The organism is Sphingomonas sp. SRI_018 (assembly GCF_057586275.1).
This window is the reverse complement of record NZ_JBYCZO010000002.1, coordinates 669,180-726,201: the sequence shown is the minus strand read 5'-3', so window position 1 is coordinate 726,201 and position 57,022 is coordinate 669,180. Positions and strand designations below refer to the sequence as shown.

General features: G+C 69.1%; 50 protein-coding genes (2 of these 50 only partly in view). 31 read left to right on the top strand and 19 right to left on the bottom strand.

The window, feature by feature from the left end; genetic code table 11:
* A protein-coding gene (xseA, locus tag AC2YHA_RS15395; protein WP_487402296.1) for an exodeoxyribonuclease VII large subunit crosses the window boundary here: on the bottom strand, positions 1–910 show its 5' portion. The gene continues 473 nt to the left of window position 1, outside the view; only the first 910 of its 1,383 coding nucleotides appear in the window; the start codon lies at positions 908–910; its stop codon lies beyond the left edge, outside the window.
* Between xseA and purD the strand changes: the two genes are divergently transcribed.
* The 3 genes from purD (at position 909) to AC2YHA_RS15380 (ending at position 4,847) form a co-directional block, all read left to right on the top strand.
* A complete protein-coding gene (purD, locus tag AC2YHA_RS15390; RefSeq protein WP_487402295.1) occupies positions 909–2,174 on the top strand; it encodes a phosphoribosylamine--glycine ligase in 1,266 nt (421 codons plus the stop codon). The two genes, xseA and purD, sit on opposite strands and share 2 nt — an antisense overlap.
* A gap of 245 nt (positions 2,175–2,419) precedes the next feature.
* Entirely contained in the window at positions 2,420–4,183 is a 1,764-nt protein-coding gene (locus tag AC2YHA_RS15385) for a vWA domain-containing protein (RefSeq protein ID WP_487402294.1), read from the top strand.
* A gap of 64 nt (positions 4,184–4,247) precedes the next feature.
* Entirely contained in the window at positions 4,248–4,847 is a 600-nt protein-coding gene (locus tag AC2YHA_RS15380; RefSeq protein WP_487402293.1) for a hypothetical protein, read from the top strand.
* A 427-nt stretch (positions 4,848–5,274) separates the two neighbouring features.
* Here the strand turns inward: AC2YHA_RS15380 and AC2YHA_RS15375 are convergent, their stop codons facing one another.
* Entirely contained in the window at positions 5,275–6,579 is a 1,305-nt protein-coding gene (locus AC2YHA_RS15375; RefSeq protein ID WP_233784154.1) for a hemolysin family protein, read from the bottom strand.
* A gap of 131 nt (positions 6,580–6,710) precedes the next feature.
* Here AC2YHA_RS15375 and AC2YHA_RS15370 point away from each other — a divergent pair, with 131 nt between their 5' ends.
* Positions 6,711–7,379 carry a YiaD family glycine zipper/OmpA-like lipoprotein gene (locus AC2YHA_RS15370; RefSeq protein WP_233784155.1) on the top strand — a complete coding sequence of 223 codons (669 nt, stop codon included), beginning with the start codon at positions 6,711–6,713 and terminating at the stop codon, positions 7,377–7,379.
* Positions 7,380–7,542: 163 nt separating this feature from the next.
* Here AC2YHA_RS15370 and AC2YHA_RS15365 read toward each other — a convergent pair whose 3' ends face one another.
* From AC2YHA_RS15365 to AC2YHA_RS15355, 3 genes are read right to left on the bottom strand one after another with little or no spacing between them, the layout of a single operon-like run.
* Entirely contained in the window at positions 7,543–7,971 is a 429-nt protein-coding gene (locus AC2YHA_RS15365) for a nucleoside deaminase (protein ID WP_487402326.1), read from the bottom strand.
* A gap of 39 nt (positions 7,972–8,010) precedes the next feature.
* Complete coding sequence (locus AC2YHA_RS15360) at positions 8,011–8,205, bottom strand: YqaE/Pmp3 family membrane protein (RefSeq protein ID WP_487402292.1); 195 nt, start codon at positions 8,203–8,205, stop codon at positions 8,011–8,013.
* A complete protein-coding gene (locus AC2YHA_RS15355; protein WP_233784157.1) occupies positions 8,202–8,444 on the bottom strand; it encodes a hypothetical protein in 243 nt (80 codons plus the stop codon). Before AC2YHA_RS15355 ends, AC2YHA_RS15360 begins: the two co-directional genes overlap by 4 nt.
* A gap of 178 nt (positions 8,445–8,622) precedes the next feature.
* Between AC2YHA_RS15355 and rpmB the strand changes: the two genes are divergently transcribed.
* Positions 8,623–8,919 (top strand): 50S ribosomal protein L28, encoded by a 297-nt coding sequence (gene rpmB / locus AC2YHA_RS15350; RefSeq protein WP_233784158.1) that lies wholly within the window; start codon positions 8,623–8,625, stop codon positions 8,917–8,919.
* Here rpmB and AC2YHA_RS15345 read toward each other — a convergent pair.
* Positions 8,916–9,947, bottom strand: a complete 1,032-nt coding sequence (locus tag AC2YHA_RS15345) for an esterase-like activity of phytase family protein (RefSeq protein WP_487402291.1) — start codon at positions 9,945–9,947, stop codon at positions 8,916–8,918. The two genes, rpmB and AC2YHA_RS15345, sit on opposite strands and share 4 nt — an antisense overlap.
* Before the next feature lie 163 nt (positions 9,948–10,110).
* Here AC2YHA_RS15345 and AC2YHA_RS15340 point away from each other — a divergent pair, with 163 nt between their 5' ends.
* Positions 10,111–10,482: a glycine zipper 2TM domain-containing protein gene (locus AC2YHA_RS15340; protein ID WP_233784160.1), complete on the top strand. Its 372-nt coding sequence runs from the start codon at positions 10,111–10,113 to the stop codon at positions 10,480–10,482.
* A 323-nt stretch (positions 10,483–10,805) separates the two neighbouring features.
* Here the strand turns inward: AC2YHA_RS15340 and phbB are convergent, their stop codons facing one another.
* The 3 genes from phbB to AC2YHA_RS15325 are packed head-to-tail and all read right to left on the bottom strand — an operon-like array spanning position 10,806 to position 14,705.
* The gene (gene phbB, locus AC2YHA_RS15335) at positions 10,806–11,528 is read right to left on the bottom strand and encodes an acetoacetyl-CoA reductase (RefSeq protein WP_487402290.1); all 723 of its coding nucleotides are present in this window, start codon (positions 11,526–11,528) and stop codon (positions 10,806–10,808) included.
* A gap of 31 nt (positions 11,529–11,559) precedes the next feature.
* Positions 11,560–12,543, bottom strand: a complete 984-nt coding sequence (gene hemH / locus AC2YHA_RS15330) for a ferrochelatase (protein WP_487402289.1) — start codon at positions 12,541–12,543, stop codon at positions 11,560–11,562.
* On the bottom strand, positions 12,540–14,705 hold the full coding sequence (locus AC2YHA_RS15325) for a xanthine dehydrogenase family protein molybdopterin-binding subunit (protein WP_487402288.1): 2,166 nt from the start codon (positions 14,703–14,705) through the stop codon (positions 12,540–12,542). The genes hemH and AC2YHA_RS15325 overlap by 4 nt, the downstream gene beginning before the upstream one ends.
* Before the next feature lie 358 nt (positions 14,706–15,063).
* Here AC2YHA_RS15325 and lgt point away from each other — a divergent pair, with 358 nt between their 5' ends.
* From lgt to AC2YHA_RS15285, 8 genes are all read left to right on the top strand, one after another.
* Positions 15,064–15,930, top strand: a complete 867-nt coding sequence (gene lgt / locus AC2YHA_RS15320; protein ID WP_487402287.1) for a prolipoprotein diacylglyceryl transferase — start codon at positions 15,064–15,066, stop codon at positions 15,928–15,930.
* Between the two features lie 118 nt (positions 15,931–16,048).
* Positions 16,049–17,080: a class I SAM-dependent methyltransferase gene (locus AC2YHA_RS15315; RefSeq protein WP_487402286.1), complete on the top strand. Its 1,032-nt coding sequence runs from the start codon at positions 16,049–16,051 to the stop codon at positions 17,078–17,080.
* The gene (locus tag AC2YHA_RS15310) at positions 17,077–17,586 is read left to right on the top strand and encodes an N-acetyltransferase family protein (protein ID WP_487402285.1); all 510 of its coding nucleotides are present in this window, start codon (positions 17,077–17,079) and stop codon (positions 17,584–17,586) included. Before AC2YHA_RS15315 ends, AC2YHA_RS15310 begins: the two co-directional genes overlap by 4 nt.
* On the top strand, positions 17,583–18,347 hold the full coding sequence (pgeF, locus tag AC2YHA_RS15305) for a peptidoglycan editing factor PgeF (protein ID WP_487402284.1): 765 nt from the start codon (positions 17,583–17,585) through the stop codon (positions 18,345–18,347). The genes AC2YHA_RS15310 and pgeF overlap by 4 nt, the downstream gene beginning before the upstream one ends.
* Positions 18,348–18,398: 51 nt before the next feature.
* Positions 18,399–19,718, top strand: coding sequence for a cystathionine gamma-synthase family protein (locus AC2YHA_RS15300; RefSeq protein WP_487402283.1), 1,320 nt, complete (start codon positions 18,399–18,401; stop codon positions 19,716–19,718).
* 228 nt (positions 19,719–19,946) lie between these two features.
* Positions 19,947–21,122: a BaiN/RdsA family NAD(P)/FAD-dependent oxidoreductase gene (locus tag AC2YHA_RS15295; protein WP_487402282.1), complete on the top strand. Its 1,176-nt coding sequence runs from the start codon at positions 19,947–19,949 to the stop codon at positions 21,120–21,122.
* 240 nt (positions 21,123–21,362) lie between these two features.
* Positions 21,363–21,776 (top strand): MbcA/ParS/Xre antitoxin family protein, encoded by a 414-nt coding sequence (locus AC2YHA_RS15290; RefSeq protein WP_233784169.1) that lies wholly within the window; start codon positions 21,363–21,365, stop codon positions 21,774–21,776.
* Positions 21,773–22,477: an RES family NAD+ phosphorylase gene (locus AC2YHA_RS15285; protein WP_487402281.1), complete on the top strand. Its 705-nt coding sequence runs from the start codon at positions 21,773–21,775 to the stop codon at positions 22,475–22,477. The genes AC2YHA_RS15290 and AC2YHA_RS15285 overlap by 4 nt, the downstream gene beginning before the upstream one ends.
* 144 nt (positions 22,478–22,621) lie before the next feature.
* On the opposite strand, the gene murA is transcribed toward AC2YHA_RS15285, so the two are convergent.
* Positions 22,622–23,905: a UDP-N-acetylglucosamine 1-carboxyvinyltransferase gene (murA, locus tag AC2YHA_RS15280; protein ID WP_487402280.1), complete on the bottom strand. Its 1,284-nt coding sequence runs from the start codon at positions 23,903–23,905 to the stop codon at positions 22,622–22,624.
* A gap of 121 nt (positions 23,906–24,026) precedes the next feature.
* Between murA and AC2YHA_RS15275 the strand changes: the two genes are divergently transcribed.
* Positions 24,027–24,761: a Crp/Fnr family transcriptional regulator gene (locus tag AC2YHA_RS15275; protein ID WP_233784171.1), complete on the top strand. Its 735-nt coding sequence runs from the start codon at positions 24,027–24,029 to the stop codon at positions 24,759–24,761.
* A 135-nt stretch (positions 24,762–24,896) separates the two neighbouring features.
* Here the strand turns inward: AC2YHA_RS15275 and clpS are convergent, their stop codons facing one another.
* The 4 genes from clpS to AC2YHA_RS15255 all read right to left on the bottom strand — a co-directional run bounded on the left by clpS (position 24,897) and on the right by AC2YHA_RS15255 (position 28,559).
* Complete coding sequence (gene clpS, locus AC2YHA_RS15270; RefSeq protein WP_233786648.1) at positions 24,897–25,229, bottom strand: ATP-dependent Clp protease adapter ClpS; 333 nt, start codon at positions 25,227–25,229, stop codon at positions 24,897–24,899.
* Positions 25,230–25,522: 293 nt separating this feature from the next.
* Entirely contained in the window at positions 25,523–26,224 is a 702-nt protein-coding gene (locus AC2YHA_RS15265; RefSeq protein ID WP_487402279.1) for a phasin family protein, read from the bottom strand.
* Between the two features lie 118 nt (positions 26,225–26,342).
* Positions 26,343–28,073 carry a PHA/PHB synthase family protein gene (locus tag AC2YHA_RS15260; protein ID WP_487402278.1) on the bottom strand — a complete coding sequence of 577 codons (1,731 nt, stop codon included), beginning with the start codon at positions 28,071–28,073 and terminating at the stop codon, positions 26,343–26,345.
* Between the two features lie 39 nt (positions 28,074–28,112).
* Complete coding sequence (locus AC2YHA_RS15255; protein ID WP_233784174.1) at positions 28,113–28,559, bottom strand: YybH family protein; 447 nt, start codon at positions 28,557–28,559, stop codon at positions 28,113–28,115.
* Positions 28,560–28,652: 93 nt separating this feature from the next.
* Between AC2YHA_RS15255 and AC2YHA_RS15250 the strand changes: the two genes are divergently transcribed.
* Positions 28,653–29,861: an LL-diaminopimelate aminotransferase gene (locus tag AC2YHA_RS15250; RefSeq protein ID WP_233784175.1), complete on the top strand. Its 1,209-nt coding sequence runs from the start codon at positions 28,653–28,655 to the stop codon at positions 29,859–29,861.
* 20 nt (positions 29,862–29,881) lie between these two features.
* The gene (locus AC2YHA_RS15245; RefSeq protein ID WP_487402277.1) at positions 29,882–30,658 is read left to right on the top strand and encodes a sulfite exporter TauE/SafE family protein; all 777 of its coding nucleotides are present in this window, start codon (positions 29,882–29,884) and stop codon (positions 30,656–30,658) included.
* Between the two features lie 701 nt (positions 30,659–31,359).
* Here the strand turns inward: AC2YHA_RS15245 and AC2YHA_RS15240 are convergent.
* Complete coding sequence (locus tag AC2YHA_RS15240) at positions 31,360–31,851, bottom strand: winged helix-turn-helix transcriptional regulator (RefSeq protein WP_233784177.1); 492 nt, start codon at positions 31,849–31,851, stop codon at positions 31,360–31,362.
* A gap of 139 nt (positions 31,852–31,990) precedes the next feature.
* On the opposite strand from AC2YHA_RS15240, the gene AC2YHA_RS15235 reads away from it, so the two are divergent.
* Both AC2YHA_RS15235 and AC2YHA_RS15230 read left to right on the top strand, forming a co-directional pair.
* Entirely contained in the window at positions 31,991–32,302 is a 312-nt protein-coding gene (locus AC2YHA_RS15235) for a CC_3452 family protein (protein ID WP_233784178.1), read from the top strand.
* 125 nt (positions 32,303–32,427) lie between these two features.
* Positions 32,428–34,512: a RelA/SpoT family protein gene (locus AC2YHA_RS15230; protein ID WP_487402276.1), complete on the top strand. Its 2,085-nt coding sequence runs from the start codon at positions 32,428–32,430 to the stop codon at positions 34,510–34,512.
* Between the two features lie 24 nt (positions 34,513–34,536).
* On the opposite strand, the gene AC2YHA_RS15225 is transcribed toward AC2YHA_RS15230, so the two are convergent.
* Positions 34,537–35,016 carry a DUF1440 domain-containing protein gene (locus tag AC2YHA_RS15225; RefSeq protein WP_487402275.1) on the bottom strand — a complete coding sequence of 160 codons (480 nt, stop codon included), beginning with the start codon at positions 35,014–35,016 and terminating at the stop codon, positions 34,537–34,539.
* Positions 35,017–35,230: 214 nt separating this feature from the next.
* Between AC2YHA_RS15225 and AC2YHA_RS15220 the strand changes: the two genes are divergently transcribed.
* Positions 35,231–37,840 carry a TonB-dependent receptor gene (locus AC2YHA_RS15220; protein WP_487402274.1) on the top strand — a complete coding sequence of 870 codons (2,610 nt, stop codon included), beginning with the start codon at positions 35,231–35,233 and terminating at the stop codon, positions 37,838–37,840.
* A 115-nt stretch (positions 37,841–37,955) separates the two neighbouring features.
* Positions 37,956–39,341: a glycoside hydrolase family 140 protein gene (locus AC2YHA_RS15215; RefSeq protein ID WP_487402273.1), complete on the top strand. Its 1,386-nt coding sequence runs from the start codon at positions 37,956–37,958 to the stop codon at positions 39,339–39,341.
* A gap of 526 nt (positions 39,342–39,867) precedes the next feature.
* Here AC2YHA_RS15215 and AC2YHA_RS15210 read toward each other — a convergent pair.
* From AC2YHA_RS15210 to AC2YHA_RS15200, 3 genes are read right to left on the bottom strand one after another with little or no spacing between them, the layout of a single operon-like run.
* Positions 39,868–43,899: a glycosyl hydrolase gene (locus AC2YHA_RS15210; RefSeq protein ID WP_487402272.1), complete on the bottom strand. Its 4,032-nt coding sequence runs from the start codon at positions 43,897–43,899 to the stop codon at positions 39,868–39,870.
* A gap of 20 nt (positions 43,900–43,919) precedes the next feature.
* Positions 43,920–45,038 (bottom strand): CaiB/BaiF CoA transferase family protein, encoded by a 1,119-nt coding sequence (locus tag AC2YHA_RS15205; RefSeq protein WP_487402271.1) that lies wholly within the window; start codon positions 45,036–45,038, stop codon positions 43,920–43,922.
* On the bottom strand, positions 45,035–46,138 hold the full coding sequence (locus AC2YHA_RS15200) for an extracellular solute-binding protein (RefSeq protein WP_487402270.1): 1,104 nt from the start codon (positions 46,136–46,138) through the stop codon (positions 45,035–45,037). The genes AC2YHA_RS15205 and AC2YHA_RS15200 overlap by 4 nt, the downstream gene beginning before the upstream one ends.
* Before the next feature lie 123 nt (positions 46,139–46,261).
* Between AC2YHA_RS15200 and AC2YHA_RS15195 the strand changes: the two genes are divergently transcribed.
* The 10 genes from AC2YHA_RS15195 to lra1 form a co-directional block, all read left to right on the top strand.
* Entirely contained in the window at positions 46,262–47,425 is a 1,164-nt protein-coding gene (locus AC2YHA_RS15195) for a CaiB/BaiF CoA transferase family protein (RefSeq protein ID WP_487402269.1), read from the top strand.
* Positions 47,422–47,874, top strand: a complete 453-nt coding sequence (locus AC2YHA_RS15190; RefSeq protein WP_487402268.1) for a MaoC/PaaZ C-terminal domain-containing protein — start codon at positions 47,422–47,424, stop codon at positions 47,872–47,874. The genes AC2YHA_RS15195 and AC2YHA_RS15190 overlap by 4 nt, the downstream gene beginning before the upstream one ends.
* 3 nt (positions 47,875–47,877) lie before the next feature.
* Positions 47,878–48,873, top strand: coding sequence for a sugar ABC transporter substrate-binding protein (locus AC2YHA_RS15185; RefSeq protein WP_487402267.1), 996 nt, complete (start codon positions 47,878–47,880; stop codon positions 48,871–48,873).
* Positions 48,867–50,351 carry a sugar ABC transporter ATP-binding protein gene (locus tag AC2YHA_RS15180; RefSeq protein WP_487402266.1) on the top strand — a complete coding sequence of 495 codons (1,485 nt, stop codon included), beginning with the start codon at positions 48,867–48,869 and terminating at the stop codon, positions 50,349–50,351. The genes AC2YHA_RS15185 and AC2YHA_RS15180 overlap by 7 nt, the downstream gene beginning before the upstream one ends.
* Entirely contained in the window at positions 50,348–51,475 is a 1,128-nt protein-coding gene (locus AC2YHA_RS15175) for an ABC transporter permease (protein ID WP_487402265.1), read from the top strand. The genes AC2YHA_RS15180 and AC2YHA_RS15175 overlap by 4 nt, the downstream gene beginning before the upstream one ends.
* Complete coding sequence (locus AC2YHA_RS15170) at positions 51,472–52,662, top strand: extracellular solute-binding protein (RefSeq protein WP_487402264.1); 1,191 nt, start codon at positions 51,472–51,474, stop codon at positions 52,660–52,662. The genes AC2YHA_RS15175 and AC2YHA_RS15170 overlap by 4 nt, the downstream gene beginning before the upstream one ends.
* On the top strand, positions 52,659–53,708 hold the full coding sequence (locus tag AC2YHA_RS15165) for a Gfo/Idh/MocA family protein (RefSeq protein ID WP_487402263.1): 1,050 nt from the start codon (positions 52,659–52,661) through the stop codon (positions 53,706–53,708). Before AC2YHA_RS15170 ends, AC2YHA_RS15165 begins: the two co-directional genes overlap by 4 nt.
* Positions 53,709–53,721: 13 nt before the next feature.
* Positions 53,722–54,450: an SDR family oxidoreductase gene (locus AC2YHA_RS15160; RefSeq protein ID WP_487402262.1), complete on the top strand. Its 729-nt coding sequence runs from the start codon at positions 53,722–53,724 to the stop codon at positions 54,448–54,450.
* Positions 54,451–54,476: 26 nt separating this feature from the next.
* Positions 54,477–56,657 carry a beta-galactosidase gene (locus AC2YHA_RS15155; RefSeq protein ID WP_487402261.1) on the top strand — a complete coding sequence of 727 codons (2,181 nt, stop codon included), beginning with the start codon at positions 54,477–54,479 and terminating at the stop codon, positions 56,655–56,657.
* Between the two features lie 168 nt (positions 56,658–56,825).
* Positions 56,826–57,022 carry the beginning of an L-rhamnose 1-dehydrogenase Lra1 gene (lra1, locus tag AC2YHA_RS15150; RefSeq protein ID WP_487402260.1) on the top strand. Its footprint extends 565 nt past the window's final position, so only the first 197 of its 762 coding nucleotides appear in the window; its start codon is at positions 56,826–56,828; the stop codon falls past the right edge of the window.

Below are 57,022 nucleotides of genomic sequence, written 5' to 3'. Positions count from 1 at the left end.
CCGCACGCAGGCCCAGCGTGGCGATGCCATGCGCGAGCTCGGCCTTGACCGGCACCGCGATCTCGGCGGCGGCGGTCGGTGTGGGCGCGCGCAGATCCGCGGCATGGTCGGACAGGCTGGTGTCGGTCTCGTGCCCGACCGCGGAGATGATCGGGATCGAGCAGGCGGCGATGGCGCGCACCACCACCTCCTCGTTGAACGCCCAGAGGTCCTCGATCGAGCCGCCGCCGCGCGCGACGATGACCAGGTCGGGGCGCGGCACCGCCCCGCCCGGCGCCAGCGCGTCGAAGCCGCGCACCGCCGCCGCCACCTCGGCCGCGGCGCCCTCGCCCTGCACCTTGACCGGCCACACCACGACATGGGTCGGGCAGCGGTCCTCGAGCCGGTGGAGGATGTCGCGGATCACCGCGCCGGTCGGCGAGGTGACGACGCCGATCACGCGCGGCATGAACGGCAGCGGCTGCTTGCGTGCCGGATCGAACAGCCCCTCCCCGGCCAGCTTCGCCTTGAGCTTCTCGAGCAGCTGCATCAGCGCGCCTTCGCCGGCGAGCTCCATCCGCTCGATCACGATCTGGTATTTGGAGCGGCCGGGATAGGTGGTGAGCTTGCCGGTCGCGACCACCTCGACGCCGTCGGCGGGCGTGAAGGGCAGCGCCGCCGCCGAGCCGCGCCACATCACGCCGTCGATCACCGCGCTCTCGTCCTTGAGGCAGAGATAGACGTGGCCCGACGAGGCGCGCTTGTAGCCCGAGATCTCGCCGCGCAGGCGGACATGGCCGAACTCACCCTCGACCACGCGCTTCAGCCGGCCCGACAATTCGCTGACGGTGAGTTCAGGCGCGTTGCTGCCGGGCGCGGGCTCGGCTACCAGCCGGCCGGTGTTGAAGTCGTCGTCGAAAGGGTCGGCCATGAATGTCCTGCTGGTCGGCTCGGGAGGCCGCGAACATGCGCTCGCGTGGAAGCTGGCGCAATCGCCGCGGCTCACGAAACTGTTCGCCGCGCCCGGCAATCCGGGGATCGCCGAACACGCCGAGCTGGTCGAGCTCAACATAGCCGACCACCGCGCGGTGATCGACTTCTGCCGCCGCGAGCATATCGGCTTCGTCGTGATCGGGCCGGAGGCGCCGCTGGTCGACGGGCTCGCCGACAATCTGCGCACGATCGGGGTCGGCGTGTTCGGACCGAGCAAGGCGGCGGCGCAGCTCGAAGGGTCGAAGGGCTTCACCAAGGACCTCTGCGCGCGCGAGGGCATCCCGACCGCGCGCTACGAGCGGGTCCATGCGCTCGACGGCGCACGTGCGGTGGTGGGCGAGTTCGGGCTGCCGGTGGTGATCAAGGCGGACGGGCTCGCGGCGGGCAAGGGCGTGACGATCGCCACCACCGCCGAAGAGGCCGATGCCGCGCTGGCCGCGCTGTTCACCGGACCGGGCGCCGAGGCGGTGATCGAGGAGTTCCTGACCGGCGAGGAGGCGAGCCTGTTCGTGCTGACCGACGGCGCCCATCTGATGCCGTTCGGCAATGCCCAGGACCACAAGCGCGTCGGCGACGGCGACGTCGGGCCGAACACCGGCGGCATGGGCGCCTATTCGCCGGCGCGGGTGCTGACGCCCGAGCTGGAGGCGCGCGCGATCGAGGAGATCGTGCGGCCGACGATCGAGGCGCTGGCGCGGGTGGGGACGCCGTTCCAGGGCGTGCTCTATGCCGGGCTGATGCTGACGGCCGAGGGGCCCAAGCTGATCGAATACAACGTCCGCTTCGGCGATCCCGAATGCGAGGCGCTGATGCTGCGGCTGGAGAGCGACCTGCTCGAGCTGATGATCGCCACCGACGACGGCACCCTGGCCGAGCATGACGCCACGTGGCGCGACGAGGTGGCGATGACGGTGGTGATGGCGGCGCAGGGCTATCCGGGGATGCCGGAGACCGGCGGCACGATCGGCGGGATCGACGCTGCCGAGGCGGAGGGAGCGAAGGTCTTCCACGCCGGCACCAGGCTGGCGGGCGGCAAGCTCACCGCGGCCGGGGGCCGTGTGCTGGCGGTGACGGCGCTCGGTTCGAGCGTCGCCGAGGCGCAGGCGGCCGCCTATCGCGCGGTCGACGCGATCGACTTCCCCACCGGCTTCTGCCGCCGTGACATCGGCTGGCGCGAAGTGGCGCGGGAAAAGGGGGAATAACCTCCCAAGCTCCTCCCTGGCACGGGGAGGGGACCAAGACGCGAAGCGGCTTGGTGGAGGGGGGCCACCGCCACGGATTCGCTCGGCGAGGGCCCCTCCACCACGCCCTTCGGGCGCGGCCCCCCTCCCCGTGCCGGGGAGGAGCTTGAGTGTCCCATTCATCCACCGCTCATCGCGCGAATGGCACGCTTGCACGCATGTTGGTCAGGTGACAACATATCATCATCACTGAGGGAGTGATGCCGATGCGTGTCCAAGCCGTGTCCTCGCTGGCGCTCTGCGCCGTCCTCCTCACCTCCGCCGCGCCGTCGCCGGTTCCGCAATCTCCGTTGGAGAAGCGGATCCTGCCGCTGCCGCCCCAGTCCTCACCGGTGCGCTGTCGGATGGGCGACCGCACCGTGCCTCATCCGATCCCGGTCTATGCACCGCAACCGCGCGGCACCGTCGCGCCTCCCCCGCCCCCTCCACCGCCGCCGCCAGCGATGGCGGTCAGCCCGATGATGTCGCAGGAGGTGGTCGTCACGGGATCGCATAGCGCGCCGATGGCCCCCCGGATGAAACGCGGCTACGCACCGCCGCCCTATGGCGCCTACGGCAATACCGAACGCTATGACGGCCGCGTGGTCGCCTCGATCCAGGACGTCGCGCAGGCACCCGTCTCGACCTTCTCGGTCGACGTCGACACCGGCGCCTACGCCAATGTCCGCCGTTTCCTGACGCAGGGCCAGCCGGTGCCGGCCGAGGCGGTCCGGACCGAGGAGATGATCAACTATTTCCGTTACGATTATCCGCGGCCGGGCGACCGCGCCGCGCCGTTCAGCGTCACCACCGACGTCGCGCGCACGCCGTGGAACGCCGACACGCGCCTCCTGAGGATCGGCCTCAGGGGCTATGACGTCGACATGACCACGCGGCCGCCGGCGAACCTCGTGTTCCTGGTCGACGTGTCGGGATCGATGGACCAGCCGGACAAGCTGCCGCTGGTCAAGACCGCGCTCGCCGGGCTCGCCGACCAGCTCCGGCCCGACGACCGGGTCGCGATCGTGGTCTATGCGGGTGCCGCCGGCGTGGTGCTCGAGCCGACCAGCAGCAAGGATTACGTCAAGGCCGCGATCGACTGCCTCTCGGCCGGCGGCTCGACCGCGGGAGCGGAGGGCATCCAGCTCGCCTACAGCATCGCGCGGGCGAACTTCCGCAAGGGCGGCATCAACCGCATCTTCCTCGCCACCGACGGCGACTTCAACGTCGGCGTCAGCGACAACAAGCAGCTCGAGGCGCTGGTCAAGACAAACCGCGACGATGGCATCACCCTCACCACGCTCGGCTTCGGCGAAGGCAACTACAACGAGGCGATGATGGAACGCATCGCCGACGTCGGCAACGGCAACTACGCCTATATCGACAGCGCGATGGAGGCGCGGAAGGTGCTCGACGAGGAGCTCAGCGCGACGCTCGTCACCATTGCCAAGGACGTGAAGGTGCAGGTCGAGTTCAATCCCGCCCAGGTCAGCCAGTACCGGCTGATCGGCTATGAGAACCGCGCGCTGGCCGAGGAGGACTTCACCAACGACGCGGTCGATGCCGGCGACATCGGCGCCGGGCATCAGGTGACCGCGCTCTACGAGATCGTGCCGGCGGGGGCGAAGGGCTGGACGCCGGAGCGGCGCTACGAGGCCAACCGGCGGGCGCCCGGCGCCTCGACCGGCAGCGAGCTCTGTTACGTCAAGCTGCGCTACAAGGCGCCGGACGGCACCACCTCGCGCGAGATCAGCCGGCCGGTGCCGGCGTCGCTGCTGCGCACCGCCGGCGAGCCATCCGGCGACATGGCGTTCGCGACCGCGGTCGCCGCCTTCGGGCAGAAGCTCAGGGGCGACAAGTATCTCGGCAGCTACGGCTATGCCGACATCCGGCGGCTCGCCGGTGACAGCGGCGGCTATTGGCGGCAGGAGTTCGTGAAACTCGCCGAACTCGCCGACAAGGGCGGGCAGGCGGTCTCAAGCCGCAACTGAAGCGGCTGGACGGCGCCGCTCCCGAACGATTAGGCTCCGCGCCAATCGTTCGGGAGTGGACGTCATGGAAGAAAAGGGCACGCCGGTCGCGGGCGCGGCGGACAAGATGCAGGGGATGACGATCACCACGCTCGTCCTCGTCGCCATCGCGATAGTCACCGTGCTCGCGGCGATCTGGTGGGGCCGCAAGCTCCGCCTCCAGCGCAAGCGCATCGAGGCCGAGCTCGCCAGGAGCCGGCAGACGGTCCATCCCGAGCCCGGCCAGGCGACCGAGACGGCGCCGCCTCCGGTCGCGCCGCCGCCGCCGCTGGCCGACACGCCGGTCGCCGCCGCGGCGCCGTTCGAAGCGGCGCCGGCGGCGATGGCGACCGACCTCGCAACGCCCCCTCCCCCACCGGCACCGGCGGTTCCGCCGGCGCCCGCGGGCGCGGATGACTTCACGCGGATGAAGGGCGTAGGTCCGAAGCTGGCGGCGCGGCTGAACGAGCTCGGCATCACCAGCTATGCGCAGATCGCCGCGCTCACGCCCGAACAGGCGGCCGACCTCGACGCCCAGCTCGGCACGTTCAAGGGCCGACTGGAGCGCGACCGGTGGATCGAGCAGGCAGGCTATCTGGCGCGCGACGATCGCGACGGATTCGAGGCGGCGTTCGGGAAGCTTTGACTCGGTTCACCATGCAACAGCGGCAAGTATCGCCAAGGTGCTAACCACGTCACATGAATGGGCTTCACTATCGGATCTGGTGGTTGCAGCGAGAAGGCTTGGCCTTGCTGTTGGCGATAGGCATTATCGTTGCCGTAGCATTTGGAATCAGGCACTTATTGGCGCAGTGGGAGCTGCCGGTTGAGCGTGAAGTGGGAGTGGTCAAAGGGTTCGGGATGGGCGCAGACGGGGCCGGCAACTATCCCATCATTATCGTTGAGCGGTCGAACGGCCTAATCATACAACAACCGGCGCCGCGGTCCCAAAACTGTAGAAAAGGCGATCAGGCCCTCTTGCTGAAGCAGGGGGATTTTGTGCGTTCAATCGAATGCATTCACTAAAGGCATTCAACGATACGAATACCGCCAGTTGACGCCAACAGCCGCCCTCACTCCACCCGGCTCACCAGCAGCTTGTCGATCTTGTGCCCGTCCATGTCGACGATCTCGAAGCGCCAGCCCTGTTCGACGAAGCTCTCGCCCTCCTTGGGCAGATGCTTGAGCACCGCCAGCGCCAGGCCGGCGACGGTCGCATAGTCGCGGTCCTCGTCGAGCGTCATGTCGAGCCGCTCGGCGAGGCGGTCGGCGGAGACGCTGCCGGCGATCAGGAACGAGCCGTCCTCGCGCACCACCACTGCCGGCTCCTCGCCCGGCTCGACGTCCGAGGCGAAGCCGCCGGCGATCGCGGCGAGCAGGTCGTTGGGCGTCACCACGCCCTCGAAATGGCCGTATTCGTCGTGGACCAGGCCCATCGGCACCTCGGCGCGGCGGAGCACGCCGAGCGCGTCCATCGCGTCGACCTGGTCGGGCAGCACCGGCGCCGGCTTCATCAGCACGCGCAGGTCGAGCGGCCTGCCCTCGATCAGCGCCACCGCAACCGAGCGCGCCTCGACCACGCCGATCACCGCGTCGATCGAGCCCTCCGCCACCGGCAGGCGGGTGCGCGGCGTCGCCAGCAGCGCGTTGCGCACGCCGATCTCGTCCAGGTCGACGTCGAGCCAGTCGACGTCGGTGCGCGGCGTCATCACCTCGCGCACCGGCCGGTCGGCGAGGCGGACGACGCCGGAGATGATCGAGCGCTCATGCTCCTCGATCACGCCCGAGCGCGAGGCCTCGGCGACGATCAGGTGCAGCTCCTCGGCAGTCACGTGATCCTCGGATTCGCGGCGCAGACCGAGCAGGCGGAAGACGAGCGCGCTGGTCTTGTCGAGCAGCCACACCACCGGCGCCGTGGCCCGCGCCAGCCACAGCATCGGCACCGCCACCAGCACCGCGATCGGCTCGGGCGAGCGGAGCGCGAACTGCTTGGGCACCAGCTCGCCGATGATCAGCGAGGCGAAGGTGGTGAGGCCGATGACGACGATATAGGCGATCGTCGCGGCGGTCTCGCGGCTGAGGCCCAGCGCCTCGATCCGGGCAGCCGTGGGCTCGCCCAGGCTGGCGCCCGAATAGGCGCCGGCGACGATGCCGATCAGCGTGATGCCGATCTGCACCGTGGACAGGAAGCGGCCGGGATCGGCGGCGAGCTGGATCGCGGTGGCGGCGCCGCTGCGTCCGGTGCGCACCATCGCCTCCAGCCGCGCCTTGCGTGCGGAGACGATCGCGAGCTCGCTCATTGCGAACACGCCGTTCAGAAGGACGAGCGCGAGGATGATCGCGACGTCGATCCAGGGAAAAGGGGGGAGCGCGTGCATTGACGTTCCCTCATTCCATAGCCGCGAAGCTTACGGTTTCACAACCGTCACGTCAGCACGGGTTCAGTGCGCAGGCGGAACAATGTGCGGCAATATGGGGTTCCAACGTCACGGAAACGGGAGGTTTTGACATGATCCGATCCAAGATTCTGCTGGGCGCCGCGCTCGCGTCGCTGACGCTTGCCAGTGCCTGCGTGACCGATCCAGAGACGGGCGAGCGGCGGCCGGCCAAGGCTGGCCTGGGCGCTGCGGTGGGCGCGGTGGGCGGCTATCTGCTCGGCGACCTGGTCGGCGGGCGGCGCGACCGCACCGAGAAGATCGTCGGCGCCGGCATCGGCGCGATCGCGGGCGCGGGCGTCGGCGCCTATATGGACAATCAGGAGCGCGAGCTGCGCCGCCGCACCGCAGGCACCGACGTGCAGGTGATCCGCCAGGGCGACGATCTGGTGCTCAACATGCCGTCGGGCATCACCTTCGCCTATGACAGCGACGCCGTGCAGCCGCAGTTCCGCGCGACGCTCGACCAGGTCGCGGACGTGCTGCACCAGTATGACCGCACCTATGTCGACGTCTACGGCCACACCGATTCGACCGGCAGCGATTCGTACAACATGGGCCTGTCGGAACGCCGCGCGCGGTCGGTGGCGGACTATCTGGCGGCCCATGGCGTGCAGCCCGCCCGGATCGGCACGCGCGGCTTCGGCAAGACCCAGCCGGTCGCGTCGAACGACACCGAGGAAGGCCGCGCCGCCAACCGCCGGGTCGAGATCAAGATCGTGCCGATCACGCGGGAGGGGTAAGGGCCGGGACGATCGACATCAAATCCTCCCCCGCCAGGGGGAGGTGGCGCCGAAGGCGACGGAGGGGGAGGAAGCACACCGATAGCGGATCGCCATCCTCCCCCTCCGTCAGCCTTCAGCTGACACCTCCCCCTGGCGGGGGAGGATTGAAAGGGAACCCGCCCTAACGCCGCACCGCGAAGAACTTCCGCAGGAGCGCCGCCGCCTCGGCCTCGCCGATGCCGGCGTAGACCTCCGGCCGGTGGTGCAGCGTCGGCTGGGTGAACAGGCGCGGACCGTGTTCGATCGCGCCGCCCTTGGGATCGCTCGCGCCGTAATAGAGTCGCGCGATCCTCGCATGGGCGATCGCGCCGGCGCACATCGCGCAGGGCTCGAGCGTCACCCACAGGTCGCAATCCTCGAGCCGCTCGCGGCCGAGCGCCGCCGCCGCCTCGCGAATCACCCGCATCTCGGCATGGGCGGTGGGATCGTGGAGCCCGCGCGGCGCATTGCCGGCGACCGCGATCACGCGGCCGTCCAGGACCAGCGCGGCGCCGACCGGCACCTCGCCCGCGGCGGCGGTGTCGCGCGCGGCATCCAACGCGGCGCGCATCGGGTCGGGGAGCGGAAACACCCGCTTCCCCTAGCCGCTTCAGGCAGCGCTTGTCGAAGGTTCGCCGATCGCCGGCCCGGACCGCAGCACCGTCCACAGCGCGAAGATCACGCCGGGCACGAAGGCGAGCAGGGTCAACAGGCAGGCGATCAGGAAACGGTTATCGGCCCCGCGCGCAAGATAGACGCCGAGCGGCGGCAGCAGCAGCGCGGCGACGATCCGGCCCGCGCTCACTGCGCCGCGGCGGTGTTGCCCGCCTTCTCGACATTGATCGTCGGCAGTGCGACCGTCTTGTTGACGGTGCCGACGTTGACGCTGCCGACGTCGGCCTTGAACTCGGGCGCCTGGCCGCCCTCGACGTTGATTTTGGGCAGGCTCGCCTGACGGGTCTGGTCGATGCTGACCAGCCCCAGCGCCATCAGCACGATCAGCACCACCACGGCGAGGCCGATCAGGGCGAGAAGCGTCCGCATCCTTAGTCTCCCGAAATTCGGTTCGTTCGCGTAATAACGCACCGGCGGCGGATGAGGTTGCACGCTGAATCGGCGGCGACCGGCTGAATCGGTTGACTGGCGGGCCGTCTCCCGCTACGTGCGCCGCCTTTCCGGGCATGATCCCTTGGGGTCGGGCCGAAACTCAGGAACGAGCACAATGTCGCGCATTTGCGAGCTGACCGGCAAGGGCCGGCAGGTGGGCAACAATGTTTCCCACGCCAACAACAAGACCAAGCGCACCTTTCTGCCCAATCTGCAGAATGTGACGCTGATCAGCGACGCGCTGGGCACCAGCGTGCGGCTGCGCGTGTCGACGCATGGCCTGCGTTCGGTCGAGCATGTCGGCGGCCTCGACAACTGGCTGCTCAAGACCCGCGATGAGGACCTGTCGCTGCGCGCGCGCCGCCTGAAGCGCGACGTCCGCAAGAAGCTGGGCGAGACCGCCGCGGCCTAATCCGCTTTCGCCTGTGGCGAGACCGGCCTGCTTCCCTCCGGGGAGGCGGGCCGTTCGCGTATGGGGAGATCAAGCCGGAATTTGAGCAGCAGCGTACGCTGGAACCACGACGTGTTGTCGTCGGACACCAGCCAGACGATCGTCGCGCCGCCTTCGCGGGTGAGGGCGATCCCTTCGAAATTGTCGTGGATCAGCGGCGATTCGAGCGACGCGATCACCTGCCCCTGCACCCGCTGGCCCGGCTTGACCCCACGCGTATCGACGAGCGTCAGCTTGTTGACGAAGCCGGTCCCGAGCGTGAACCGCCGATTGAGCACCAGCAGCCGGCCGTCGGGCAGTTCGGCGGCATCGACCGGCTTGTACCGTTCGGGCGGTAGATAGGCGAAGGCGAAGCCATGCCGCGGCGCCTCCACCGGATCGCCGAGGAAGCGCAGCACCACCTTGCCGCCGCCGGGCGCCTTCTCGCCTTCGGAGAAGACCAGGAAACCGCCCTTGCGCAGCCGCACCATCGCCTCGGCACCGCTGTTGAGCGGCCAGTCGCGCATTGCCGGCGGCGCGGCGGAGCCGTCCGCCCGCGCGAAGCCGGGAGCGTAGCGCCAGATCATGTTGAAGCGCTCGAATCCCACCCAGATGCGGCCGGTCGCGGGATCGCGCACCATCGATTCGCTGTCGCGGTCGAGCTTGCGCCAGCCGGTGCGGGGCCCGTCCGGCAGTACCCCAAACCAGGGATCATGCGGCTGCATCGGGGGAACCATGCGGAAGCCGAATATCAGGCCGCCGTCCGACAGCAGGGTGAAGCGATCACCCTCGACCGTCATCGACGAGAAGCCGCCGAACGCAGGATCGCCGCTCAGAAACTGGAGCCCGCCGAGGAAGACCAGCGCGCCCACCCGCTGCGGGTCGCCGGGGCCGAGCGTCACCGGTCGCGTCCTCACCGTCGGCGTGCCGCGATAGAGCGGCAATCGCTCCTCGCCCGACCAGGTCGGGCAGAGCAGCAGCACGGCGAGGATCACGCGGAGGAAGCGCACACCTGCCGCTGTGCCCGAAGCGGAGCCCGAGCGGAAGGGCCCGGCTGAACGCCGGATAACCAACGGATTCAGGAACGGCTCAAGCCGGTTGTGCGAATCACGTGTTTGTCGACGGCGGTTCGAATCGCACCGGCGCCGGCACCAAAGCGCGAGGAGATAAACGATGTTCAACAAGCTGATGCTCGCCGGCGCCGCGTTCGCGATGGGTGCCGTGAGCCTGGTCCCGGCGCCCGCGATGGCGCAGCGCTACGACCGCGGCTACGGATACGGCCGCCATTACGATGGCTATGGCTATGACCGCGGCTACCGCAACTATCGCGGCCGCGACTACAATTACCGTTCCTACCGGGCGCGCGAGAAGTGCCGCGACGGTGACGGCGGCACGATCGTCGGCGCGATCGCCGGCGGCCTGGCGGGCAACGCCCTCGCCGGCCGCGGCGGCGACCGGACGCTCGGCACCATCCTTGGCGCGGGTGTCGGTGCCGTGGCCGGCCGCGCGATCGATCGCTCGGATCGCCCGCATTACTGCCGTTAATCGGTAGTCAGTACCCCCGCGTAGCGTATCGGGGCGAGGGGCCGGCTTCCTCCAGGGAGCCGGCCCCTCAGTTCGTTTGGTTCACGCGATGGCGTGAAGAAGGAGATTTGGTTCACGCGGAGACGCGGAGGACGCGGAGGTTACGTCGCTTTCCGCGCGCTCAGCCGCGCCAGCGGCTTTCACGCTTGTCGCTTGCTACAGGTTGAAAGGTCTCGCTGACGCGAGACGGACGTCACAGGCGAGACACCTCCGCGTCCTCCGCGTCTCCGCGTGAACCAAATCTTCTTTTTCTTCTCCACGCCTCGCCAAAGCGAGCGCGCCGGTCAGTACATATGCTGCCCGCCATTGATACTCAGCGTCGATCCGGTCACGAATCCGCCATCCTCCGAGCACAGGAAGGTGACGCCCCGTGCGATCTCGTGCGCCTGGCCGAGGCGCCCGACCGGGATCTTCGCCACGATCTTCTCGAGCACGTCGGCCGGCACCGCCGCCACCATGTCGGTGTCGATATAGCCCGGCGCGATCGCGTTCACCGTCACGCCGAAGCGCGCGCCCTCCTGCGCCAGCGCCTTGGTGAAGCCGTGGATGCCCGACTTGGCGGCGGCATAGTTGACCTGGCCATACTGCCCGGCCTGGCCGTTGATCGAGCCGATGTTGACGATGCGCCCCCACTTCCGCTCGCGCATGCCGGGGAACACCGCCTTCGCCATGTTGAAGCAGCCGCCGAGGTTGGTGCGCATCACCTCGTCCCACATCTCGTAGGTCATCTTGAGGATGGTCGCGTCGCGGGTGATGCCGGCATTGTTGACCACTACGTCGACCGGGCCGAGCTCGGCCTCGATCCGCTTCACGCCCTCCTGGCACGCGTCATAGTCGGCGACGTCCCATTTGAATGCGGCGATGCCGGTGCGATCGCTGAACTCCCGCGCGCGCTGCTCGTTACCGGCATAGTTGGCGGCGACGGTCATGCCCTGATCCTTGAGCGCGATGCTGATCGCCTCGCCAATTCCGCGCGTGCCACCCGTGACGATCGCTACCCGTGCCATGCATTCCTCTCCTTACCGACGGACCCCGACGCTAGGCGGCGTCGATCCACCCCGCAAGCTCGCGCGCGAGCAGATGGCGCAGCATTGCGACACCTTCGCGGCCGGCATTGAGACAAGGCAGATAGGCGAAGTCGGTTCCGCCCGCGGCGAGGAAAGTCTCGCGCCCGCGGATCGCCAGCTCCTCCAGCGTCTCGATGCAATCGGCGGCAAAGCCTGGCGCGACCACCGCGACCCTGCGCATGCCTTTGCCCGGGAGCGCGGCAAGCGTCGCGTCGGTGGCCGGCTCCAGCCATTTCGCGCGACCGAAGCGGGACTGGAAGGCGACGATCAGCTCACGGCCGAGCGCCTCCGACAACAGGCGCGCCGTTTCCCGGCAGTGATCATGATAGGGATCACCGAGCTCGCGCGTGCGCTGCGGCATGCCGTGAAAGCTGGCGACGATCGCCTCCGGCACGAAATCGAGACGCGCGAGCGACGCCTTCACCGACGCCCCGAGCGCTTCGATATAGCCGGGATCGTCGTAATAGGGCGGCAATGTCCGCACCGCCGGCTGCCAACGCATCTTCGCCAATGCCGCGAAGGCCCGGTCGTTGGCCGTCGCGGTCGTCGCGGCGCAATATTGCGGATAAAGCGGCGCGAGCAGGATGCGCTCGCAGCCCGCGGCCTTGAGGGTCACGATCTGGTCGGCGATGGCCGGGCGGCCATAGCGCATCGCCCAGTCGACGATCACCCCCTCGCCGAACGCACCGTCCAGCGCCGCCGCCTGCTCGGCTGTGATCGTCGCGAGCGGCGAGCCCGCCTCGGTCCATACCTGGGCATAGGCATGGGCCGACTTGCGCGGGCGGGTGCGCAGGATCACGCCGTGCAGGATCGGCCGCCACAGCGGCATGGGGATCTCGATCACGCGCGGATCCGACAGGAACTCGGCGAGATAGCGCCGCACCGCCCCGGCCTCGGCGGCGTCGGGCGTGCCGAGGTTGATCAGCAGCACGCCGACCTTGGCCCGCGACGTCACAGCGGCAGCCTTCTGCGCCGGTTGCCGGAAAGCGACGCGATCGCATTGGCCAGCGCCGGCGCCACCACCGGCACGCCGAGCTCGCTCACCCCGCCCGGCTCGGCGTCGCTCTCGATCAGCTCGACGGTGATGTCCGGCGTGTCGGCGAGGCGCGGCAGGTCGAGGTCGCGGAAGCTGCGCGCATCGGCGCGGCCTTCGGTGTAGCCGGTCGACGCGCCGGTCGCGGCGGCGAGGCCGAAGATCAGCCCCCCCTCGATCGCCTGCAGCACCAGCTCGGGATTGATCACCCGCCCGCAGTCGACCGCCGCGACCATGCGGTCGACGCGCGGCCGGCCGCCGTCCATCCCGGCCTCGACCATCAGCGCGATGCGGCTGTCGCGGAAGCGGTGACAGGCGACGCCCTGTCCGCTGCCCGGCACCCCGCCCTGCCAGCCGCCGAGCGAGGCGATGGTGGTGAGGCACCGCGCCAGCCGCGGCTCGGCGCCCAGCATGGAGATGCGGTAGGAGAGCGGCTCGGTACCGGCGGCATTGGCGAGCTCGTCGATGAAGCTCTCGCTCGCGAAGCAGGTCGCGAAATGCGCGCCGGAGCGCCACCAGCCGGCGGGGATGCCGATCTCGGCCGGGTGGTGGTCGACCGCCCAGGCCCCGATCCGGTAGGCAGGCGCCGCACCGTCCACCGCGACCGCATCGCCCGGCTCGTGCAGCGCCCGCGCGATCGACCCGGCGCCGCCGAGCCGCGCTGCCAGCTCATGGCCGAGCGAAGGGGTGGCGACCGCCGCCTGCCAGCCGAGAATGCTCCCCTCCGCCCCCAGCCGCGCCAGCATCCTGAGGCGCGCGGGCGGGCGCGGCGGCGGGCGCATCAGGCTCTCCGCGCGCGACCAGGTGAGCTGGACCGGCTTGCCGAGCCGGCGGGTGAGCAGCGCCGCCTGTGCCGCTGCCTCGCTCTCCAGGTTCGCGCCGAACGAGCCGCCGGCCATCATCGGGTGCAGCACCACGCGCTCGGGGGAGATGCCGATCGCCCGCGCCGCCGCGGCGCGCGTCGCCTGCGGCGCCTGGGTGGCGGCGTAGAGGATCAGCTTGCCGTCCTCATAGCTGGCGGTGGCGGTGACCGGCTCGATCGCGGCGTGGAGGCCGGTGCCGACATGATAGTCGGCGCTCACCACGTGCGCGTTGCTGAACACGGCAGCGAGATCGCCCTCGCGCGCGACGCGCTCGCCGGGACGGGCCAGCGCCTCTGCCAGCGCGCGGTCGATCGCGGCGTCATCGACGAGCGGCATCGGCGTCTCGAAGCGCGGATCGATCGCCTCCAGCGCGCGATTGGCCGCCCACCAGGTGTTCGCGACCGCCGCCGCCCAGCGCTCATGCTCGACGATGTGGAGCATCCCCGGCACGCGCTCGGCGCCCTTGCGATCGACGCGCACCAGCCGGCTGTCGCCGACCGGCCCGTGACGGACGGCGGCGAACACCATGCCGGGCAGGCGGACGTCGCCCGCGAAACTGGCCGAGCCGTCGACCTTGGCCGGCGCGTCGAGCCGCGGGGCAGGCGTACCGGCGAGCCGGGCCTGGCCGTCGCGGGGCGGGATGTCGCCCGGCAGGCTTTCGCGCGCAGCCTCCGCCGCCAGCTCACCGAACCGCAGCCGCTCCTTGCCGTGTACGACGAAGCCCGCTTCAGTGCGCAGCGTCCGCCAGTCGGCGTCCCAGCGCCGCGCCGCCGCCTTCATCAGCAGCGCGCGCGCGACGGCCCCGGCCCGGCGGAGCGGCGCTTCGAACTGGCGGACTGAGCTCGACCCGGCGGTCAGCATCGGCGCCTCGCCGTCGAGCAGGTGCCGCCAGCCGGTATCCAGCCCGAACAGCGCCTCGGCGGCAAGCGGATTGGCGTAGAGGCCGTTCTCGGGCGCCGCCTCGACTCCCACCGTCCGCCAATCGGCTCCCAGCTCGTCCGCGACGATCTGAGGCAGCGCGGTATAGACGCCTTGCCCGTGCTCGCATTGCGGCACGGCGACGGTGACATGGCCGTCGGCGCCGATCTTGATCCAGCCGGCGAACACCGTCTCGCCCTCGGCCGCCGGCAGGTTGACGACATGCGTGCGCGGCCACAGCGCATAGGCGACCACCAGCCCGGCCGCGGCGCCGCCGCCGATCAGCAGCGTCCGTCGGTCCATGGGATGCTCGCCTTCATCCGCTCCGCTCTATCGCGACGCCGCGCCGGCCGCTAGGGTCCAGACCCATAACCGGCAACGCCCTGGACGGAGCGGATTTTGGTGCAGGGCTAGGAGCGAGGAAGGAGCGATGCTGATAGCATCGTGACTGACGAACGACGACGCCATGCGCCAAAATCCGCCCGCCGCGAAGCGGTCGCCCGGAGAGGCGCGCTGGTCTGCGTCGCTTGCTTGCGCGTAGCTTCAGCTACGCGTCTGCGCTGCGCTCCTTGCCAGCGCGCCTCTCCGGGCGATCCAGGGCATTGCCGGTTATGGGTCTGGACCCTAGTGAGAGCGCGTCACCGTTCTCGGAGAGCCTGTCTTGCTGTCGATACTCGCCGCCGCCGGCCGGCACATCCGCTACGAGGATCTGCACCTCGATCCGGTCGCGCTGCACCTCGGCTTCTTCGATCTCAAATGGTATTCGCTGGCCTATATCGCCGGCATCCTGATCGGCTGGTGGTATCTGCTGCGCCTGCTCGCCCAGCCGGGCGCGCCGATGGCGCGGCGCCATGCCGACGATCTCGTCTTCTACGCGACGCTGGGCATCATCCTCGGCGGACGGCTGGGCTATGCGATCTTCTATGCGCCGCAGCTGCTGACCTCGCTCAGCATCCTGAGATTATGGGACGGCGGCATGTCGTTCCACGGCGGCGTGATCGGCACGACGATCGCGATCATCGTGATGGCGCGGCAGCACAAGCTCAACTGGCTGCGCATCCACGACTATGTCGCCTGCTGCGCGCCCTTCGGGCTGTTCTTCGGCCGGCTCGCCAACTTCGTGAACGGCGAGCTGTGGGGCAAGCCCGCGGACGTGCCCTGGGCGATCATCTTCCCGCGCACCGGCGACGACGTCGCCCGCCATCCGAGCCAGCTCTACGAGGCAGGTCTGGAGGGGATCGTGCTGTTCGCGGTGCTGTGGTTCCTGTTCTGGCGCACCGACGCCCGCTACCAGCCAGGCAAGCTCGTCGGCACCTTCCTGCTCGGCTATGGCCTGTCGCGCTTCGTCGTCGAATTCTTCCGCGAGCCCGACGAGCAGTTCGCCGGCACGATCTTCGCCCATGCCGGGCTGCACATGGGGCAGCTGCTGACGCTGCCGATGATCGCGGGCGGCCTCTACCTGATCGCCACCGCCAAGCGCCGCCGCCTGCGGGTCGAGGCGACGGTGGGGCTGGAGAGCGTGGCCTGACAGCCTCTCATCGTCATGCCGGACTTGTTCCGGCATCCACCGTGCCGCAAGAACCGCGATCGAAGACATCGGGGCGCCGTGGACCCCGGAACAAGTCCGGGGTGACGAAGTAGCCGAAGTGACCGAAGACCTGCTCCCCGAACGCCTCGCCCGCGCGATCACTCTGGCGGGGCCGATCCCGCTGTCGCAGTACATGGCGGCGGCGAACGCGCATTATTATGCGACGCGCGATCCGCTCGGCGCGGCCGGCGACTTCACCACCGCGCCGGAGATCAGCCAGATGTTCGGCGAGCTGATCGGCCTGTGGCTCACCGACCTGTGGAGCCGCGCCGGCCGGCCGGCGGCGCGCTACGTCGAGTTCGGCCCCGGCCGCGGCACGCTGGCGAGCGACGCGCTGCGGGCAATGGGCAAGACCGGCCTCGCCCCGCCGGTGCATCTCGTCGAGTTCAGCCCCGCGCTCCGCGCGCAACAGGCCGAGCGGCTGCCGCAGGCGGAATGGTGCGTCGACCTGGTCGGCGTGCCCGACGACGGCGCGCTGCTGGTCGTCTCCAACGAGTTCTTCGACGCGCTGCCGATCCGCCAGCTCGTCAAGACCGCCGAGGGCTGGCGCGAACGGCTGGTCGCCTGCCAGGACACGCTGTTCCTGCCGGTGGTCGGCAACACCGTGTTCGACGCCATCATCCCGCCCGCGCTCAAGGATGCGCCCGACGGATCGGTGCTCGAGACCTCACCGGCCAGCGTCGCCGCGGTGCGCCAGCTCGCCCGCGCGGTCGCCGAGCGTGGCGGCGCGGCGCTGGTGATCGACTATGGCTATGAGGGCCCGGCGATCGGCGACACCTTCCAGGCGGTGAAGGCGCACCGTTTCGCCAACCCGTTCGAACAGCCCGGCGAGGCCGATCTCACCGCCCACGTCGACTTCGCCACGCTGGCCGAGGCGGCGCAGGCGGAAGGCGCGAGGACCTACGGCCCCGTCAGCCAGGGCGCCTTCCTGACCGCGCTCGGCATCGACGCGCGCGCGGCGGCGCTCGGCGGGGGCCCGGACCTGACGACGGCACGCGACCGGCTGGTCGGGGCCGAGGCGATGGGTGAGCTGTTCCGGGTGCTGGCGATCGTCCATCCGGACTGGCCGGTACCGGAGGGTTTCGCATGATCGACTATCGTGACGCCACGCCAGCCGACGGCCCGGCGCTCGACGCGATGGCGCGGGCGATCTGGGTCGAGACCTTCGGCCACAGCTGCTCGGCCGAGGATGCCGAGGCCTATCTCGCCACCGCCTACGGCCCGCACGGCGCACTGCTGCGCGACCTCAACGGCGGCAACGCGCGCTTCCGGCTGGCGCTCGCGGGCGGGCGGATCGTCGGCTACGCCAAGCTCAACCCGCCGTGGCTGCCCGATGCCGAGCCGGGGGCGATGCAGCTCAGCCAGCTCTATGTCGTGAGCGACTTCCACGGCGCCGGCATCGCGCACGCGCTGATGGACTGGGCGATCGACACCGCGCGGGCCGAGGGCGCCGCCGCGCTGCTGCTGACGGTGTGGGAGGAGAACCACCGCGCCCGCCGCTTCTACGAGAAGCGCGGGTTCGTCCACATCGGCGACTATGCCTTCCCGGTCGGCGATCAGATCGACACCGACAACATCATGCGGCTGGCGCTGTGAACGAGGTCGAGGTGATCCGCACCGATGCGCTGGCGGACGTGGCGCACGGCTTCCTCGGCCGCCGCGGCGGAGTGTCGGCTGGAGTGCTGGCGGGACTCAACGTCGGCTGGGGATCGGGCGACGACCGAGAGGCGATCGCCGAGAACCGCCGCCGCGCCGTGGAAGCGGTGTCGCCGGGTGCACAGCTCGTCACCGTCCATCAGGTCCATTCGCCCGACGCGGTCGCCATCACCGCCCCCTTTCCCAACGATGCCCGCCCGCACGCCGACGCGATGGTCACCGACCGGCCGGGCCTGCTGCTCGGCATCCTCACCGCCGACTGTGCCCCGGTGCTGTTCGCCGATCCGCAAGCCGGCGTGATCGGCGCCGCCCATGCCGGATGGAAGGGCGCGATCGGCGGCGTCACCGACGCGACGATCGCTGCGATGGAGCGGCTCGGCGCGCGGCGCGAGCGGATCGCCGCCGCAGTCGGCCCCTGCATCGCCCAGGCGAGTTACGAGGTCGACCTCGCCTTCCGCGACCGCTTCGTCGCCGACGATCCTGCGAACGAACGCTTCTTCGTCGACGGCCACGCCGGCCACGCCCGCTTCGACCTGGAAGGCTATGTCGCGCACCGCCTCGCCGCCGCCGGCATCCGCCGCGTCGAGCTTCTGGGCCTCGACACCTATGCCGATCCCGCGCGTTTCTTCAGCTATCGCCGCGCCACCCACCGCGGCGAGCCGGACTATGGGCGGGAGATCAGCCTGATCGGCCTGACATAGTTTCCACTGTTACTTGTTTCGGCTAGGGCCAAGGTCAGATCGGAGGGACGAATGACGGACAAGACCGAAGCCGAGCTGACCGGAGCTCAGTCGCAACGCAAGCCCAAGGCATCGGCGCAGTCGATCGGCGAGCGCAGGCTCAAGCCGTCGACGATGATGATGGGCCATGGCTATGACCCGATGCTGTCGGAAGGATCGCTGAAGCCGCCGATCTTCCTGACCTCCACCTTCGTCTTCCCCAACGCCGCGGCGGGCAAGCGCCATTTCGAGGGCGTCACCGGCAAGCGCCCGGGCGGCGCCGAGGGCCTGGTCTATTCGCGCTTCAACGGCCCCAACCAGGAAATCCTGGAGGATCGCCTCGGCGTATGGGAGGATGCCGAGGACGCGCTCGCCTTCTCCTCGGGCATGTCGGCGATCGCCACGCTGTTCCTGTCGATGGTCAAGCCCGGCGACACCATCGTCCACTCGGGCCCGCTCTATGCCGCGACCGAGACGCTGATCGCGCGTATCCTCGGGCGGTTCGGGGTGCATTGGCTCGACTTCCCCGCCGGCGCGACGCGCGAGGAGATCGACGCGGTGCTGGGCAAGGCGGCGAGCGGCAACGTCGCCCTCATCTATCTCGAAAGCCCCGCCAACCCGACCAACGCGCTGGTCGACGTCGAGGCAGTGGCGGCGAGCCGCGACGCGATCTTCGCCAACGCGCCCGTGAAGCCGCCGATCGCGATCGACAACACCTTCCTCGGCCCGCTCTGGGCGCAACCGCTCAAGCAGGGCGCCGACATCGTCGTCTACTCGCTGACCAAATATGCCGGCGGCCATTCGGACCTGGTCGCGGGCGGCGTGCTGGGGTCGAAGGCGCACATCAACACCATCCGGCTGATGCGCAACACCATCGGCACGATCTGCGATCCCAACACCGCCTGGATGCTGCTGCGCTCGCTGGAGACGCTCGAGCTGCGCATGAGCCGCGCCGGCGAGAATGCGGCAAAGGTCTGCGAATTCCTCGCCCAGCACTCGAAGGTGGAGAAGGTCGGCTATCTCGGCTTCCTCGAGCGCGGCAGCGACGCGCGGCAGGCCGACATCTACAAGCGCCACTGCACCGGCGCCGGCTCGACCTTCTCGCTGTACCTGAAGGGCGGCGAGAAGGAGGCGTTCGCCTTCCTCGACGCGCTCAGGATCGCCAAGCTCGCGGTCAGCCTCGGCGGCACCGAGACGCTCGCCTCGCATCCGGCGGCGATGACGCATCTGTCGGTGCCCGATGCGCGCAAGGCGGCGCTCGGCATCACCGACAATCTCGTGCGCATCTCGATCGGCGTCGAGGATGCCGACGACCTGATCGCCGACTTCGAGGCGGCGCTGGAAGCGGTTTAGAGCGGGTCGACCTTCAAATCCTCCCCCGCCAGGGGGAGGTGGCACGCGAAGCGTGACGGAGGGGGCGGAAGCACGCCGATAATGAGTCGCCGCCCTCCCCCTCCGTCAGCCTGCAGCTGACACCTCCCCCTGGCGGGGGAGGATTGAAGAGGGCCCGCGTTTCACGGGCTGAGCACCGATCGTCACCCAACGGCTTTACCCCCGCCCACGCCAGGGTAGAGGAACGCCATGAACGCCGCCGGATCCTATGACGCGATCATCCTCGGTGCCGGCGGCGCGGGACTGATGGCCGCGGCCGTCGCCGGTCAGCGCGGCCGGCGGGTGCTGGTGATCGATCACGCCGACGAGCCCGGCAAGAAGATCCTGATCTCAGGCGGCGGACGCTGCAACTTCACCAATCTCGGCGTCGCGCCCGACCGCTACCTGTCGGCGAACCCGCATTTCGCCAAATCGGCGCTGGGGCGATACGGCGCGCAGGATTTCCTCGCGCTGGTCGAGCGCCATGGCATCGCCTGGCACGAGAAGACGCTCGGCCAGCTGTTCTGCGACGGATCGGCGCGGCAGATCGTGGCGATGCTGCTCGACGAGTGTCGTGCCGGCGGCGTCACGCTGGCGATCGGCGAGGCGATCCGCGACGTCGCGCATGGCGATGGCGGATTCCGCGTCACCCATGGCAACGGCACGTCGACCGCGCCGTCACTGGTGATCGCGACCGGCGGCCCGTCGATCCCCAAACTCGGGGCGACCGGCTTCGCCTATGATCTCGCGCGCAGGTTCGGGCTCAAAGTGGTCGAACCGCGCCCCGCGCTGGTGCCGCTGACGTTGTCGGGCGAGGAAGCGCTGTTCCGGTCGCTGTCGGGCGTCTCGGCGCCGGTGGTGGCACGGTGCGGAAAGGCAGCTTTCCCCGAAGCCGCGCTGTTCACCCATCGCGGGCTGTCGGGGCCGGCGATCCTCCAGATATCGAGCTATTGGCGGCACGGCCAGCCGATTGCGGTCGACTTCCTGCCCGGGCGCCCGAAAGGATGGCTGGTCGAGGCCAAGCGGGCTCGCCCGCGTGCGTCGCTCAAGACGATCCTGCCGCTACCCGATCGCCTTGCCGAAGCGCTGACGGACCGGCTCGACGTCGACGGCGAGCTGGGAACGCTCACCGATGCCCGCCTTGGCGGTATCGAGCAGCAGCTCGCGCACTGGACGTTCCATCCCAACGGCAGCGAAGGCTTCGCCAAGGCCGAGGTCACCGTCGGCGGAATCGCCACCGATGGGCTGTCGTCGAAGACGATGGCGGCACGCCACCTGCCCGGCCTGTACGCGATCGGCGAGGCGGTCGACGTCACCGGCTGGCTTGGCGGCTATAATTTCCAATGGGCCTGGGCCAGCGGCTGGGCGGCGGGGCAGGCGCTGTAGGGGCGCAAATTAGAGCGGGATGAATTCAAACGGAACCGCGTGTCACCCTCACCCTTCCGCGGCTTCGCCGCTCCCTCCCTCTCCCGTTGGGAGAGGGAAGGGGCCCGCCGCCGAAGGCGGTGGGAAGGGTGAGGGTGACTGTCGATTCCAATCAATTCCATTCCGCCCTAAGCCCCTCCCCTATAGGGGAGAGGCTTAGGAGCCTTGCCTTATGGCACTGAATCGCCTATTTGATGCCACATGGCCCACGCCGAGCTCATCGATACCCGCGCTCCCGCCTTCGTCGCGGAGCCGATCACCGACGAGGAGGCGGGCGCGCTGTTCCGCGCGGCGGTACGGCTGTTCGCCTTGTGGGGCGTGACCGATCCGCAGGCGGCGACGCTGCTCGACATGCCGCTCCGGACCTTCCGCCGCTGGAAGGCCGGGCAGCTCGGCCAGGCCGGGCGCGACCTCAAGGCGCGGCTCGCCAACCTGGTCGGCATCCACAAGGCGCTGCGGCTGATCTTCAACGATCCCGCGCGCGGCTATCGCTGGATCAAGGCGCGCAACGACGCCTTTGCCGGCGCCTCGGCGCTCGACGTGATGCTCGGCGGCGAGCTGACCGACCTGATGCGCGTGCGCCGCTATCTCGACGCCGAGCGCGGCGGCTGGTGAGCGCCGCAACGCCGCCGGTGGCGGAGGTCGCCTGGCGCGGCGCGCGCCGGATCATCCGCACGCACTTCCCGCCGATCGACCTGTTCGAGGACATCGCCGACCCCGCCGACTGGCCGCTGCTGATCTCGGCCGAGCAGAAGACCAACCCGCGCCTCGCCACCTCGATCGGCAATCTCGACCTAGTGCCGCCCGCGCGCCGCGTCGGCGGTCCCGGCGCGAGCTATCTGATGGCGCCCTTCACCCACGCCAGCCCCGACCGGCCGAGCCGCTTTTCGGACGGCGTGCCGGGGGTGCTCTATGCCGGCGACAGCTTCGAGGTGGCGCTGTTCGAGACGATGCACCACCACGCTCGCTTCATGGCGCGGACGAAGGAGGCGCCGGGCTGGACGTCGCAATTCCGCGAAATCGTGCTCGACGTGGCGGGCGACCTGCACGACCTGCGCGGTGGCGGTTACGCGGCGGAGCTCGATCCCGATCGCTACGAGGCGGGGCAGCAATTGGCGCGATCGCTGCGGGCCGAGGGATCGGACGGCCTCATCTATCCGAGCGTGCGCTATCCGGAGGGGGAATGCGTGGCGCTGTTCTACCCCGATCTCGGGAAGCACCCGCTGCAGGGCCGCCATCTCGACTATCACTGGGACGGCGAACGGGTCGACCTCTACCGCGATGCGGGCGCGGGTGCGGTCTACCGGCTGAGCTGATCCCAGCTCCTCCCCGGCACGGGGAGGGGGACCGCGCACGAAGTGCGTGGTGGAGGGGGCTCACCGCGAACGACTCGCCTGCCGCACTCCCCCTCCACCAGCCTTCGGCTGGTCCCCCTCCCCGTGCCGGGGAGGAGCTTAGGATCAGCCGTCCCCCACCCGCTCGATATCCGCGCCGACCGCGGACAGCTTCTCCTCCAGCCGCTCATAGCCCCGATCGAGGTGATAGACGCGGTTCACCTGCGTCTCGCCCTCGGCGGCGAGGCCGGCGATGATCAGGCTCATCGACGCACGCAGGTCCGTCGCCATCACCTGCGCACCCACCAGCCGATCGACCCCGCGCACCACCGCCGAGCGGCCCTTGACGGTGATGTCCGCCCCCATGCGCGCCAGCTCGGGCACATGCATGTAGCGGTTCTCGAAGATCGTCTCGGTCAGCACGCTGGCGCCGTCGGCCTTGCACAGCATCGCCATGAACTGCGCCTGCATGTCGGTGGCGAAGCCCGGAAACGGCGCGGTCGACAGCGTCAGCGGGCGGAGGCCGTTCTTCGCCTCGACCTTCAATCCCTCGCGCGTTTCCTCGACCGTCACGCCCGCATCCACCAGCGCGGCGACGGTCGCGCGCATGTCGTGCGGGTTGGCGCCGACCAGCTCGACCGCGCCGCCGGTGATCGCCGCGGCGCAGGCGTAGCTGCCCGCCTCTATGCGGTCGGGCATCACCGCATAGGTCGCGCCGTGCAGCCGGTCGCGGCCCTCGATCTCCAGCGTCTCGGTGCCGATGCCGGAGATGCTCGCGCCCATTGCGACCAGGCAGTTGCAGAGGTCGACGATCTCGGGCTCGCGCGCGGCGTTCTCGATGATCGAGCCGCCCCTGGCGGTCACCGCCGCCATCACCGCATTCTCGGTCGCGCCGACCGACACGATCGGGAAGGTGACGCGCCCGCCCGGCAACCGCCCACCGGGGGCCGTCGCCTTCACATAGCCGGCGGCGAGCTCGATCTCGGCGCCCAGCGCCTCCAGCGCCTTGAGGTGGAGGTCGATCGGGCGGTTGCCGATCGAGCAGCCGCCGGGCTGCGACACCGTCGCCACGCCGGCGCGGCCGACCAGCGGGCCCAGCACCAGGATCGAGGCGCGCATCTTGCGGACCATGTCATAGGGCGCCTCGCTCGAGGTGAGGCGGCCGGCGCGGATCGTCATCACCCGGCCGAAATCCTCGGGCCGCGATCCCTCGATCGCGGTCGACGCGCCGAGCTGGTTGAGCAGATGGCCGAAGCTGTCGACGTCGGCGAGGCGCGGCAGGTTGCGCAGCGTCAGCGGCTCGTCGGTGAGCAGCGCGCAGGGCATCAGGGTGAGCGCCGCGTTCTTGGCGCCCGAGATGAAGATGCGGCCTTCGAGCCGGTTGCCGCCGCGGATCAGGATACGGTCCATGCCGGAGCTTCTATCGTGCGCGGGCCCCCGCGCAAGCACCCCTCGCCAACTTCCGCTTGATCGACTTTAATGCATTGATTCCACGGGGCTGCTTTGCATGACCCGAACGGGGGGAGCGTACGTGTTATCGAGTTGTTTCGCCGACGTATTGGGCGAGCACGTCGATCTGACGGAGGCCGAGCGGGAAGCGCTCGCCAAGTTGGAGGAGCGTCGCCGCGACGTACGCCGCGGTGCCGTGCTGCAGCGGGAGAACGAGCCCGGCGGTGAGCTCTACGTGCTCCGCCGCGGGCTGATGATGAGCTATGTGCTGCTCGACGACGGCAGCCGGCAGATCCTGCGCTTCCTGTTTCCCGGCGACGTGATCGGCGTCGGCGGCGTCATCTATCGCGAATCGCCCGAGACGCTGGCGGCGCTCAGCGACTGCACCGTCTGCCCGTTCGACCGGCACGCGCTCAGCCAGATCTTCGTCGATCATCCGCGATTGGCGGCGCTGATCCTGGTGTTCAACCAGATCGAGCGCGTCGCGCTTACCGACCGGCTTGCCGCGCTCGGCCGCACCTCGGCCAAGGCACGGGTGGCGGCGCTGATCCTCGACCTCCGCAACCGGCTGGCGATCACCGACAAGCCGGTCGGCGCCACCTTCACGCTCGGGCTGACGCAGGAGGAGATCGGCGACGCGACCGGCCTCACCGCCGTCCATGTCAACCGCATGCTCCGCCAGCTCGAGGAGGAAGGGCTGATCAAGCGCGAGCTCGGCCGCGTCACCATCCTCGACGAGCGCTCGCTGACGCGCGCGGCGAATTACGTGAACCGCTACGAAGGACTGGAGCTCGGCTGGCTGCCGCCGGCGCGCTGATCGGAGTCGGATTCGGCTAGTTTGAATCTGTTCCCCGGCGAAGGCCGGGGCCCAGTTGCGAGCGGTTTAGATACTGGGCCCCGGCCTTCGCCGGGGAACAGCTGTTTCAAGCCTGATGGATCAAACTCCAGAGGATCACGCCTTCTCCAGCGTGCACTGGAGCGGATGCTGGTTCTGCCGGGCGAAGTCCATCACCTGACCGACCTTGGTCTCGGCGACCTCGTAGCTGAACACGCCGCACACGCCGACGCCCTTCTGGTGGACGTGGAGCATCACCTGCGTCGCCTCCTCCATGCTCATGCGGAAGAAGCGCTGGAGCACGAGCACGACGAATTCCATCGGCGTGTAATCGTCGTTGAGCATCAGCACGCGATAGGGCGTCGGCTTCTTGGTCCGCGTCCGCGTGCGGGTAGCGACGCCCAGCGACGTGCCGGCGTCGCCGTCGTCGCCTTCGCTCTCGTCGGCCATCAGAATGTCAGGGATCAGGGTCACGGCATAAAAATATGGCATTCGCCAGTCCAAGGGCAAGGGGCGAGACGACGCCTGTCCGCTCGCGCCGTCGATCTGGCGAAATCGGGAATCGCGACGGATCGACACACTCGAGATGACCACTCACCATCCCCGTTCGCCCTGAGCTTCGCTCACCCTTCGGGTCGACAAGCTCGGGGCGAACGGAAGTGGGGATCAATCCGCCGATAAAAAGAAAGGGCGGCCACCCAGCGGCGGCCGCCCCTTCGGTACGCTTACTGGCGCACAGGCGCTCAGGCGGCGGTCTTCACCTTTTCGGCGGCGACCGCGAAGCGGTTGGAGATCGGCTGCGCGGCATCGCCGGCGAGCTTGATCACGGCCTCGGTGCCCTTCGACGCCTCGGCGACGGCCGAGTCGAACGAGGAGCGGAGGTAATCGCTCTGCAGCTTGAAGAAGTCGGCCGGCGACTTGACGGCGGCGAGATTCTTGAGGGTCGCGGTGAAGCCCTCGAACGACTTGCGGCCATACTCGGCGGCATCCTGGCTCAAGGCCTCGAAGCCCTTGGCGGTGATGCGGCTCGACTCGACGAGCGCCTCGACGTTGCCCTTGGCAAAGTCGTTGAACTCCTCGACGAGCTTGGTGCCCTTCTCGACGGCCGCCTTGGCGCGGTCGTTGAAGTCGGCGAACACCTTCGGAGCTTCGAACTGGGTAGCCATTACGGTGGTTTCCTTCTGCGCGGGTTCCGCGGTTTCCCCCGCGGTGGTGATGGCGGCTTGCGCCGTTTCGATAACGGGAACGGCTTCGACGATAGTCTCTTCGACCTTGGCGGCCTCGATCGGCGCCGGCTCGGCCACCGGGGCCTGGACAGCGTCGATCACGGTCGCCGGTGCCTTGGCGACAGGCTTCGCAGCCGGTGCCTTGGCACGGGTGGCTCGGGGCTTGGGGGTGTCAGCGGCCGGCGCCTTGGCGCCGCTCTTCGGACCCTTGCTGGCCATCGTCTTCTTCCGAGTCCCGGTTGTTGCTGCGGTGCACAAATACGCATTTCCGGCCAGAAATCAAGATGATTTTGTGCAGTGCAACATAGCCGTAACGACCGCCCGGAAGTGACGGATTTCAGCGGATTCGCACATACTCCCCGGGGGCATCGGCCAACGGCTCGAGCTTGCCGCGTCCCGGTATCCTGGCGCCTTTTGCGGGCACTTCGTCGCTTTCGAGTCCGCGCAGCCACGCGATCCAGTCGGGCCACCAGCTTCCCTTGGTCTCGGTGGCCCCGGCGAGGAACTCCTCGAGAGTCGCCGCGGGCCTGTCGTTGGTCCAATACTGGTACTTGCCCGCCGCGGGCGGGTTCACCACCCCGGCGATGTGCCCCGACCCCGCCAGCACGAACCGCAGCGGGCCGGAGAAATGGTGGGTGATCTTCCACACGCTCCTGGCCGGCGCGATGTGATCCTCGCGACCGGCCTGGACATAGGTCGGCACCGTCACCTTGCCGAGATCGATCGGCGTGCCGGCGATCGACAGGCTGCCCGGCAGCACCAGCCGGTTGTCGCGATAGAGATCGGTCAGATAGCTCTGGTGCCACAGCGCCGGCAGGTTGGTGACGTCGCCGTTCCAGTAGAGCAGGTCGAACGGCAGATAATCCTGCCCCATCAGATAATTGTTGGTGACGTAGTTCCAGATGAGGTCACGGCCGCGCAGCAGGTTGAAGGTCGCCGCCATGTAGCGCCCGTCGAGGAAGCCGTCGCTGGCGAGGCTCTTGATCAGCGCCATCTGGTCGTCGTCGACGAACAGGTTGAGGTCGCCCGCCTCGCTGAAGTCGACCTGCGCGGTGAAGAAGGTCGCGCTCTTGACCTTGTCGAGCTGTCCGCGCGCGGCGAGCACCGCCAGCGTCGCGGCCAGCGTGGTGCCGGCGACGCAATAGCCGATCGCATGGACGCTCGGCACGTCCAGCAGGTCGCGGATCGTGTCGATCGCATCGATCTGGCCGTCCTCGACGTAATTGTCCCAGATCACGTCCTTCATCGACGCGTCGGCCGACTTCCACGACACCATGAACACGGTGAGCCCCTGCGCCACCGCCCAGGCGATGAAGCTCTTCTCGGGCGAGAGGTCGAGGATGTAGAAGCGGTTGATCCAGGGCGGAAAGATGACGAGCGGCGTCTTCAGCACCGTCTCCGTGGTCGGCGAATATTGGATCAGCTCGTAGAGCGGGGTGCGCTTCACCACCTTGCCCGGCGTCACCGCGATGTTGCGTCCGACCTCGAACGCTTCCGGGTCGGTGTGGGTGAGCTGGCCCTTGCCGAGATCGGCCAGCATGTTCTGCAGCCCCTTGAGCAGGCTTTCGCCGCGCGTCTCGGCGATCTTCTTCAGCACCTCCGGATTGGTCGCCGGGAAGTTGGTCGGGCTCATCGCGTCGATGAAGCCCCTGGTCGCGAAACGGATCTGCTCCTTCTGCCTGGCGTCGACGCCTTCGAGCGCATCCACCCCCTTCACCAGATGCTCGGCGATGGTGAAATAGCTCTGGCGGATGAAGTCGAACACCGGCTGCTCGCGCCATTCGGGCGCCTTGAAGCGCTTGTCCCGCGCCTGCTCGGGCGTTTCGGGGAACGGCTCGGCATGGGCGGGATCGAGGAAGCGCTGCCACAGCTTCATCGTGTCCGCCCAGAAATCGGCGGAGGCGCGCAGCATCGGCGTCGGATCGAACGGCGCGGGCAGCGCTGGCGCCTGCTCGGTCGCAGCGACGCCCGCCTCCAGCATCATCTGCTGCGCACGGCCGAGCACCCATGTCCAATGCTGCATGTCCTCGAGGCTCGGCGCGGTCGGGGACGTTTCGGTATCGCTCATGCGTGCTCGGGTCTCCGGCGGCTGACGCGGGATCAGCGCTCAACCGCCCGGAATGGTTTCCATGCGTTTGATGCGCCAGCTCGTGATCTCGCCAGCCGTAACGCATGCCCAGGTCGAGGTGAAGCGGCCGGCGGTCTTGAACGGCTTGCCCTTGTCGTCCTTGCCCGACTGGGTGAAGCGGCCGTCGACCTGCCACGCGTCGCCCTGCTTGGTCGAGCTGGCGACCGTCATCGTCGCGTCGTCGATCTGCCAATTGTTGAAGCGGTCGAAATAGGCCATCACCTTCTCCGAGCCGACGATCTGGCTCTTGTCGGGTGCGACCAGCACACCGTCGGTGCCGTACACCGTCGCCAGGCTGGCATTGTCCTGGACGAGCTGGGCATTGGCATAGCGGTCGACCGCGCGGGTCAGCGTCTCGCGCCGGCAGACGGGCACATCGGCCGGGGCCGCGGCGAGCGACGCCCCGATCAGCAACATCTCCAACATCTTCCCCTCCGTTCCGCGGTGTTCGTGCACCGCATATCGCGCTATCATAGCGCAACGTCGCGCCACGCGCGACGTCAGCCGAAAGGAATGATCGTGTCCGAAGAGTTCTACCGCATCCGCCGCCTGCCCCCCTATGTCATCGCCGAAGTCAACGCGATGCGGGCAGCCGCGCGTGCGGCGGGCGAGGACATCATCGACCTCGGCATGGGCAACCCCGACCTGCCGCCGCCCCAGCACGTCATCGACAAGCTGTGCGAGGTCGCGCAGAAGCCGTCCGCGCACGGCTATTCGCAGTCGAAGGGCATCCCGGGGCTGCGCCGCGCCCAGGCGAACTATTACGCCCGCCGTTTCGGGGTCGATCTCGACCCCGAGAGCGAGGTCGTCGTGACGATGGGCTCGAAGGAAGGCCTCGCCAGCCTCGCCACCGCGATCACCGCGCCGGGCGACGTGGTGCTGGCGCCCAATCCCAGCTATCCGATCCACACCTTCGGGTTCATCATCGCCGGCGCCACCATCCGCGCAGTGCCGACCACGCCGGACGACGCCTATTTCGAGAGCCTCGAGCGCGCGATGAACTTCACCGTGCCGCGGCCGAGCGTGCTGGTCGTCAACTATCCGTCGAACCCCACCGCGGAGACCGTCGACCTCGCCTTCTACGAGCGGCTCGTCGCCTGGGCGCGCGAGAACCAGGTGTGGGTGCTCAGCGACCTCGCCTATTCGGAGCTCTACTACGACGGCAAGCCGACGCCCTCGATCCTGCAGGTCAAGGGCGCCAAGGACGTCGCAGTCGAGTTCACCTCATTGAGCAAGACCTATTCGATGGCCGGCTGGCGCATCGGCTTCGCGGTCGGCAACAAGAAGCTGATCGCGGCGATGACGCGGGTGAAGTCCTATCTCGACTATGGCGCCTTCACCCCGATCCAGGCGGCCGCCTGCGCCGCGCTCAACGGGCCGCAGGACATCGTCGAGAAGAACCGCCAGCTCTACCACAAGCGCCGCGACGTGCTGGTCGAGAGCTTCGCGCGTGCCGGCTGGGACATCCCGGCTCCGCGCGCCAGCATGTTCGCCTGGGCGCCGCTGCCGCCGGCGCTGGCGCATCTAGGCAGCCTTGAGTTCTCCAAACAATTGCTGACTCACGCCAAGGTCGCGGTTGCGCCAGGGGTGGGCTACGGCGAGAAGGGAGAAGGCTACGTGCGCATCGCGATGGTCGAGAACGAGCAGCGGCTACGCCAGGCGGCGCGCAACGTGAAGCGCTACCTCCAGTCGATGGGCGTCAACGTCCCCAACGCGCAGGCGAGCTGACGCCGCCGATCGCCACTGCGGTGGACGTGAACCTGCTCTATCCGCTGGCCGGGGTCCTGGTCGGGCTGGCCGTCGGCCTGACCGGGGTCGGCGGCGGCTCGCTGATGACGCCGCTCCTGGTGCTGCTGTTCGGCTTCCATCCGGTGACGGCGGTCGGCACCGACCTGCTCTATGCGTCGGCGACCAAGACGGTCGGGACGGCCGTCCACGGCTGGCGCGGGACGGTCGACTGGCGGGTGGTGGCCCGGCTCGCCAGCGGCAGCGTCCCCGCGACGCTCGTCACGCTGGCGGCATTGAGCCTGGCCGGCGCCCGCGACGAGGACACCGGCCATGTCATCGCGGTGGTGCTGGGCGCCGCGCTGATCCTGTCGGCGATCGCGACATTGTTCCGGGCGCCGCTGGTCGAGCGGATGCAGCGGCGCTTCGGCACGCTGTCCGGGGCCTGGCTCGCCCGCCTGACGATCCTGCTCGGTGCGGTACTAGGCGTGCTGGTCTCGCTGACCTCGGTCGGCGCCGGCGCGCTCGGCATGACGGCGCTGCTCGCCCTCTATCCGCGCGCGCCGATCAACCGGCTGGTCGGGTCGGACATCGCCCATGCCGTGCCGCTGACGCTGCTCGCAGGGATCGGTCACTGGCTGCTGGGATCGGTCGACTTCGGGCTGCTCGGATCGCTGCTGATCGGATCGATCCCGGGCATCGTCGTCGGCAGCCTGATCGCGTCGCGCGTATCGGACCGCGTGCTCGGCCCGGCGCTGGCGACGATCCTCGGCATCGTCGGTGTCCGTTTGCTGTTCTAGGGCTCCCGTCCGGACAAAGCGGCATCGTGCTCCTGCGAAGGCAGGAGCCCTAAGACGGCTTCCAAGCAGGATAGGCCCGAGGTCGCGGTGCCTTTCAATCCTCCCCCGCCAGGGGGAGGTGGCACGCGAAGCGTGACGGAGGGGGAGGAAGCACATCGATAGTGCGTCGCCGTCCTCCCCCTCCGTCAGCCTGCGGCTGACACCTCCCCCTGGCGGGGGAGGATCTTATTGAACTCCTCTCATCTCCGCTTCGCCGCGACGCCTCCCTTGCAATGTAGGATTTCGCCTGCTTGGTTCGCCCGTCCCGAGCAGCATAAGCGCCGGTCCGCTCTTTGATCCTGTCGATCTCGCTCATGCCGCGTCGCTGTCGCGCCTGTGTCGCGGCGGTGACGCGTCCGTGATGCGCCGATGTCGCGTTAGCGTCGCGATCCTGCCGCGTCAGTGTCGCGTTGGTGTCGCGTTGGTGTCGCGCCCCTGTCGCGTCGGTGTCGCGTCGGTGTCGCGCGCCTGCCGCGTCGGCGTCGCGCCCCTCTCGTGTCGGTGCCACATCCGCCCGCAAACACGCGCGGCGCGTCAATTTAGTCAACATTTTCGGAGGACGCCGACACCGGAAGGCCTCATTCGAATGAGGGTCGTTCTACCTATGACTTTCGTGACCTTCGACGGATTTCCGCGGGTTTCCGAACCCCTGCGACCGGCGCCTATTCCGCCGCCTTGAGCTGCGGGTCCTCGCCGGCGATCTCCTCCGGCAACGCCCACAACAGGTCCGTCTTCGCCAGCTCGCGCCCGTCGTGCGACAGGACATGCACCTGGCGGATCGGACGATGGTCGCGCGCGTCGACCAGGATCGGCGAGGCGGGCACCCCCGTCTCCCAGCGCTCGCCCCATTGCCTGAGCGCCACCATCGTCGGCAGCAGCGCCATGCCCTTCTCGGTCAGGCGGTATTCGATCTTGCGGCGATCGTCGGGCAGCGCGCGGCGCTCGAGGATGCCGTGGCTCACCAGCCGCGCCAGCCGGTTGGCCAGGATGTTGCGGGCGATGCCGAGCTCCGACTGGAACTCCTCGAAATGATAGAGGCCGTTGAACGACGCCCGCAGGATCAGAAACGACCAGCGTTCCCCCATCGCTTCGAGCGCGGCAGGCAGGCTGCATGCCAGGTCCCGCAGCGGCTCTCTCAGGCGGTTCGTGCCCATGGCTGCCATCCTATCGAAAAAGTCTTCTCATTGAAACCGATCGTGCTATCGCAATGCAGCAAAAGTTTTCAGTTGCAACTTACTACCGAATCATATAGGTAGCGAATCGCAACCTAGTTGCAATCCCCAGGAGGAAGTGATGGTTCGTTTCCTGTCCACCACGGCGGCCGCCGCCGCATCGCTGATGCTTGTCGCCGCGGTTCCGGCCGCTGCCCAGAGCGCCTACTACAGCGCCACCGCCGCCAATGCGGTGAAGAAGACCAGCATCGTCACCCGCAACACCATCTGGAAGTGCAAGGACACGGTGTGCACCGCGGCCAAGGCGCCCGACCGCGACGCCACCCTGTGCGTGATGGTCGCTCAGCGCGTCGGCCAGCTCTCGGCCTTCACCGTCAACGGCACCGCGTTCGACGCCGAGGCGCTCGACAAGTGCAACGCCGCGGCGAGCTGAGCTGATCCCGCATCGCGCCGTCCCTCCGCCGCTGACGAGCGGAGGGACGGCCGGCGGGCTGCAGAAGTCCGCGAAACCGCCGAAATTTATTGCAAAGCAGCAGCAGCCCGCCCCATCTAGGACGCATGCTGCGTCAGTATGAACTGGTCGACCGGGTCCTGGGCTATGACCCGCAAGCCGACGAGGCTCTGCTGAACCGCGCCTATGTCTTCTCGATGAAAGCGCACGGCAGCCAGCTGCGCGCATCCGGGGACCCCTATTTCAGCCATCCGATCGAGGTGGCGGGCATCCTCACCGACCTGCATCTCGACGATGAGACGATCGCGACCGCGATCCTCCACGACACGATCGAGGACACGGTCGCGACGCCCGACGAGATCCACAAGCTGTTCGGATCCAACGTCGCCCGCATGGTCGACGGCGTCACCAAGCTCAGCAAGATCGAGGCGCAGACCGAGAACGAGCGGGCGGCGGAGAACCTGCGCAAGTTCCTGCTCGCGATGTCCGACGACATCCGCGTGCTGCTGGTCAAGCTCGCCGACCGGCTCCACAACATGCGCACGCTCCACCACATCAAGTCGGAGGAGAAGCGCCGCCGCATCGCCCGCGAGACGCTCGACATCTACGCCCCGCTCGCCGAGCGGATCGGCATGTACGAGTTCATGAAGGAGATGCAGACGCTCGCCTTCCGCGAGTTGGAGCCCGAGGCCTATGAGTCGATCACCCGGCGCCTGGAGGCGCTGAAGCAGGGCGGCGACGACCGCATCGTCAAGATCGCCCAGGGCATCAAGACCCAGCTCTCGCGCGCGGGGATCGAGGCGGAGGTGTCGGGCCGCGAGAAGCATCCCTATTCGATCTGGCGCAAGATGAGCGAGCGCCACGTCAGCCTCGAACAGCTCAGCGACCTGATGGCGTTCCGCGCGATCGTCGAGAACGAGGAGGAGTGCTACCGCGCGCTCGGCGTGATCCACCGCAAGTGGCCGATGGTGCCGGGGCGGTTCAAGGACTTCATCTCGACGCCCAAGCGCAACGGCTACCGCTCGCTCCACACCAGCGTCTTCTACGGCGACAATACCCGCATCGAGATCCAGGTCCGCACGAACGCGATGCACCATCAGGCCGAGTTCGGCATCGCCGCCCACTGGGCCTACAAGCAGGACGTGGTCCGTCCGGACACGCAGGTGCCGTGGATCAGCGACCTGCTCGAGATCCTGGAGAACGCCGCCAGCCCCGAGGAGCTGCTCGAGCATACGCGGATGGCGATGTACGCCGACCGCATCTTCGCCTTCACCCCGCGCGGCGAGCTGATCCAGCTGCCCAAGGGCGCGACGCCGATCGACTTCGCCTATGCGGTGCACACCGATCTCGGCGACCAGGCGGTCGGCGCCAAGATCAACGGCCGGGTCGTACCGCTGCGCACCGAAATCGCCAACGGCGATTCGGTGCAGATCCTGCGCTCCAAGGGCCAGGAGCCGCAGCCCAACTGGCTCAACTTCGCGATCACCGGCAAGGCGCGCGCCGCGATCCGCCGCCACCAGCGCCACAAGCAGCGCGAGGAAACGCAGGCGCTCGGCCGCAAGCTCTACGAGGACATCCTCGCCCGCCTGCCCGCGCCGGTGAACGAGGAGGCGGTGCAGGAGGCGGTCAAGCGCCTGAAGTTCGCCGACGAGGACGCGCTGATGGAGGCGATCGCGCTGCGCAAGCTCTCCGACGCGCAGGTGATGGAGGCGCTGATGCCGGGATCGGCGGGCGACGAGCATGTCGCGCCGCCGCAGCATCATGCCATCTCGATCACAGGTCTGACGCCCGGCGTCGCCTATCAGCTCGCCGAATGCTGCCGGCCGGTGCCGGGCGACCGCATCGTCGGCATCCGCCGGCCGGGCGAGGGCATCCTGGTCCACTCGATCGCCTGCCCCGAGCTCGAGAAGAGCGAGGAGGGCGACTGGGTCGACCTCGCCTGGGGCGACAAGGCCGAGGGCGGCGTCGCGCGCATCGCCGTCACGCTCAAGAACGAGCCCGGTGCGCTCGGCGCGGTCGCGACGGTGATCGGCGCCCACAAGGCCAACATCCTCGGCCTGCGCCTCGACAACCGCGACACCACCTACCACACCAACACGATCGACCTCGAGGTGCGCAACGCCGCACACCTCACCAAGCTGCTGGCAGCGCTGCGCGCGACCGATGCGGTGAGCGGGGCGGAGCGACTTTAGCTGGTCCGGCAGAGGAGGCGGCCGCTAACGCCTTCCCACCAGCATCACCCGCGCGCCCTCCAGCACCACGCCGTAGACCAGATGCGACGCGAGCCCGTAGGCATGGACGGCAAGCGGCGTCTCATTGACCGGCTCGCTCAACCCGAGCGCCGGCACCGCCGCCTCGTCGAGCAGCGCCGCGGTGGCAATGCCATAGGCGGTACCGAAGCCGGCGCTGGCATCGGGGCGATATTCGGTGACGACGCCATAAACCCCGCCCAACACCGCGCCGACGGCGTAGTGAACGAGGTGCCCACCGGCGGCGCGGTAAGCCTTGGGCAGATGCTTGTCCGTTGCCGCCGACACCGCTTTGTCGGCTGCTCTGGCGGTCGTCGAGTCCGCCGGATCGCCCCCGGCTTCAACTAGCGGAGAAGCCTTGATCTGAAAGAACGCCATCGCCGCCGAGGCGATGATTCCGGCAAACGCCCCGGCAACGAAGCCGGCAAGGGGACGGGGCTTGGCCATGACCACTCCAGACTGATGGCGGCGGAACGCATCGCGGTCATGAAGGTGCCGAGTCGCCGTTCAAAAGGGGCGACCACGCCAGCCGCTGTCGACGTTTTCCGTTGCAACTCAACCAGATCGCCGAGCGCAAAACAGGGCTTGATCACAAAAATAGTATTATATATCTAGTTAAATAGTATTATATGCGAAACCAGAAACTCCTGGGGAGGATTGTATGCGAGTGATCACCCGTGCCCTGACCGGCGTCGCGACCCTGGCCATCGTCGGCCTGCCTGTCGCCGCTTTTGCGCAGGACGCGCAGCCTCAGGCTCCTGCCGACCAGACGGCGACGGGCCAGCCCGAAGCGGAGCAGGACATCGTCGTCACCGGCATCCGCGCCAGTCTCGAGTCGGCGCAAGGCCGCAAGCGCAACGCGAGCGCCATCGTCGACTCGATCGTCGCCGACGACATCGGCAAGCTGCCCGACGCCAACACCGCCGAAGCGCTGCAGCGCGTGTCGGGCATCCAGGTCGCCCGTGATCGCGGCGAAGGCGGCAGCGTCGCCATCCGCGGCCTCACCCAGGTGCTGACCACGCTCAACGGCCGCGCGGTCTTCACAGCCGACGGCGGGCGAAACTACAATCTGCAGGACTTCCCTTCCGAGCTGCTCGCCGGCATCGACGTCTACAAGACGCCGAGCGCCGACCTGATCGAGGGCGGCATCGGCGGCATCATCGACCTGCGCACCCGCAAGCCGCTCGACCTGGAGGATTTCACCGTCACCGGGACGCTGCGGGGACGCTATTCCGATCTCGCCGACAAGATCTCGCCGCTCGGCTCGCTGCTGGTGTCGAAGAAATGGGATACCGGCATCGGCGAGATGGGCCTGCTGCTCAGCGGCTCGTACCAGGAGCGCGCCTTCCGCTCCGACCTGATCTCGGCCGGCGCGCCCAACAAGCGCACCGACGTCATCGCCGGCCGTACCATCTACACGCCCAATGGCGATTATGAGCCGCTGATCAACGGCAAGCGCCGCCGCATCGGCCTCGACGGCACCTTCCAGTGGAAGCCGAGCGCGGAGCTCGAATTCTATGCCCAGGCGAGCTACCAGGCCTTCCGCTCGCGCCAGCAGCAGCGCGGTCTTAACAACCCGACCAACGGAATCGCGGTGGTGCCGGGATCGGTCACCACCTTCGAGGGGACCGACGATTTCCAGAGCGGCACGTTCGTGAACCTGCCGATCTCCACCTACGGCGTCCAGCGCAACACCGAGGACAAGAACCAGCAGTATTCGATCGGCGGCCGCTGGGACAACGGCGAGGCGATCCTCTCGGGCGACTTCACCTATCAGAAGTCGCGCAACGACCTCTATTATTCGGAGCTCGACCTCAAAACAGTGGCGCCGCGGGCGACGCTCGACCTCAGCGGCAGCCGGCCGTCGATGCTGTTCGAGGGCGTCGATCTGACCGATATCAACAGCTATCAGGTCGGCGCGCTGACCCGGAGCGAGAACCATTATCGCGGCGATATGTACGCCGGCCGTCTCGATGCGGAGTTCAAGATCGAGAGCCCATTCCTGTCGGGTTTCAAGACCGGCGTGCGCTATCAGAAGATGAGCACCAAGTTCACGCCGATCCGCTTCTTCCAGAACCCGCCGGCCGGCACATCGGCCAGCGCGCTCGCCGACCTGTTCGAGCCGATGCCGTTCACCGACTATTTCAGCGGCGATCCGGGCCTGGAGCATGACTATCTGACCGCGATCGCATCGCCGCTGCACAGCGACTTCGACGCGATCCGGCAGCAGATCGGCATCACCGCCCAGCCGGCGGTCGATCAGCTTTCGGTGTTCGATATCTCGGAGAAGACCATCGCCGGCTATGCCGAGATGCTGTTCAACGTCGACGGTCCGATCCGCATCGACGGCAACGTCGGCGTGCGCGTGGTGACGACCGACCTCAACGTCGACGGCCGCCAGCGCGTCAACGGCGTGATCTCGCCAGCGGTGGTCAACAACAACTACACGAGCGTGCTGCCGAGCGCGAACGTCCGCTTCCGCTTCACCGACCAGCTCCAGCTGCGCCTCGCGGCCTCGCAGACGCTGACGCGGCCGTCGTTCAGCCAGCTGTCGCCCGCGCTGACGCTGGTTCCGGCGCAGGGTCAGGGCTCGGGCGGCAATCCCAATCTGGAGCCGCTGCGCGCCGACCAGCTCGACGCCTCGCTCGAATATTATTTCTCGCGCACTGGCTCGGTCTATCTGGCCGGCTTCTACCGCAAGGTGAAGGGCTTCATCTTCACCATGGCCAACCGTCAGATCATCGATGGCATCGACTATGTCATCACTCAGCCGACCAACGGCGAGGACGGCAAGATCAAGGGCCTCGAGGTCGGCGGGCAGACCTTCTTCGACTTCCTGCCCGCGCCGTTCGACGGCTTCGGCATCCAGGCGAACTACACCTTCGTCGACAGCAACACGCCGAGCGCGATCCCGGGCTACCGCACGCCGCTGACCAACCTGTCGAAGCACAGCTTCAACCTGAGCGGCCTCTACGAGAAGAACGGCCTGTCGGTCCGCGTCGCCTACAACTACCGCACCAAGTATCTCGGCAGCATCTACGGCCTCCCGCTCGCGGGCGGCGGCAGCGAGCTGCTGCCCGTCTACACCAAGGGCTACGGCTGGCTCGACGCCTCGATCAACTACGACATCACCAAGAACGTGACCGTCACGCTGGAGGGCAGCAACCTGCTGCGGCGCAAGGAATTCACCTATTACGACGTCGAGACGCGGCCCAGCAACTACTCGATCGACGACATCCAGATCATGGCCGGCGTCCGGTTCAAGCTCTGATCCGAAGCGGCGGCATCGGGTTCCGGCCGGTGTCCGTTTCGTCATCCACTCTCCTCCACTCCCCCGCGGCTTCGGCCGCGGGGAATTTTTCGTTCTGAGGACCATGGAGATGCCGATGCTCCGTCGATTCCTGCTTGCGACCGCCCTGATCGCCTCCCCCGCCGCGATGGCCGCGGACAAGACGCCGTGGCTCCATGTTTCCGCCAACGGCCATTTCCTCGAAGCCGGCGGCAGGCCCTTCTTCTGGCTCGGCGACACCGGCTGGCTGATGCTCGGCCGCCTGAACCGCGAGGAGACCGAACGCTATCTCGCCAAGCGCGCGGCGCAGGGGTTCAACGTCATCCAGGTGATGGTGCTGCACAGCCTCGCCATGACCAGCCGCTATGACGCGCCGGCGCTGGAGAACGGCGATCCGTCGCGGCCGCGGACCACCCCCGGCGCCGATCCGGCCAGGCCCGGCGAATACGACTATTGGGACCATCTCGACTGGGCGGTCGACCGTGCCGCGGCGCACGGCCTCTACCTGGCGCTGGTGCCGTCCTGGGGATCGCTCGCCGACGCCGGCAAGCTGACGCCGGAGACCGCCGCCGCCTATGGCCGGTTCCTGGCGGAGCGTTATCGCGACAAGCCCAACATCGTCTGGCTGAACGGCGGCGACACGCCCGGAGACAAGAACACGGCGACCTGGCAGGCGCTCGGGACGGCGATCAAGACGGTCGACCGGCGGCACCTGATGACCTTCCACCCCTTCGGCCGCACCGATTCGTCCTGGACCTTCCATCAGGCGGCGTGGCTCGACTTCAACATGTTCCAGTCGGGCCACCGCAGCTATGCCCAGGAGGAGCCGGGCGCGCGCAGCGAGGACAATTGGCGTTACGTCACCGAGGACTGGGCGCGCACGCCGACCAAGCCGACCATCGACGGCGAGCCATCCTACGAGACCATCCCGCACGGCCTCCACGACGTCACCCAGCCGCGCTGGGGGGCGGACGACGTGCGCCGCTATGCCTGGTGGGCGGTGTTCGCCGGCGCGTTCGGCCACACCTATGGCGAGAACAGCGTGATGCAGATGTACGTGCCTGGGCGCGACAAGCCCGCCTATGGCGCGACGCTGCGCTGGGACGCGGCGCTCGACCTGCCGGGGGCGGGGCAGATGCGGCACCTCAAGGCGCTGATGCTGTCGCGGCCGTTCTTCGAGCGGGTGCCGGACCAGAGCCTGATCCCAGGCAACGGCGAGCGCTATGACCGCGTGCTGGCGACGCGCGGTCGCGACTATGCGATGGCCTACAGCTACACCGGCAAGCCGTTCCGGATGCGGCTCGGCGTCATCGCGGGCAAGCGGGTGCGGGCCGCATGGTATTCGCCCCGCACCGGGGAGAGCCAAGCGATCGGCGTCGTCGCCAATGCCGGCGAGCGCCGCTTCACGCCGCCGGGGACGCCGCGGCCCGGCAACGACTGGGTGCTGGTGCTGGACGATGCCGCGGTGAAACGGAGACCCTGACGGACGTCGCGCCTTGCGGCCCGGGCTCCTGCCTTCGCAGGAGCACTGGTTGAAAGGTTGACTAAATTGACGCGCGGCGCGTGTTTGCGAGCAGGTGTAGCGCCGACACGAGAGGGACGAGACACGGAGGTAACACCGACGCGACACCGAGGTAACGCCGAGGCGACATCGAGGTAACACCAAGGTAACGCCGACGCGACACCGAGGTAACGCCGACGCGACACCGAGGTAACGGCGACGCGACACTAGGGTAACACCGACGCGACGTGGACGAGATGGACGGATTCAAAGAGCTGACCAGCACCGCAACTGGGCCGGATGCTCGCGAGCCAAGCAGGCGAAATCCTACATTGCAAGCAGGATGCCGCTGCAAAGCCGGAACCAAGAGGAGTCCAATGAATCCTCTCCGGGACGGGGAGGGGGCCCAGCGAAGCTGGCGGAGGGGGTAGGCCTCAGGCGATTCGCTTGCGGTGAGCCCCCTCCACCGCCTTCGGCGGTCCCCCTCCCCGCAAGCGGGGAGGATCTGTTATTGCACCGCCACCTCGTCCGCGAACACCACCCGAACCGGCCCGAGCAGGCCGGAATCGAGCAGCGGCTCGTCCTTGGTGTAGAACAGCCACGGCGTGAAGGCGACGCGGCCGCCCGGCGGCTTGGGTTTGCCGTCCCTGTACCACTCAGGAAGCTCGGTGATCTTGCGGGCCATGATGTCGCCGGTCTTCCTGCCTTCGGCTGAGAAACGCTCGCCGATCGGCCATTCGGCGTCGACGAACCTGCCCTCCTCGGGCAGCGCCGCGTCGGCGATCATGCGGTTGGCCCAGAGGTTGGTGACGGCCAGCGACACGCTGTTGGCGCCGGGACGGACGACGTCGGTGATGTCGACGCGATAGGGTTCCTTCCAGGCGACGCCCAGGTCCTTGCCGTTGACGGTGACGCCCGACAGCACCTCGACCCGGCCGAGGTCGAGATAGACGCGCCGCCCCCTGCGCAGCAGCGACGCCGGCACGTCGATCGTGCGGGTGTAGGTGGCGGTGCCGGAGAAGTGGCGGATGCCGTCGTCGGCGTTGCGGCTGAGGCTTTCGAGCTTCGGCAGCACGGTCTGGTCCGGCGCGCCGCGGCCGGGCTGGAAGCGGACCGTCCAGGGTCCTTCGACCGCAAGCGGCGCGGGGACATCGGCCTTGAACTTGCCGCCGCCGCTGATGGTGTAGCGGCCGCTCTCCCACGCCAGCGCCTGGAGCTCGCCGTCCGCGGTACGGGTGAGCTCGGCCGGCGTCGGCGAGACGGTCGGTGCCGGCGGACCCGCCGCCGCCTCGGCAGCGATCTCCGCCGGGGTCAGCACCCGGGCGACGGTGTGTGCGGGCGTGAAATTGCCCTCGAAGAAATAGGTGACGCCGTTGGGCGAGGGCGGATCGCCGCCGCCGGCGAAGACGGTGCGGCCGCTCCGGAGGCCGGTGCGGACGAGCTTGCCGTTGAGGTAGAGGCTCGGCGTGCCCTTGTCGTAGACCAGTGCGACATGCGTCCAGCCCGCGACCGGCTGATGGCTGACCAGCACGGCCGGCACGCTGTCCGGCGACACCCGCTCGATGACGAAGGCGCCGTTGCGGCCGAGCGCGAGGCCCGCCACCGCGGTGCCATCGCCATGCATGTCGCGGCCGGAGCGGGCGGGGATGAGATAGTTCTTGCCGGTCTCGTTGATGCGGCCTTCGACCTTCTCCTCCGGCATCAGGCGCAGGTCGATGTCGGGCTTGGCCCAGAGCGATATGGTGAAGCTGTCCTGCGGTGAGGCGGGCGCTTTCGCCGGCGCGGCGTCGAGGTCGGCGAAACGTACGCCGTCCCTGGCGATCCAGTCGATGCCTCGGGCGTTGCCCGCGCGGTCGAGCATCACGAAGGTCGAGCCGGCCGGCGACAGGTCGAACGTCACGCGCGTCGTGTCGCGGCCGCTCTCGAACAGCGCGGGGCGGGTGACGGTACCGGTCTCTGCGTCCCATAACGCAGGCGCGGCGCCGCCGACACGGAAAGTGCAGGTGACCTGCTCCGCCCGGCGCTGACGGTTGGCGACGAAATACATGTCGCTCGCGGCCAGCCGGCGATGGAGCCACACCACCTGCCCGTCGGACGCGGCGGTGCGGCACTGCGCGTCGGGCGCGACGCCGATCGCGGCCAGCGCGTCGCCGACGGTGCCGGAGGCGAACACGCGCCCCTTCCCCACCCGGCGGGCGGCGGCGCCGTCGCCCCAGATCGCGTCGGTCGCGGCGCGGAAGCCGGCATCGCCGTCCTGCTTGCCCGCCAGCGTCATCGGATGCACCGGGCGCGGGCCGAGGATCGTCATGCCCCGCTCGACGAGCTCCTTGAGCTTGGCGGCGAGCGCGGGCGTCATGCTGGAGAGGGTCGCCGGCAGCACCAACAGGCGATAGCTGGCGCCGTTGGGGAGGACGATGCGGCCGTCCTCGATCCGCGCGCGGGTCAGCAGCACCTCGGCGTTGACGAGGTCGTACTGGTAGCCGGGCGGCACCTGCGGGTCGAAATACTGGCCGATCTTCGGGTTGGTGTCCGGCGACACCTGGGGACGGACATATTCGGCCTGGTTGGGGCTATCCTCGCCGACGAAATAGAGGACGTCGGCGACATAGGTGCCCTGGCGAAGCAGATATTGCGCGCGGGCGAGGTAATCCATCCACGGCTTCGCCTGGGCGAACCAGGTGTTCGAGCGGTCGAGGTTGATGCCCCATGGACCCATCACCATGCCCGGCGCGGTCTGGGGGTTGGGCTGGTGCGCGTAGCGGTGGAAGTAGATCTGGTTGAACCCCTGCGCGAACATCTGGTCGCCCAAAGTCTTCATCGCATAGGGGAAGTCCTGCCAGCGGCTGGTCTCCGCCTCGCCGGTGAAGGCCTCGGCGGCGATGACGTCCTTGCCGTAGACGTGGCCGGCGGAGGCGACCATCTTGACCGTGCGGTTGTCGGTCCAGGGCGTGCGCGACCAGAATTCGGTCATCGGCACCTGGGCGCGTCCCGAGACCTGGAGCGCATCGAACGCGCCGGGACCGTAGCCCTCGACGTGGAAGCGCAGCCCGGCGGCGTTGGCGTGCTGCTGCATCCGGCCGTAGTAATTGTCGGCCATCAGGTCGGCGAGCGTGCGGCGGAAGTCGAACAGGAAGCGGTTCGAGGCGTCGAGGTCGCCGACGATGCGGCCGGTCAGCGCCGGCAGATAGGGCAGGATGTCGTAGCCGTTGCGTTTGGCGAAGTCGGCGGGAAGGTTGGGCGTCCAGTTCTGGAGGCCCGCCTCGAAGCTGTCGATCTCGATCATGTCGAACGACTTGCCGGCGAGCGGGCCGGCCGCCTTCACCAGCCGGGCGACGCTGCTGTCGAACTGGTGGTCGACCGCGGCGGCGCTCAATTTGTCGACCTCGAGCCCGCGGCCGGAATCGGAGGCGGCGACGTTGAGGTGGCCGGTGGTGGTGTGGCCGAAGCGCAGCACCGTCCAGCGACCTTTCGGGGGCGTCCACCTGAGCGTGCCGTCGGGGTCGAGCTTGCCGGTGATGTCGATCACCTTGGCGGGGTCGATCGCGTAGCGGGCGAGCAGGTCGGTCGGATGATGCTCGACCGCGCCCTGCATCTGGAAGTCGTGCTCGCCCTTCACGTCCCACTCGTCGATGCGGGGGGTCGCGTAGAACAGCGCCTCAGCGATCCGGGTCTTAGCGGAGGGGGTGATGCGAAACTGTTTGGCGGTGACGCCGGCGAAGTTGAGCGTGCCGGGGGATTCGATCCCGCGCGCGGGACCGACCGAGACCTTGCCGATCCGCGTCCAGTCCTTACCGTCGTCGGACGCCTCGATCGTCGCGGAGAAGACCGCGTCCTTGTCGCCGTAGAGCGTCACCGCCTGCGCGGTGAACGGCGCCTTCATCGTGACGATCAGCGGCGCGTCCGGCGTGACCTCGACGCCGGTAGCGAGGTCGCGGTCGGTGAGCGTCGACGCCGGCACCGCGGCGCCGGTGCGCATCGCCGCGACGGCGTCGCGATAATGGCTCTCGTCGCCGTCCGAGGCGGGGAAGGCGACCACCGCGGCGTCGCGGTAATAGTCGCGCTTGGCATAGGGGCGGGCGAGCTTGACGGTCAGCGGCTTGCCGCCGGTGACGGTCGTCTCCGTCCACACGATCTGCTGCATCGACTGCGCCGGGGTGATCCACGGGCCGCCGCTCGACGACCAGCCCGGCGCGTTGTGGAGGCCGACCTTGAGGCCGAGCTGGTCGGCCTTTGCCGCCATGTGCGTCATCAGGTCGAGCCAGTGCGGGCTCATGTAATCGACGGGTCCCTTCGGCACGTCGCTGCTGCCGTCGAACATCAGCGCGCCGCCGAGGCCGATGTCGCGCATCGCCGCCAGGTCGGCGTCGATGCCTTCGCGGGTGACGTTGCCGTTCATCCAGAAATAGAGCGTGTCGGGCCGCGTCTCGGCGGGCGGGTCGCGGAAGGTCTCGGGGTCGGGCGCGCGGTCCTGGGCGGGCGCGGCCGCCGCGGCCAGCACCGCCAGCGCGCTGCCCATCGCCCATCGTGCCGTGCCCGCCATATCCTTCTCCTTTCGGCTTCTTACAGACCGAACTCGCGCCGGATCGCGGCGCCGTGCTGGTCGATCGCGGGCGCGCCCGCGGGGTTGCTCGCGCGCGCGCCGTCGATGCGGAGCGGGGCGCGGGTGGTCGTGATCCCGCCCGCCTGCTGGAGCAGGTCGAGACGGCGGAACGCCTCCGACGCGAGCAGCGCCGGCCAGTCGAGCACCGGTGCGCACCAGATATCGTGCGGGCGCAGCCTGGCCATCCAGGCGTCGGTGGTGTCCTCGGCGAGGCGGCCGGCGATCCGGGCCTTGATCGCGTCGCGGTCGGCGAAGGGATCGCCCGTGAGGTCGAGATCGAGCAGCGGCGCGAGCCTGGCGAGCGGCGTCATCGCCAATGCGAGCCAGCCGTCGGCGGTGCGGTACACGCCGTAGGGCGCGGCGAGATAGGCGTGGGCGTTGTCGACCGCCGCGCGCCGCGGCAGCCGGCCGCCGTCGCCGAGATGGGTGGTCAGCACCTCGAACTGGAAGTCGACCAGCACCTCGAGCAGGCTGGTCGCGACATGCGCGCCCTCGCCGCCGATGCCGCGGCGGACGAGCGCCGCCAGGATGCCCTCGACCAGCACATGGCCGGCGAGCATGTCGGCGATCGAAAGGCCGACCGGCACCGGCCCGTCGGCGGCGCTGCCGTTCAGCCACGTCACGCCGGACAGCGCCTGCACGAGCAGGTCCTGGCCGGGAAGGTCGGCCCAGGGCCCGTCCTCGCCGTAGCCGCTGATCGAGCCGACCACGAGCCGGGGATTGGCGGCGCGGAGCTGCTCCGGCCCGACGCCGAGCCGCTCCGCGACGCCGGGGCGGAAATTCTGGATCACCACGTCCGCGCGGGTCGCGAGGCGGAGCAGCGCGGCGCGATCGGCGGGCTGCTTGTAGTCGAGCGCGATGCTTTCCTTGCCGCGGTTGATCGCGTGGAACAGCGTCGAGGCGCCGCCGATGTCGGTGTCGGAGAGATAGAGGGTGCGGCAGATGTCGCCCGCCCCCGGCCGCTCGACCTTGATCACGCGCGCGCCGAGGTCGCCGAGCCGGAGCGCCGCCGAGGGGCCGGACAGGAACTGCGCCATGTCGATGACGAGCAGCCCGTCGAGCGGGCGGGCGGCGCTCATCGGCTGTCTCGGTAGAGGGCGTTGAGCGCGGCGAGCGCGGAAGTGGCGTCCTCGCCCGAGCGCAGCGCCTGGTTGAGCCGATCGGAGGCGGCCTGTTGGAAGGCCATATAGCCGTCGTGGCGGGGCCGTATCCAGGAGCGGTCGAGCGTGGCGCGCGTCCGGGCATAGAAGCCGGCGACCGGCGCGTTGACCGCTTCGTCGCCCCAGGCGCCGGCATGGGCGGGCTGTCCACCGGCGGCGGCGTAGAAGGTGCGCTGGACCGCGCCGCTCGCGACCCATTGCGCGAAGCGGGCAGCCTCGGCGGGCGCGGTGCCGAACGCCGACACCGCGATGCCGGTGCCGCCGAGGGTCGATCCGCGCGGATCGGATGCGGGCAGGTCGGCGAAGGCGATCCGCGTCGGACGGAAGCCCTGCTGGGCATAGCTCACATAGCCGTAGATCAGCGGCGCGGCGGCGATCCGGGCGTCTGGCTCGGCCATCGCCTCGAGCACGGCGATCGGGTCCTGGTCATAGGCTGCCGGATCGATGACCGCCGCCAGCTCGGCGAGCCGGTCATAGGCGGCCCGCGCCTCTTCCGGGAACAGCGCCTCGCTCTCAACCGGCAGGGTCACGCCGAGGAGCCCGCACAGCGAGAACAGCGACATCAGCGAATGCGGCGGGCGGAGCGGGATCGTCAGCCGCCCCTCCCTCGCCAACGCGACCACCGCGTCCCAGTCGCGCAGCGGCGCGTCGATCCGGCCGGGCACCCAGGCCTGCACCTGCGCGGCCGCGTCGATCGGCAGCGCCCACTGATGGCCCGACCAGTTGTAGCTCTCGTACGATCCACCGACCGATCCCGCCGCGATTCCCCGGAGCGCGTCGGGGTCGCAGAGCTCGTCGAGAGGGGCCAGGCAGCCCGCGTCGGCGACCTGGCCGACATGCGGGTGATCGATCACGATGAGGTCGTAGCGGCGCGCCAGCTCCTCCACGGAAAAGCTCTCGAAATCCTGGAGCGAGCGGCGATCCCAGTCGATCGGCTCGCCGCCGTTCGCCACCCATTCGCGCGTTGCGGTGACCAGCGGATCGAACCCGCGTGGATGGTCCCACGTCATTCCGCGCATTGCCCTCTCCCCTCGCTTCCGAAACCCGGCCCAAAACCCGGTTGACTCGCCTCCTAACGCGCCGCATAGCGCTTGGGAAGGAAATATCATATAAACATACTAATCGAGGGGATCGACACCATCATGGCCGCCGCCCAGCAGGACAGCGACCTCGTCATGCCGCTGGGCGACGTGACGGTGCTCGACTTCAGCCAGTTCCTCGCCGGCCCCTCGGCAGCGCTGCGGCTCGGCGATCTCGGCGCGCGGGTGATCAAGGTCGAGCGGCCCGACGGCGGCGACGCGGGCCGCAAGCTCTATCTCGCCGACCTCGCCTTCGACCGCGACAGCGCGCTGTTCCATGCGATCAACCGCGGCAAGTTCTCGGTCGCGGCCGACCTCAAGGATGCCGGCGATCTCGCCAAGGTGAAGGCGCTGGTCGCGCGCGCCGACGTGCTGATCCACAATTTCCGGCCGGGGATCATGGAGCGGCTCGGGCTCGGCTGGGAGGCGGTGTCGGCGCTCAACCCGCGGCTGATCTATGCCGGCGTCAGCGGCTATGGACCGATGGGGCCGTGGCGCGATCGGCCGGGGCAGGACCTGCTCGTCCAGTCGCTGTCGGGGATCGCCTGGCTCTCCGGCAATGCGGATGGGCCGCCGGTGCCGGCGGGGCTGGCGATCACCGACATGATGGCGGGCGCGCAGCTCGCGCAGGGCATCCTCGCGCTGCTGGTGCGGCGCGGCGTCACCGGCAAGGGCGGGCGCGTCGACGTCAGCCTGATCGAGGCGGCGATCGACCTGCAGTTCGAGCATCTCGCGGTCTACCTCAATCGCGGCGGCGCGATGCCCGCGCGGAGCAAGGTCGCCAACGCCAACCTCTATCTCGCCGCGCCCTACGGCATCTATGCCACCGCCGACGGCCATCTCGCCATCGCGATGTGCCCGGTCGACCGGCTGGCCGAGGTGATCGATTGCCCGGCGCTCGCGGCCTTCCCGGCCGACCGCTGGTTCGCCGAGCGGGACGCCATCAAGGCGGTGCTGCGCGACCATCTCGCGGCCCGGCCGAGCAGGCACTGGCTCGACCGGCTGGAGCCGGCCGGCATCTGGGCGGCGCCGGTCAACGACTGGCCGGGCTTCACCGCCGATCCCGCCTTCGCCGCGCTGGAGGCGACGCAGCAGGTGACGTCGCCGGACGGGGACAGGCTCACCCTCACCCGCTGCCCGATCCGCATCGACGGCCGCATCCTCGCCAATGGCCGCGCGGCGCCGCGGCTAGGAGCCGACACCGCATTGATGGACACCACCCCATGATCGTCGAGCAATATTTCGAGGACTATGCGATCGGCGCCGAGCGCACCAGCTTCGGCCGCACGATCACCGAGACCGACTTCGTCATCCACGCCGGCCACACCGGCGATTTCTTCCCGCACCACATGGATGCGGAATGGTGCGCGACGCAGGATTTCGGGCAGCGCATCGCGCACGGGACGCTAGTGTTCTCGGTGGGCATCGGCCTCACCGCCACCACCATCAACCCGCACGCGATGTCCTACGGCTACGACCGGCTGCGCTTCATCCGCCCGGTGCACATCGGCGACACGATCAAGACAGTCACCCGCATCGCCGACAAGCGCGACCACCCGAAGCGCACCACGCATGGCGTCGTCACCGAGGCGGTCGACATCCGCAACCAGCGCGGCGAGACGGTGTTGGCGTGCGAGCACCTCTACCTCGTGCTGCGCCGCGAGCCGCTGGCCTGATCCATGCGCTGGCGTCCGGTCCCGCTGCTGATCTGGGCGTGCGTCGTCGTGATCGCGATCGCATCGCTGGCGTCGCTGCGGCAGGCGGCGCGGGCCAGCGCCCCGGTGACCACGGCCGTGAGCGGCGGCCCGCGCTACGGGCTGTCGACGGTGGGGCTGAGCTATCCCTTCGCCGCCGCGATCGCCAAGGGCTTCGGCGACGCCGCCGCCCGGGCCGGCGCCACCGCCATCGTGCTCGACGCGCAGGGCGAGGTGCAGAAGCAGGCCAACGACATCGACGACCTGATCGCCCAGCGCGTGAAGGGCATCGCGATCATGCCGCTCGATTCGGTGGTGGCGCAGGGCTGGGTCGACCGCGCGGGCCGGGCCGGCGTGCCGGTGGCGGCGGTCGCGGCGCTGGTCGGCGATCCCAGGACGCGGCGGATCGACGAGGTCTATCCCGGACTGGTCGCGCTCGCTTCCCAGGACGAGGTCGCCGCCGGCGAAGCGGCCGGCACGCTTGCCGCACGGCTGCTGCCGAAGGACCGCATCGCACGGATCGCGGTGATCGAGGGCGCGGCCGGTTTCCCCGAGGTCGAGCAGCGCGCCCGCGGCTTCCGCCAGGGCCTCGACAAGGCAGGCGTGCGCTACGCAATCGTCGCATCGCAGCCGGGGAATTGGACATCGGAAGGCGGCGAGGCGGCGTGCCAGAACATCCTCGCCGCGCGGCCGGGCATCGACTTGTTCTTCAACGAGGCCGACGACATGGTGATCGGCTGCGCCCGCGCGGTGCGCGCCGCCGGCTCGAAGGCGCGGCTGGTCGGGGTCGGCGGGTCGAAGCTCGCAGTTGCCTCGATCAAGGCGGGCGCGGTCGACGGCACCGTCTGCTTCAAGCCCGAGGCGCTGGGCGCGCTCGCCTTCCAGGCATTGCACGAGCGGGATGGCGGTCCGCGCTTCCGCACCTATCCGATTCCGGCCGTCACCCGCGCCAACGTCGGGGAGTGCGTCGGCCAATGGTGACGCTCAGCCTCGAAGGCATCGCCAAGACTTTTCCCAACGGCACCGTTGCCCTGCGCGGCGTCGACCTGACGCTCGCGCCGGGCAGGGTGCATGGCCTGCTCGGCGCCAACGGCGCGGGCAAGTCGACGCTGATCAAGATCCTGGCCGGCGCGCTGGCCCCCACCGCGGGCACGATCCGTCGCGACGGCGAACCGGTACGCTGGTCGACCCCGCGCGGCGCCAAGGCGGCCGGCGTCGCCACCATCTACCAGCACATCCCGCTGGTGCCGACCTTGAGCGCGATCGAGAACATCCTGCTCGACGAGGGCGGCTGGCGCCGCGACCGCCCGGCCGACCGCGCGCGCATCGCCGCGCTGGTGGCGTCGCTCGGCGATCCCTTCCCGCTCGACGCGCTCGTCGCCGACCTGCCGATCGGCGCGCGGCAGATGGTAGCGATCGCGCAGGCGCTCGCCGCGGGCGCCGGGGTGGTGGTGATGGACGAGCCGACCGCTTCGCTCGCCGGCCATGAGCGGACGCGCGTCTACGAGACGATCCGCCGCCTCGCCGGCGAGGGCAAGGCGGTGCTGTTCGTGTCGCACTTCATCGACGAGATCATGGCGCTGACCGACGAGGTGACGGTGCTGCGCGACGGCCGCACCGTGCTTCATGCGGAGACCGCCGGGCTCCAGCCGCACGCGATCGCCGCCGCCATCGCCGGGCGATCGGTGACTGCACTCGAGCGCACGGCCGAACCGCGTGCGCTGGGCGCGCCGGTGCTGGAGGTCCGCGACCTCGCCTCGCCCGGCAAGCTCGCGCCGACCAGCTTCACGCTGCGGGCAGGCGAGATACTGGGACTGGCGGGCACGCTCGGCTCGGGGCGGAGCGAGCTGCTCCACGCGATCTTCGGTGCCGACCGGCGCGCGAGCGGGACCGTGCTGCTCGACGGTTCGCCGGTCGGGCGCTGGCCGGACGAGGCGGTCGCCGCCGGCATCGCGCTGGTGCCCGAGGACCGCGCGGCGCAGGGCTATGTTCCGGCGCTGACGCTGGCCGAGAACATCGCCCTTCCGCATGGCAAGCGATGGCTGCTGAACGCCGATGCCGATCGCGCGGCCGCGGACGACGCGATCCGGCGGCTGGCGATCAAGGCTCCGGGCCCCGACGCCGTTCCCGGCGAGCTGTCGGGCGGCAACGCGCAGAAGGTGGTGATCGCCAAATGGCTGTCGCCCGCGACGCGCGTGCTGCTGCTCGACGAGCCGACCGCCGGCATCGACATCGGCGCGCGCACGGACATCCTCCGGCTGATCCGTGCGCTGGCCGACGGGGGCCTGCCGGTGATCCTGGTCTCCTCCGAGTTCGAGGAGCTGCTCGCGGTATGCGACCGCCTGCTGGTGCTGCGCGACGGCGCGATGGTCGGCGAGGCCGATCCGGCGGCGAGCACCGAATCCGACCTCATCCTCATGGCCGGGGGCGGACGCGCGCCCGTGGGAGCCGCTGCATGATCGACTGGCGACGAACCTTTGGGCTGAGGGAGGCGGGCGTCTATTACGCGCTGCTCCTGCTGCTCGGCGTGCTGGCCGCGCTGGCGGCCTCGCGCGGGCTGCCGCCCTATCTGTCGAGCCAGAACCTCGGCAACATCGCCTATCAGGCATCGCTGGTCGGGATCATGGGCGTGGCGATGACGGTGATGCTGATCACCGGCGCGTTCGACCTGTCCGTCGCGTCGGTGGCGGCGCTGGCGGCGGCGGTGCTGATCGGGCTGGCCGGGCAGGTCGGCTTCGTGCCGGCGGCCGCCGCGGCGCTGTGCGTCGCTGCGTCGATCGGGCTGCTCAACGGCGCGATCGTCCAGTTCGTCGGGATCAACGCGTTCATCGTAACGCTCGGCACGCTGACCGCAGTGCGCGGGCTGGTGCTGATCCTCACCGACGGCCGCTCGCTGATGGTCGAGCAGCCGCAGGTGCTCAGCGAGATGCTGGCGTTCGAGAGTGCGCGCGTGCCGCTGTTCTGGCCGCTGCTGGCGCTGGCGGCGGGGCTGATCGCCTTGGGGGCGGCCAGGCGGCTGCCGCTGACGGTCGCGGGCGGGGTGGTGGTCGGCGCGCTGGCGCTGCTCGCCGGGCCCGGCTTCACCGTCGCGGCGCCGGTGGTCTATCTCGCGCTCTTCACCGCGCTGGTCTGGTTCGTGCTGAGATTCACCGTGGCTGGCCGCCGCCTCTACGCCGTCGGCGGCAACGCCGAGGCGGCGCGGCTGTCCGGCATCAACGTCCATGCCTATCGCCTCGGCGCCTTCGTGCTGTCGAGCGTGGCGGCGGGCTTCGCCGGCATATTGTTCGGCTGCCGTCTCGGCGCGATCAACCCGACCGCGCTGCAGGGCGCGGAGCTGACCGTGATCGCCGCCGCGATCCTGGGCGGCACGTCGCTGTTCGGCGGGGCGGGGAGCGTGGTGAAGACGGTGGTCGGCGCGCTGCTGTTGTTCACGCTCACCAACGGGTTCAACGTGCTCAATCTCGGCGCCAACTATCAGGGACTGATCGAGGGCATCGTGGTCGTGGCGGCGGCCGCGATCTACACGATCGGCGCGGACCGTCGCCGTGCCCGGCCCGCGGCCACGGAGGAGGCTGCGGCATGACCGAGACGCTCCGCATTGCCGTGCGCAAGTTCGGCCCGTTCGAAACCGCCATCGCCAAGCAGTTCGCGGATTTCATCGCCGCGACCGGTGCCGATGTTGCGCTGGAGGCGGTGGCGATGGATCTCAATCCGCTGCACGAGGCGGTGATCGGCCAGCGCGGGCTCGCGACCGGCGCATGGGACATCGCCTACATGGCGACCGACTGGCTGGCCGAGGCGCAGGCGGACGGCCTGCTCGAGGACCTGACGCCGCACATGGCGCGGGCGCCGATCGCCGACTTCCCCACTGCCTGGAGCCCGTCGCTGACGACGATGCAGCGCTTCGCCGGTGGCTATTGGGGCATGCCGTACCACGACGGTCCCGAGTGTCTCGTCTACCGCAAGGACCTGCTCGCCGCCGCCGGCATCACAGTGCCGACGACCTGGGACGAGTTCCACGCCGCCGCCCGGGCGCTCCACCGGCCGGAGCGGAAGCAGTACGGCACGGTACTCGCGTTGTTCCCCGATGGGCACAACGGCTTCTACGACTTCTGCATCCATATCTGGTCGCGAGGCGGCGAGCCGTTCGATGCGGCCGGCCGTCCCGCCTTCACCTCCCCCGAGGCCCATGCCGCGCTCGAGTTCCTGCGTGCGCTCGCCGGGGACACGAAAGCGATGGCACCGGGTGCGCGGGAGCTCGACAGCGTCAAGGCGGGGCTGTTGTTCGCTGAGGGCAAGGTCGCGATGATGGCCAATTGGTTCGGCTTCGCCGCCTATGCCGACACCGCCGCCGACAGCCGGGTGAAAGGGCTGGTCGACATCGCTCCCCTGCCCGCCGGGCCGGGCGGGCGCAGCGTATCGCTCAACGTGTTCTGGGTGCTGACGATCGGCAGCGGATCGGCCCGCAAGGATCTCGCCTGGGAATTCCTCCGCCACTGCGCCACCGCGCCGATGGACAAGCTCACCACCACCGAAGGCGCGATCGGCGTGCGCCGGTCGACCTGGGCCGACCCGCAGGTCAACACGCTGATCCCCTATTACCACCGGCTCGACTGGCTGCACGAGCATGCCCGGCAGATGCCGCTGACGCCGAAGCTGGCCGACATCTCGCACGTCGTCGACGACCTGATGACCGCGGCGGTGACGAGCGACGTGCCGACCGGCGAGCTGCTCGCCGCCGCCCAGGCCAGGGCGGAGGCGGTCCTGTGAGCGCGCTCCGGCAGCACTGGCCGATGCCGTCCGACCCGCGGCCGATCGTGATCGTCGGCACCGGCGGAATCGTGAAGGACGCGCATCTGCCCGCCTATCGCAAGGCGGGCTTCACCGTCGCCGGGCTCTACGACACCGACCGCGCGCGGGCCGAGGCGCTGGCGGCGGAATGGGGCATCGCCACCGTGTTCGGCTCGCTGGAGGAGGCGGCGGCCGCCGATGCGGTGTTCGACGTCGCCGCGCCGCCGGTCGCCCATGCCGCGATCCTGTCCGCACTGCCCGAGGGCGCGGCGGTGCTGCTGCAGAAGCCGATGGGGCTCGACCTCGCCGCCGCCACCGCGATCCGGCAGCTGTGTCGGGAGCGCCGGCTGACGGCGTCGGTCAACTTCCAGCTGCGTTATTCGGCGATGATGCTGGCGGTGGCGGACGCGATCGCGCAGGGGCGGCTCGGCGAGCTGGTCGAGATCGAGGTGCACCTCAACCTCGTCACGCCCTGGCAGCTGTTCCCGCATCTGATCCCCAACCCGCGGGTCGAGATCGTGTCGCACTCGATCCATTACCTCGACACGATCCGCGCGCTCGCCGGCGATCCCGCGGGCGTGTTCGCGCGCAGCTACGCGCATCCGTCGAGCCGGCTCGCCGACACGCGCACCACCGCGATCCTCGACTATGGGGAGACGCTGCGCGCGACGCTGTCGATCAACCATCACCACGACTTCGGCCGCCGCTTCCAGGATGCCTCGTTCCGCATCGAAGGTACGGAAGGCGCGGCTATGGCGAAGCTCGGGCTGCTGCTCGACTATCCGACCGGCGAGCCCGACGAGCTCTGGCTCGCGCGCAAGGGCGGGCCGTGGCAACAGATCGCGCTTGAAGGCGCGTGGTTCCCTGACGCATTCATCGGCCCGATGGCCAATCTCCAGCGCTTCGCGGCGGGCGAGGACGGCCATCTCGCCACCAATGTCGAGGACGCGTGGAGAACCATGGCATTGGTCGAAGCCTGCTATCGCGCCGCCGCCGCACCGGTATTTCCGATTCCCGCAGAATGAAGAAGGACCTCCCGTGATCGATCTTTCCGGCAAGACCGCCCTCGTCACCGCCGCTGCGCAGGGCATCGGCCGCGCCTCGGTGCTCGCGCTCGCCGCGGCCGGCGCGCGCGTGATCGCGACCGACATCAACGAGGCGGCGCTGGAGGGCCTGGCCGGCGAGCGTATCACCACCACCCGGCTGGACGTACTCGACCCGAACGACATCGCGGCGGTGGTCGGCGGCGCGGGCACGGTCGACATCCTGTTCAACTGCGCGGGCGTGGTCCACGGCGGCGCGCTGCTCGAGTCGACCGATGCCGACCTCGACTTCGCCTATGAGCTCAACGTCAAGGCGATGGTGCGGACGTGCCGCGCGGTGCTGCCGGGGATGCTGGCCAAGGGCGACGGGGCGATCATCAACATGTCGTCGGTCGCCTCGAGCGTGAAGGGCGTACCCAACCGCTTCGTCTACGGCACCACCAAGGCGGCGGTGATCGGCCTGACCAAGGCGCTGGCCGCCGACTATGTCGGCCAGGGCGTCCGTTGCAACGCGATCTGCCCGGGCACGGTCGAGACGCCGTCGCTGCAGCAGCGCCTGTCCGCGCAGGGCGACTATGAGACCACCCGCGCCGCCTTCGTCGCGCGCCAGCCGATCGGGCGCATCGGCACGCCGGAGGAGATCGCCGACCTGGTCGTCTATCTCGCCGGGGCGACCTACACGACCGGGCAGATCCACAACATCGACGGCGGCTGGTCGATATGAGGCGGGTGGTTCCGGAGCGATACGCGATGAATCGCTTCCCCGGCGAAGGCCGGGGCCCAGTCGCGACGCCGTCGAAGCAGCGCGCATCGCTCTCCAACGAGCGGATCGCGACTGGGCCCCGGCCTTCGCCGGGGAACACTGGCGGATCGGTTCGGCTCAAGATCGCGCTGGCTGCGGCGGCCTTGCTTGCGACGCCGTTGCCGGCGGCGGCCGATACGGTCGCACCCGCCGGGCAGCAGCAGTTCGACAAGCTGTGGCTCGGCTCCGCCTGGTATCCCGAACAATGGCCCGAGGAGCGCTGGGAAGAGGACCTGCGCCTGATGAAGGCGCATGGCGCCAACGTCGTGCGGATCGGCGAGTTCGCCTGGAGCCGGATGGAGCCGACCGAAGGCGCATACGACATGGACTGGCTGGTTCGCGCCGTCCGGCTCGCCGCCAGGTACGACATCAAGGTCGTGATCGGCACGCCGACCGACACGCCGCCGGCCTGGCTCACGCAGAAATATCCCGAGGTGCTGCGCATCGACGGCGAGGGCAAAAGGCTGGGCCACGGTGGGCGGCGGCAGTTCTCGATCTCGTCGCAGCGTTACCGTGCGTTCTGCCGTGACATCGTGGGTCGTATGGCCGAGGCGCTGGGGCACGAGCCCAACGTCATCGGCTGGCAGATCGGCAACGAGTATACCGACGAGAGCTACGATCCCGATGCCAAGGCGGCGTGGGTCGCGTGGCTGAAGCAGCGCTACGGCACGCTCGACAAGCTCAACGACGCGTGGACGACCGCCTATTGGTCGCAGACCTATACCGGCTGGGATCAGGTGCCGTTCAACACCGAGAAGGGCAATCCCGGGCTGATGCTGGAGCAGAAGCGCTTCATCACCGGCCAATGGGTCGAGTTCCAGAAGAACCAGCTCGACGCGATCCGGGCGAAGGCGGTGCCGGCGCAGTTCATCACGACCAACCTCGGCGGCCTCGGCTGGGCGAACAAGTTCGACCGCTATGCCATCAATCGCGACCTCGATTTCGCGTCGTGGGACAATTATGTCGGCACCGGCCATCTCCAGCCCTATCGCAACGGCGCGACCCACGACCTGGTGCGCGGATGGAAGCGCAGGAATTTCTGGGTGATGGAAATCCAGCCCGGCTTCGTGAACTGGGCGCCGGTCAGCAACATGCTCTACCCGGGCGAGACGCGGGCGATGGCGTGGCAGGCGGTCGGGCACGGCGCCGACGGCGTGCTCTACTGGCAGTGGCGCAACGCGCTGAACGGCCAGGAGACGATGCACGGATCGATCATCGGCCCGGACGGCAAGCCGCTGCCGATCTATCCGGAAGTGACGCGGATCGGGCGCGAGATGGCGAAGGCGTCGCCGGCGATCGCCGGCACGCACCCGGTGTCGCCGGTCGCGATCCTGCAGGACTATCCAAGCCGCTGGGCGATCGACTTCCAGCTGCACCACAAGGACTATGACCAGATCGCGGTGCTGCTCGACTATTACCGGCCGCTCAAGGATGCCCTCGGCGCGGTCGACATCGTCGAGGCGGCGGGGCCGCTCGACGGTTATCGGCTGGTGGTGGCGCCTAGTCTCAACATCATCACCGACGAGACGGCGGCGAAGCTTGCCGCCTATGTGAAGGGCGGCGGCCACCTGATCCTCGGTCCGCGATCGGGGATGAAGGACGAGTTCAATCGTCTCGAGCCGGTTCGCCAGCCGGGAGCGCTCGCCGAGTTGCTCGGCGGGCAGGTCGAGCAATTCTACGCGCTCGACGAGACGGTCGCGGTGGAAGGCGGCAAGGCGACGATCTGGGCCGAGGACCTGTCGACCAAGGCGCCCGATACCGAGGTGCTGCTGCGCTACGGCAAGGCCAACGGCTGGCTCGACGGCCACCCCGCCGCGATCACGCGGAAGGTCGGCAAGGGCACGATTACCTATGTCGGCGCATTGGTCGACGACGCGGTGATGAAGGGGCTGATCGACCGGGCGCTCGCCAGTGCCGGCGTCATCCGCGACTTCGCGGTGCCCGAGGACGTCGAGCTGATGACCCGCGAGGGCGGCGGCCGCAGGATCGTCATCCTCATCAACCATGGCCGCGAGCGCCGCACCGTGGCATTGCCGCGCGCGATGGGCGATGTGCTGGCAGGGGGCAAGGTCGGCAGCGTCGCGCTCGAGCCCGAGGGCGTCGCCGTGCTCCAGGATCGTTTGAACTAGGATGGTCTTCAGTGAAACCGACTCCGTTCCCCGGCGGAGGCCGGGGCCCAGTCGCCGGGCGGTGGCGATGGTTCGCGCCGCTTTGGCCGGCCCGATGCTGGGCCCCGGCCTTCGCCGGGGTACAGGCTCGCTTCAACTGATCTGAACTCGACACTAAGGGATTGTGACATGCTGCTGGAGAACAAGACGGTTCTGGTGACGGGCGCCTCGGCGGGGATCGGCCGCGCGGTGGCGGTGGGCTGCGCGAAGCATGGCGCGAACGTCGCGATCAACTTCGCGCGCGACACTGCCGGCGCCGAGGCGGCAGTCGCCGAGATCGAGGCGCTTGGGCGCAAGGGCGTCGCGATCCAGGGCGACGTCGCCGA

Excerpts from the sequence above, each read along its gene's own strand:
- purD (WP_487402295.1), top strand. The coding sequence starts at position 909 with ATGAATGTCCTGCTGGTCGGCTCGGGAGGCCGCGAACATGCGCTCGCG.
- AC2YHA_RS15385 (WP_487402294.1), top strand. The coding sequence starts at position 2,420 with ATGCGTGTCCAAGCCGTGTCCTCGCTGGCGCTCTGCGCCGTCCTCCTC.
- AC2YHA_RS15380 (WP_487402293.1), top strand. The coding sequence starts at position 4,248 with ATGGAAGAAAAGGGCACGCCGGTCGCGGGCGCGGCGGACAAGATGCAG.
- AC2YHA_RS15375 (WP_233784154.1), bottom strand. The coding sequence starts at position 6,579 with ATGCACGCGCTCCCCCCTTTTCCCTGGATCGACGTCGCGATCATCCTC.
- AC2YHA_RS15370 (WP_233784155.1), top strand. The coding sequence starts at position 6,711 with ATGATCCGATCCAAGATTCTGCTGGGCGCCGCGCTCGCGTCGCTGACG.
- AC2YHA_RS15365 (WP_487402326.1), bottom strand. The coding sequence starts at position 7,971 with ATGCGCGCCGCGTTGGATGCCGCGCGCGACACCGCCGCCGCGGGCGAG.
- AC2YHA_RS15355 (WP_233784157.1), bottom strand. The coding sequence starts at position 8,444 with ATGCGGACGCTTCTCGCCCTGATCGGCCTCGCCGTGGTGGTGCTGATC.
- rpmB (WP_233784158.1), top strand. The coding sequence starts at position 8,623 with ATGTCGCGCATTTGCGAGCTGACCGGCAAGGGCCGGCAGGTGGGCAAC.
- AC2YHA_RS15340 (WP_233784160.1), top strand. The coding sequence starts at position 10,111 with ATGTTCAACAAGCTGATGCTCGCCGGCGCCGCGTTCGCGATGGGTGCC.
- phbB (WP_487402290.1), bottom strand. The coding sequence starts at position 11,528 with ATGGCACGGGTAGCGATCGTCACGGGTGGCACGCGCGGAATTGGCGAG.
- AC2YHA_RS15325 (WP_487402288.1), bottom strand. The coding sequence starts at position 14,705 with ATGGACCGACGGACGCTGCTGATCGGCGGCGGCGCCGCGGCCGGGCTG.
- AC2YHA_RS15310 (WP_487402285.1), top strand. The coding sequence starts at position 17,077 with ATGATCGACTATCGTGACGCCACGCCAGCCGACGGCCCGGCGCTCGAC.
- AC2YHA_RS15300 (WP_487402283.1), top strand. The coding sequence starts at position 18,399 with ATGACGGACAAGACCGAAGCCGAGCTGACCGGAGCTCAGTCGCAACGC.
- AC2YHA_RS15295 (WP_487402282.1), top strand. The coding sequence starts at position 19,947 with ATGAACGCCGCCGGATCCTATGACGCGATCATCCTCGGTGCCGGCGGC.
- AC2YHA_RS15290 (WP_233784169.1), top strand. The coding sequence starts at position 21,363 with ATGGCCCACGCCGAGCTCATCGATACCCGCGCTCCCGCCTTCGTCGCG.
- murA (WP_487402280.1), bottom strand. The coding sequence starts at position 23,905 with ATGGACCGTATCCTGATCCGCGGCGGCAACCGGCTCGAAGGCCGCATC.
- clpS (WP_233786648.1), bottom strand. The coding sequence starts at position 25,229 with ATGGCCGACGAGAGCGAAGGCGACGACGGCGACGCCGGCACGTCGCTG.
- AC2YHA_RS15265 (WP_487402279.1), bottom strand. The coding sequence starts at position 26,224 with ATGGCCAGCAAGGGTCCGAAGAGCGGCGCCAAGGCGCCGGCCGCTGAC.
- AC2YHA_RS15260 (WP_487402278.1), bottom strand. The coding sequence starts at position 28,073 with ATGAGCGATACCGAAACGTCCCCGACCGCGCCGAGCCTCGAGGACATG.
- AC2YHA_RS15255 (WP_233784174.1), bottom strand. The coding sequence starts at position 28,559 with ATGTTGGAGATGTTGCTGATCGGGGCGTCGCTCGCCGCGGCCCCGGCC.
- AC2YHA_RS15240 (WP_233784177.1), bottom strand. The coding sequence starts at position 31,851 with ATGGGCACGAACCGCCTGAGAGAGCCGCTGCGGGACCTGGCATGCAGC.
- AC2YHA_RS15235 (WP_233784178.1), top strand. The coding sequence starts at position 31,991 with ATGGTTCGTTTCCTGTCCACCACGGCGGCCGCCGCCGCATCGCTGATG.
- AC2YHA_RS15230 (WP_487402276.1), top strand. The coding sequence starts at position 32,428 with ATGCTGCGTCAGTATGAACTGGTCGACCGGGTCCTGGGCTATGACCCG.
- AC2YHA_RS15225 (WP_487402275.1), bottom strand. The coding sequence starts at position 35,016 with ATGGCCAAGCCCCGTCCCCTTGCCGGCTTCGTTGCCGGGGCGTTTGCC.
- AC2YHA_RS15220 (WP_487402274.1), top strand. The coding sequence starts at position 35,231 with ATGCGAGTGATCACCCGTGCCCTGACCGGCGTCGCGACCCTGGCCATC.
- AC2YHA_RS15215 (WP_487402273.1), top strand. The coding sequence starts at position 37,956 with ATGCTCCGTCGATTCCTGCTTGCGACCGCCCTGATCGCCTCCCCCGCC.
- AC2YHA_RS15210 (WP_487402272.1), bottom strand. The coding sequence starts at position 43,899 with ATGGCGGGCACGGCACGATGGGCGATGGGCAGCGCGCTGGCGGTGCTG.
- AC2YHA_RS15205 (WP_487402271.1), bottom strand. The coding sequence starts at position 45,038 with ATGAGCGCCGCCCGCCCGCTCGACGGGCTGCTCGTCATCGACATGGCG.
- AC2YHA_RS15200 (WP_487402270.1), bottom strand. The coding sequence starts at position 46,138 with ATGCGCGGAATGACGTGGGACCATCCACGCGGGTTCGATCCGCTGGTC.
- AC2YHA_RS15195 (WP_487402269.1), top strand. The coding sequence starts at position 46,262 with ATGGCCGCCGCCCAGCAGGACAGCGACCTCGTCATGCCGCTGGGCGAC.
- AC2YHA_RS15190 (WP_487402268.1), top strand. The coding sequence starts at position 47,422 with ATGATCGTCGAGCAATATTTCGAGGACTATGCGATCGGCGCCGAGCGC.
- AC2YHA_RS15185 (WP_487402267.1), top strand. The coding sequence starts at position 47,878 with ATGCGCTGGCGTCCGGTCCCGCTGCTGATCTGGGCGTGCGTCGTCGTG.
- AC2YHA_RS15180 (WP_487402266.1), top strand. The coding sequence starts at position 48,867 with ATGGTGACGCTCAGCCTCGAAGGCATCGCCAAGACTTTTCCCAACGGC.
- AC2YHA_RS15175 (WP_487402265.1), top strand. The coding sequence starts at position 50,348 with ATGATCGACTGGCGACGAACCTTTGGGCTGAGGGAGGCGGGCGTCTAT.
- AC2YHA_RS15170 (WP_487402264.1), top strand. The coding sequence starts at position 51,472 with ATGACCGAGACGCTCCGCATTGCCGTGCGCAAGTTCGGCCCGTTCGAA.
- AC2YHA_RS15155 (WP_487402261.1), top strand. The coding sequence starts at position 54,477 with ATGAATCGCTTCCCCGGCGAAGGCCGGGGCCCAGTCGCGACGCCGTCG.